The organism is Citrobacter sp. Cm046 (assembly GCF_030333065.1).
GTDB classification, from domain to species: domain Bacteria; phylum Pseudomonadota; class Gammaproteobacteria; order Enterobacterales; family Enterobacteriaceae; genus Citrobacter; species Citrobacter murliniae.
In genome coordinates this window covers 461,372-519,042 of sequence record NZ_JAOWGP010000044.1, presented here as the reverse complement: position 1 = coordinate 519,042, position 57,671 = coordinate 461,372, and the positions used below count along the sequence as shown (strand labels likewise).

At 50.3% G+C, this 57,671-nt stretch carries 45 protein-coding genes and 1 pseudogene (2 of these 46 running past the window's edge); 24 read left to right on the top strand and 22 right to left on the bottom strand.

Annotated elements, in window-relative coordinates:
* The 3 genes from aldA to hrpA form a co-directional block, all read right to left on the bottom strand.
* Positions 1 to 1,381: the 5' portion of an aldehyde dehydrogenase gene (aldA, locus tag OGX98_RS20310; protein WP_200013195.1), read on the bottom strand. 59 nt of this gene lie to the left of the window's left edge; 1,381 of the gene's 1,440 nt are visible here — the first part of the coding sequence; the start codon lies at positions 1,379 to 1,381; its stop codon lies off the left edge, out of view.
* 199 nt (positions 1,382 to 1,580) lie between these two features.
* Positions 1,581 to 2,378, bottom strand: coding sequence for a YdcF family protein (locus OGX98_RS20305; protein WP_190284558.1), 798 nt, complete (start codon positions 2,376 to 2,378; stop codon positions 1,581 to 1,583).
* A 63-nt stretch (positions 2,379 to 2,441) separates the two neighbouring features.
* Positions 2,442 to 6,344 carry an ATP-dependent RNA helicase HrpA gene (gene hrpA / locus OGX98_RS20300; protein ID WP_286595853.1) on the bottom strand — a complete coding sequence of 1,301 codons (3,903 nt, stop codon included), beginning with the start codon at positions 6,342 to 6,344 and terminating at the stop codon, positions 2,442 to 2,444.
* A 201-nt stretch (positions 6,345 to 6,545) separates the two neighbouring features.
* On the opposite strand from hrpA, the gene azoR reads away from it, so the two are divergent.
* Positions 6,546 to 7,151, top strand: a complete 606-nt coding sequence (azoR, locus tag OGX98_RS20295; protein ID WP_045442827.1) for an FMN-dependent NADH-azoreductase — start codon at positions 6,546 to 6,548, stop codon at positions 7,149 to 7,151.
* Positions 7,152 to 7,498: 347 nt separating this feature from the next.
* Here the strand turns inward: azoR and OGX98_RS20290 are convergent, their stop codons facing one another.
* The 9 genes from OGX98_RS20290 to OGX98_RS20250 form a co-directional block, all read right to left on the bottom strand.
* Positions 7,499 to 7,900, bottom strand: a complete 402-nt coding sequence (locus OGX98_RS20290) for a hypothetical protein (protein WP_286595852.1) — start codon at positions 7,898 to 7,900, stop codon at positions 7,499 to 7,501.
* Positions 7,876 to 9,180 (bottom strand): phosphatase PAP2/dual specificity phosphatase family protein, encoded by a 1,305-nt coding sequence (locus OGX98_RS20285; protein ID WP_286595850.1) that lies wholly within the window; start codon positions 9,178 to 9,180, stop codon positions 7,876 to 7,878. Before OGX98_RS20285 ends, OGX98_RS20290 begins: the two co-directional genes overlap by 25 nt.
* Positions 9,170 to 10,930: a bifunctional alpha/beta hydrolase/class I SAM-dependent methyltransferase gene (locus OGX98_RS20280; RefSeq protein ID WP_284097407.1), complete on the bottom strand. Its 1,761-nt coding sequence runs from the start codon at positions 10,928 to 10,930 to the stop codon at positions 9,170 to 9,172. Before OGX98_RS20280 ends, OGX98_RS20285 begins: the two co-directional genes overlap by 11 nt.
* The gene (locus tag OGX98_RS20275; protein WP_200013269.1) at positions 10,923 to 11,564 is read right to left on the bottom strand and encodes a lysophospholipid acyltransferase family protein; all 642 of its coding nucleotides are present in this window, start codon (positions 11,562 to 11,564) and stop codon (positions 10,923 to 10,925) included. Before OGX98_RS20275 ends, OGX98_RS20280 begins: the two co-directional genes overlap by 8 nt.
* A gap of 3 nt (positions 11,565 to 11,567) precedes the next feature.
* The gene (locus OGX98_RS20270) at positions 11,568 to 12,485 is read right to left on the bottom strand and encodes a phosphatidate cytidylyltransferase (protein WP_286595848.1); all 918 of its coding nucleotides are present in this window, start codon (positions 12,483 to 12,485) and stop codon (positions 11,568 to 11,570) included.
* Positions 12,482 to 13,087, bottom strand: coding sequence for a CDP-alcohol phosphatidyltransferase family protein (locus OGX98_RS20265; RefSeq protein WP_286595888.1), 606 nt, complete (start codon positions 13,085 to 13,087; stop codon positions 12,482 to 12,484). The genes OGX98_RS20270 and OGX98_RS20265 overlap by 4 nt, the downstream gene beginning before the upstream one ends.
* Positions 13,088 to 13,197: 110 nt before the next feature.
* A complete protein-coding gene (locus OGX98_RS20260) occupies positions 13,198 to 13,521 on the bottom strand; it encodes a YdbL family probable chaperone protein (RefSeq protein ID WP_045442844.1) in 324 nt (107 codons plus the stop codon).
* A gap of 7 nt (positions 13,522 to 13,528) precedes the next feature.
* Positions 13,529 to 13,720 carry a YnbE family lipoprotein gene (locus OGX98_RS20255; protein ID WP_045442846.1) on the bottom strand — a complete coding sequence of 64 codons (192 nt, stop codon included), beginning with the start codon at positions 13,718 to 13,720 and terminating at the stop codon, positions 13,529 to 13,531.
* Entirely contained in the window at positions 13,717 to 16,356 is a 2,640-nt protein-coding gene (locus OGX98_RS20250) for a YdbH family protein (protein WP_286595847.1), read from the bottom strand. The genes OGX98_RS20255 and OGX98_RS20250 overlap by 4 nt, the downstream gene beginning before the upstream one ends.
* A gap of 497 nt (positions 16,357 to 16,853) precedes the next feature.
* On the opposite strand from OGX98_RS20250, the gene OGX98_RS20245 reads away from it, so the two are divergent.
* The gene (locus tag OGX98_RS20245) at positions 16,854 to 17,843 is read left to right on the top strand and encodes a 2-hydroxyacid dehydrogenase (RefSeq protein WP_045442849.1); all 990 of its coding nucleotides are present in this window, start codon (positions 16,854 to 16,856) and stop codon (positions 17,841 to 17,843) included.
* 112 nt (positions 17,844 to 17,955) lie between these two features.
* Positions 17,956 to 18,375, top strand: coding sequence for a heat shock protein HslJ (gene hslJ, locus OGX98_RS20240; protein WP_045442852.1), 420 nt, complete (start codon positions 17,956 to 17,958; stop codon positions 18,373 to 18,375).
* Between the two features lie 13 nt (positions 18,376 to 18,388).
* Here hslJ and OGX98_RS20235 read toward each other — a convergent pair whose 3' ends face one another.
* Positions 18,389 to 18,655, bottom strand: coding sequence for a putative hemolysin (locus tag OGX98_RS20235; RefSeq protein WP_045442854.1), 267 nt, complete (start codon positions 18,653 to 18,655; stop codon positions 18,389 to 18,391).
* Positions 18,656 to 18,929: 274 nt separating this feature from the next.
* On the opposite strand from OGX98_RS20235, the gene nifJ reads away from it, so the two are divergent.
* The 5 genes from nifJ to ttcA all read left to right on the top strand — a co-directional run bounded on the left by nifJ (position 18,930) and on the right by ttcA (position 25,942).
* Positions 18,930 to 22,454: a pyruvate:ferredoxin (flavodoxin) oxidoreductase gene (nifJ, locus tag OGX98_RS20230; protein WP_045442856.1), complete on the top strand. Its 3,525-nt coding sequence runs from the start codon at positions 18,930 to 18,932 to the stop codon at positions 22,452 to 22,454.
* A gap of 364 nt (positions 22,455 to 22,818) precedes the next feature.
* Positions 22,819 to 23,934 carry a porin OmpC gene (gene ompC, locus OGX98_RS20225; protein ID WP_286595845.1) on the top strand — a complete coding sequence of 372 codons (1,116 nt, stop codon included), beginning with the start codon at positions 22,819 to 22,821 and terminating at the stop codon, positions 23,932 to 23,934.
* Between the two features lie 144 nt (positions 23,935 to 24,078).
* A complete protein-coding gene (locus tag OGX98_RS20220; protein ID WP_286595844.1) occupies positions 24,079 to 24,291 on the top strand; it encodes a KTSC domain-containing protein in 213 nt (70 codons plus the stop codon).
* A gap of 81 nt (positions 24,292 to 24,372) precedes the next feature.
* Positions 24,373 to 24,807 (top strand): universal stress protein UspF, encoded by a 435-nt coding sequence (gene uspF, locus OGX98_RS20215; RefSeq protein ID WP_045442862.1) that lies wholly within the window; start codon positions 24,373 to 24,375, stop codon positions 24,805 to 24,807.
* 199 nt (positions 24,808 to 25,006) lie between these two features.
* Positions 25,007 to 25,942, top strand: coding sequence for a tRNA 2-thiocytidine(32) synthetase TtcA (gene ttcA, locus OGX98_RS20210; protein WP_045442865.1), 936 nt, complete (start codon positions 25,007 to 25,009; stop codon positions 25,940 to 25,942).
* A gap of 87 nt (positions 25,943 to 26,029) precedes the next feature.
* On the opposite strand, the gene dbpA is transcribed toward ttcA, so the two are convergent.
* From dbpA to OGX98_RS20190, 4 genes are all read right to left on the bottom strand, one after another.
* Positions 26,030 to 27,403: an ATP-dependent RNA helicase DbpA gene (gene dbpA, locus OGX98_RS20205; protein WP_045442869.1), complete on the bottom strand. Its 1,374-nt coding sequence runs from the start codon at positions 27,401 to 27,403 to the stop codon at positions 26,030 to 26,032.
* Between the two features lie 28 nt (positions 27,404 to 27,431).
* On the bottom strand, positions 27,432 to 27,614 hold the full coding sequence (gene ynaL / locus OGX98_RS20200) for a proline-rich small protein YnaL (RefSeq protein ID WP_071828929.1): 183 nt from the start codon (positions 27,612 to 27,614) through the stop codon (positions 27,432 to 27,434).
* Between the two features lie 275 nt (positions 27,615 to 27,889).
* Complete coding sequence (gene zntB / locus OGX98_RS20195; protein ID WP_045442872.1) at positions 27,890 to 28,873, bottom strand: zinc transporter ZntB; 984 nt, start codon at positions 28,871 to 28,873, stop codon at positions 27,890 to 27,892.
* A 149-nt stretch (positions 28,874 to 29,022) separates the two neighbouring features.
* On the bottom strand, positions 29,023 to 30,189 hold the full coding sequence (locus OGX98_RS20190; RefSeq protein WP_200042268.1) for a methyl-accepting chemotaxis protein: 1,167 nt from the start codon (positions 30,187 to 30,189) through the stop codon (positions 29,023 to 29,025).
* 406 nt (positions 30,190 to 30,595) lie between these two features.
* On the opposite strand from OGX98_RS20190, the gene OGX98_RS20185 reads away from it, so the two are divergent.
* Both OGX98_RS20185 and OGX98_RS20180 read left to right on the top strand, forming a co-directional pair.
* Positions 30,596 to 32,710, top strand: coding sequence for a putative bifunctional diguanylate cyclase/phosphodiesterase (locus OGX98_RS20185; RefSeq protein ID WP_286595887.1), 2,115 nt, complete (start codon positions 30,596 to 30,598; stop codon positions 32,708 to 32,710).
* 163 nt (positions 32,711 to 32,873) lie between these two features.
* On the top strand, positions 32,874 to 34,106 hold the full coding sequence (locus OGX98_RS20180; RefSeq protein ID WP_286595843.1) for a GGDEF domain-containing protein: 1,233 nt from the start codon (positions 32,874 to 32,876) through the stop codon (positions 34,104 to 34,106).
* 11 nt (positions 34,107 to 34,117) lie between these two features.
* On the opposite strand, the gene smrA is transcribed toward OGX98_RS20180, so the two are convergent.
* Positions 34,118 to 34,681: a DNA endonuclease SmrA gene (gene smrA / locus OGX98_RS20175; protein ID WP_286492741.1), complete on the bottom strand. Its 564-nt coding sequence runs from the start codon at positions 34,679 to 34,681 to the stop codon at positions 34,118 to 34,120.
* A gap of 200 nt (positions 34,682 to 34,881) precedes the next feature.
* On the opposite strand from smrA, the gene ogt reads away from it, so the two are divergent.
* From ogt to OGX98_RS20140, 7 genes are all read left to right on the top strand, one after another.
* Entirely contained in the window at positions 34,882 to 35,397 is a 516-nt protein-coding gene (ogt, locus tag OGX98_RS20170; RefSeq protein ID WP_045442884.1) for a methylated-DNA--[protein]-cysteine S-methyltransferase, read from the top strand.
* 194 nt (positions 35,398 to 35,591) lie between these two features.
* Complete coding sequence (fnr, locus tag OGX98_RS20165) at positions 35,592 to 36,344, top strand: fumarate/nitrate reduction transcriptional regulator Fnr (RefSeq protein WP_003020397.1); 753 nt, start codon at positions 35,592 to 35,594, stop codon at positions 36,342 to 36,344.
* A gap of 625 nt (positions 36,345 to 36,969) precedes the next feature.
* The gene (locus OGX98_RS20160; protein ID WP_286595841.1) at positions 36,970 to 42,294 is read left to right on the top strand and encodes a peroxidase family protein; all 5,325 of its coding nucleotides are present in this window, start codon (positions 36,970 to 36,972) and stop codon (positions 42,292 to 42,294) included.
* A 10-nt stretch (positions 42,295 to 42,304) separates the two neighbouring features.
* On the top strand, positions 42,305 to 44,044 hold the full coding sequence (locus tag OGX98_RS20155) for a type I secretion system permease/ATPase (RefSeq protein ID WP_225760923.1): 1,740 nt from the start codon (positions 42,305 to 42,307) through the stop codon (positions 44,042 to 44,044).
* 2 nt (positions 44,045 to 44,046) lie between these two features.
* Positions 44,047 to 45,381, top strand: a complete 1,335-nt coding sequence (locus tag OGX98_RS20150; protein WP_052369278.1) for an HlyD family type I secretion periplasmic adaptor subunit — start codon at positions 44,047 to 44,049, stop codon at positions 45,379 to 45,381.
* Between the two features lie 143 nt (positions 45,382 to 45,524).
* Complete coding sequence (locus OGX98_RS20145; RefSeq protein ID WP_045442897.1) at positions 45,525 to 45,812, top strand: VF530 family protein; 288 nt, start codon at positions 45,525 to 45,527, stop codon at positions 45,810 to 45,812.
* Between the two features lie 12 nt (positions 45,813 to 45,824).
* Positions 45,825 to 47,192: a glycoside hydrolase family 10-like protein gene (locus tag OGX98_RS20140; protein WP_286595840.1), complete on the top strand. Its 1,368-nt coding sequence runs from the start codon at positions 45,825 to 45,827 to the stop codon at positions 47,190 to 47,192.
* 19 nt (positions 47,193 to 47,211) lie between these two features.
* Here OGX98_RS20140 and OGX98_RS20135 read toward each other — a convergent pair.
* The 3 genes and pseudogenes from OGX98_RS20135 to hdeB form a co-directional block, all read right to left on the bottom strand.
* Positions 47,212 to 47,781 (bottom strand): annotated as a pseudogene (locus OGX98_RS20135) (type II toxin-antitoxin system HipA family toxin); the annotation flags it as partial.
* An 81-nt stretch (positions 47,782 to 47,862) separates the two neighbouring features.
* The gene (locus OGX98_RS20130) at positions 47,863 to 49,806 is read right to left on the bottom strand and encodes a methyl-accepting chemotaxis protein (RefSeq protein ID WP_200013278.1); all 1,944 of its coding nucleotides are present in this window, start codon (positions 49,804 to 49,806) and stop codon (positions 47,863 to 47,865) included.
* A 155-nt stretch (positions 49,807 to 49,961) separates the two neighbouring features.
* Positions 49,962 to 50,291 carry an acid-activated periplasmic chaperone HdeB gene (gene hdeB / locus OGX98_RS20125; protein ID WP_045442905.1) on the bottom strand — a complete coding sequence of 110 codons (330 nt, stop codon included), beginning with the start codon at positions 50,289 to 50,291 and terminating at the stop codon, positions 49,962 to 49,964.
* 399 nt (positions 50,292 to 50,690) lie between these two features.
* Between hdeB and OGX98_RS20120 the strand changes: the two genes are divergently transcribed.
* From OGX98_RS20120 to OGX98_RS20090, 7 genes are read left to right on the top strand one after another with little or no spacing between them, the layout of a single operon-like run.
* Complete coding sequence (locus OGX98_RS20120; RefSeq protein ID WP_225760925.1) at positions 50,691 to 51,557, top strand: MurR/RpiR family transcriptional regulator; 867 nt, start codon at positions 50,691 to 50,693, stop codon at positions 51,555 to 51,557.
* A 14-nt stretch (positions 51,558 to 51,571) separates the two neighbouring features.
* Positions 51,572 to 52,159 (top strand): D-alanyl-D-alanine dipeptidase, encoded by a 588-nt coding sequence (gene ddpX, locus OGX98_RS20115; protein WP_045442911.1) that lies wholly within the window; start codon positions 51,572 to 51,574, stop codon positions 52,157 to 52,159.
* Positions 52,160 to 52,174: 15 nt separating this feature from the next.
* Positions 52,175 to 53,737: an ABC transporter substrate-binding protein gene (locus OGX98_RS20110; RefSeq protein WP_048221444.1), complete on the top strand. Its 1,563-nt coding sequence runs from the start codon at positions 52,175 to 52,177 to the stop codon at positions 53,735 to 53,737.
* A 44-nt stretch (positions 53,738 to 53,781) separates the two neighbouring features.
* Complete coding sequence (locus OGX98_RS20105) at positions 53,782 to 54,804, top strand: ABC transporter permease (RefSeq protein ID WP_048221443.1); 1,023 nt, start codon at positions 53,782 to 53,784, stop codon at positions 54,802 to 54,804.
* Positions 54,801 to 55,697, top strand: coding sequence for a D,D-dipeptide ABC transporter permease (gene ddpC / locus OGX98_RS20100; protein ID WP_286595838.1), 897 nt, complete (start codon positions 54,801 to 54,803; stop codon positions 55,695 to 55,697). The genes OGX98_RS20105 and ddpC overlap by 4 nt, the downstream gene beginning before the upstream one ends.
* On the top strand, positions 55,694 to 56,680 hold the full coding sequence (locus OGX98_RS20095) for an ABC transporter ATP-binding protein (protein ID WP_286595837.1): 987 nt from the start codon (positions 55,694 to 55,696) through the stop codon (positions 56,678 to 56,680). Before ddpC ends, OGX98_RS20095 begins: the two co-directional genes overlap by 4 nt.
* Entirely contained in the window at positions 56,673 to 57,614 is a 942-nt protein-coding gene (locus tag OGX98_RS20090; RefSeq protein WP_286595836.1) for an oligopeptide/dipeptide ABC transporter ATP-binding protein, read from the top strand. The genes OGX98_RS20095 and OGX98_RS20090 overlap by 8 nt, the downstream gene beginning before the upstream one ends.
* A gap of 33 nt (positions 57,615 to 57,647) precedes the next feature.
* On the opposite strand, the gene OGX98_RS20085 is transcribed toward OGX98_RS20090, so the two are convergent.
* A protein-coding gene (locus tag OGX98_RS20085) for a LysR family transcriptional regulator (protein WP_045442929.1) crosses the window boundary here: on the bottom strand, positions 57,648 to 57,671 show its 3' end. Its footprint extends 867 nt past the window's final position; only the last 24 of its 891 coding nucleotides appear in the window; its start codon lies beyond the right edge, outside the window; its stop codon occupies positions 57,648 to 57,650.

Sequence of the window (57,671 nt, the reverse complement as noted above, 5' to 3'; positions counted from 1 at the left end):
CTGCCCCGCCAATTCCGGATTTGCGCCAGCCGGCATGGAAGCCCTGCATCGCCTCGAAGTTTTCACGATTAATATACGTCTCACCAAATTTCAGGCCTTTAATTGCCTTCATTGCCGTATTCAGATTTTGCGTATAAATCGATGAGGTCAGTCCGTAGTCGCTGTCGTTGGCCATCGTAAGCGCCTCTTCCAGCGAATTAAATGACACCACAGGCAATACCGGACCAAATGTCTCTTCGTGCATAATTGCCATCTCCTGGCGCACATCCAGCAGTAAGGTCGGCGGATAATAATATCCCTTTCCTGCCTCTGCTTTGCCACCAAGCACCACGCGTGCACCTTCTTGAACCGCGCGTGCCACTTTTTGTTCCACACGCGCCAGCGCCGCGGCGTTAATCAGCGGTCCCATGGCAATATCATTGCGCTCAGCAGGATTACCGTACTGAACCGCTTTCATCGCCTCACCCAGACGATTGACAAACTGGTCATAAATACCTTTTTGCACGTACACACGTTCAGCGCAGTTGCACACCTGTCCGGTGTTAATTACCCGTGAGTCAACAATGGCTTTCACCGCCAGTTCGAGATCGGCATCATCCATTACGATAGCCGGCGCCTTCCCGCCCAGCTCCAGACAAACTTTGGTAATGTTTTTCGCCGCCGCCGCCATGATTTTCTCACCAGCAACCACACTGCCGGTCATGCTCACCATTGCCACTTTCGGGTTTCCGGCAAGCTCCTGACCTACCGTTTCGCCACGTCCAAGTACCAGGTTAAATACCCCGCGTGGCAGGCCGATGTCATCCACGATTTTAGCGAATGCGATCGCATTATTTGGCGTAAACTCACTCGGTTTAATCACAATGGTATTACCCGTCAGCAATGCGGGTGCCAGCTTGCGAGCAATAAGGAAAAATGGGAAGTTCCACGGTAAGATGCCAGTCGTCACGCCGAGCGCACGCTTAAACAGCAGGATGTTTTCACCCGGGCGGTCACTTTGCAGGATCTCACCTTCATAACGGCGCGCCCACTCCGCCATGTAATCGATATAGTCTGCGGTGAAAGAGACCTCAACATCAGCCAGTTGTTGGATTTTTCCGCCTTCAGCCACAATCAACGCACTGATTTCGCTGGCACGCTCCCGAATACCGGCAGAAATTTTGCGTAACCAGTTTGCGCGTTCAATGGCAGGTAGCGCTTCCCATTCCGGCTGAGCGCGATGTGCGGCATCAATCGCTTTACGTGCATCTTCGGCACGACCATCGGGAATTCGGGAGATAACCTCTTCAGTTGCCGGATTGATAACATCAATCCAGGTGTCGTCGTGCCAGGTCACAAACTGCCCATCGATATACATAGGATGTTGTACGGGTACTGACATGCGTTTCTCCTGTGATTGATTTGTTTTTAACAAGTAAAACTATTGTTAATTAATATCAATCATGCATGGCACATTGCCGCTGTAATATTGGTTCTGTGAACCGCTTCATAAAAGTGTCAGGGAAAGTGGTCACGAAGAGAAAATACGGGCGGGATTTATGCCCGTTTGCGTAAAAGTTCCCACAAACGGGCAGCGGATATCACAGAGATCGACTCTCCAGTAAGTCAATCATAGCGGCGTCGTTTTGTAGATGTTGCCACGCGTCCTCAATATTCTGCGGAATTTCAACATGCTCAATAAAATCACGACCACGGGGACCATAGCCGGTTTCATCATCGCGCAGACGAGGAAGTTCACCGATAATCAGTGAAAGATAGCGTTCGACCGACCAGAGACCATCAGTGGCCTGAGCAAATCCCACACCACTCTCCTGCTGAGTCAATTCAGGCACAAAACCTGGAAAACTTAACCAGCTTGGTGCATGTGGATCATCTCGCGTTACACGATGAAACGTTGCCATTGTGCGGCGTTGCATGGTTGGGTCCTGTACTACGATGACAGAACGAACGGTTTCTGTGGCCTGACGCAGTAACGCACAGCTAAATCTGGCGTTCTCACCACTGTTTGTGGACTGGTCTTCTACCCAGATTTTTTCCCCCGGAATTTGCCAGAACTGGTGGGCGATATCGGCAAGAATTGCCGCTTCCGCGCGTCCGGTAGTGCGAATGATGTTGTAGCGTGGGTGTTGAATAATAGCGTTATACAAAAAAGTCGTGGAGTGTCCGATACCACCGCTGATCAGCAAGGGAACCTGCTGTTCTTTCGCTATACGACAAGCCGCGTCGATGGTTGGGATCACCGCGTTTCCCGCCAGAATTACGCAATCCGACTGAACAGCGATTGTTTCACCGAAATCATTCTGCGCCAGCCACTGTCCAACGATGTTTATTGCCTTGAGGGTGGTAGCGGAAAGTGTCGGAAACTGTCTCATATTCATGGCTCCTGATCTTTGTTCCTGTAGGCCGGAGAAGACGCGTCAGCGTCGTCATCCGGCACTGCTTTAGCCTGTAATCTGATCCATGGCCTGCAGGATTCGTTTATCTGAAATTGGGTACGGCGTGCCAAGCTGCTGAGCAAAGTAGCTGACGCGCAACTCTTCAATCATCCAGCGGATCTCTTTGACATCATCATCTTCACGGCGCGCAGGTGGCAGTTTATTGAACCACTGCTGCCAGGCCTGCTGCACGCTGTCCACTTTCAGCATCTGCGCACGATCGCGGTGCGGATCGATGGCCAGTTTTTCCAGTCGTTTCTCTATTGCTTGTAAATAGCGCAGCGTATCGCCAAGACGTTTGAAGCCATTACCGGTGACAAATCCGCGATATACCAGTCCGCCCATTTGCGCTTTGATATCCGAAAGCCCCAACGCCATGGTCATATCCACGCGTCCTTTAAGACGTTTGTTGATATTGAAGACTGCCGTCAGGATCTGTTCGACCTGTTTGGCAATCTCCACTACGGTATCGTTCAGTTCAGCCCGCACTTTCTCATACAGTGCTGTAAAGCCCTCTTCCGTCCACACCGGCCCGCCGTTGGCATCTATCAGTTTATCCACACCGCAGGAGATACAGTCATCTATCAAATCCAGTACTTTGCCGTACGGGTTAAAATACAGGCCCAGTTTGGCTTTGTTTGGTAGCTTCTCGTGCAGGTATTTGATTGGCGATGGAATATTCAGCAGCAACAGACGGCGTAAACCGCACCACATCGCCTGCTGTTGTTCCAGTGGATTATCAAACAGCTTAATAGCAACACTGTCCCGCTCGTCCACCAACGCCGGCCACGCTTTCACTTTGTAATTGCCGCGTTTTTGCTCGTAGCTTTCCGGAAGTTGACCGAAGCTCCAGATATGCAGCCCGCTCTGTTCGATACCATCATCTGCCACTGCGGACAGCGTTTCCTGAACTTTACCTTTCAGCGTATCTTTCAACGCCTGAAGCGAGCGCCCTTCCTGCAGTTTCTTGTTTTTATCATCCACCACGCGGAAGGTGATTTTCAGATGATCGGGTACCTGATCCCAGTGCCAGTCATCACGGTCGACGGTGACGCCGGTCATCCGGCGCAGTTCACGTTCCAGTGAGTCCAGCAGTGGCAGTTCGAGCGGCGTGATGCGTCCTAAAAAAGCTTCAGCGTAATTTGGTGCAGGAACAAAATTACGGCGCACTGGTTTTGGCAACGATTTAATCAGTGCAATCACTAATTCACGGCGCAGCCCAGGGATTTGCCATTCAAAACCGCTTTCATCCACCTGGTTCAGCAACGGTAGCGGGATATGTACGGTCACACCGTCGGCGTCAGCTCCAGGTTCGAACTGATAGCTTAATCGCAGTTTGAGATTACCCTGATGCCAGAAATTCGGGTAATCCAGCTTGCTGATTTTTTCCGCCCCCTCTTTGATGAGCATGCTCTTTTCAAAGTTGAGCAGATCTGGCGTTTCACGGCTGACCTTTTTCCACCAGCTATCAAAATGACGGGCAGAAACCACATCATGGCTGATACGCTGGTCATAAAATTCAAACAGCGTTTCGTCATCGACCAGGATATCGCGGCGGCGCGATTTGTGTTCTAACTCTTCCACTTCCGCACGTAGTTTCAGGTTGTCCCTAAAAAACGCATGGCGTGTCTGCCAGTCACCTTCCACCAGCGCGTGACGGATAAACAATTCACGCGACAGCGCGGGATCGATCTGGCTGTAGTTCACCTTACGGGCAGCAACAATTGGTAGGCCGTAAACGGTGACTTTTTCTGTCGCCATGACCGCACCCTGCGCGCGCTCCCAGTGTGGTTCACTGTACGAACGTTTGATCAGATGTTGAGCAACGGGTTCCACCCATTCCGGATCGATACGTGCGGCAATGCGTCCCCACAATCTGCTGGTTTCCACCAGTTCCGCCACCATTGTCCACTTCGGCGGCTTTTTAAATAAACCGGATCCAGGGAAGATTGAAAAACGGGCGTTACGCGCGCCGGTAAACTCTTGTTTATCGGCATCTTTCATCCCGATATGCGACAGTAACCCAGTCAACAATGCAACGTGGATCTCACGGTATTCTGCTGGCTCACTATTGACCGGGATCCCCAGCTCTTTCACCACCTGACGCAATTGAGTGTAAATATCCTGCCACTCGCGCACTCGCAGATAGTTAAGGAAATCAACCTTACACTGGCGACGGAACTGATTTGATGACAGCGCTTTTTGCTGCTCACCGATATAATTCCACAGATTCACAAAAGCGAGGAAATCGGACTCTTTATCGTGAAAGCGACGGTGTTTTTCGTCAGATGCCTGCTGTTTGTCCATCGGACGCTCTCGCGGATCCTGAATGGACAGCGCCGAGGTAATGATCATTGCTTCTCGCACGCAACCATGCTTCTGGGCTTCCAGCACCATACGAGCCAGACGCGGATCTACCGGTAGTTGTGATAACTGACGGCCTAAAGGCGTTAACTTGTAAGCAGTTTGCTGTTCATCGGTAGTGATCGCCCCCAGTTCTTCCAGCAGACGCACGCCGTCCTGAATATTGCGTTTATCCGGCGCTTCGACAAACGGGAATGCTGCAATATCACCAAGCCCAAGCGCAGTCATTTGCAGAATAACGGACGCCAGGTTAGTACGCAGAATTTCCGGGTCGGTAAATTCCGGGCGCGACAGGAAATCGTCTTCGGAATAGAGACGAATACAGATCCCTTCTGATACGCGACCACAGCGCCCTTTACGCTGGTTAGCAGAGGCCTGCGACACGGGTTCAATCGGCAAACGCTGGACTTTAGTACGGTAGCTATAGCGACTGATACGTGCGGTACCGGGATCTATAACATATTTAATCCCCGGAACGGTCAGCGAGGTCTCTGCCACGTTGGTTGCCAGCACAATGCGACGTCCACTGTGCGACTGAAAAACACGGTTCTGTTCACTGTTAGACAAACGTGCATAAAGCGGTAGCACCTCAGTATGGCGTAAACCCAGCTTATTCAGCGCATCAGCGGTGTCGCGAATTTCGCGCTCTCCGCTCATGAAGATCAAAATGTCGCCCTGACTTTCGCGTCCCAGTTCATCCACGGCGTCAAAAATCGCCTGCAGTTGATCGCGTTCTGTGTCATCCGCATCTTCCACAATCGGGCGATAGCGTACTTCCACCGGATATGTACGACCCGAAACTTCAATAATGGGCGCATTGTTAAAATGGCGTGAGAAGCGTTCAGGATCGATAGTCGCAGAAGTGATGATAATTTTCAGATCCGGACGACGTGGCAGCAACTCTTTCAGATAACCGAGCAGAAAGTCGATATTCAGGCTGCGTTCATGAGCTTCATCGATAATGATGGTGTCGTACTGCATCAGCATGCGGTCCTGCTGGATTTCCGCCAGCAGAATACCGTCCGTCATCAGCTTGACCATGGTGTTATCACTGACATGATCGCTGAAACGAACTTTATAGCCGATACAACCACCGGGCTCCGTCTGCAGTTCTTCTGCAATACGGTTAGCCACGGTACGCGCCGCCAGACGACGCGGTTGGGTATGACCGATCAACCCTTTAATTCCGCGTCCCAGTTCCATGCAGATTTTCGGCAACTGAGTGGTTTTACCGGAACCCGTCTCCCCAGCAACAATCACCACCTGATGGTCGCGAATGGCTTCCAGGATATCCTGTTTTTTCTGGCTGACAGGCAGGTTTTCCGGGTAAGTAATATCCGGCCGTGCCGCTTCACGCAGCACAACCTTACCTGCTGCCAGCTCAATCTCTTTCGCCATCTCCTGGTAAATGGCCTGTTGTGCATCAGGATTTTTAACCTTCTTCACACCATGCAGACGGCGGGAAAAACGCTGTTTGTCACGCAGCATCAGTGGATCCAGCTGTTGCTGCAACATGTTGAAGGTTAATTTCTGTTGTTCTGTCATAGCATTGGAGGGCAGTGCTCTGCCGGGTTAAATCTCTTTTAGATGATAGGTATAGAGTACCACATCGGTGCTTTTCGTGTGTTGTTCAATAATTTCGAACATAGGATTCGATATATTGCGCTATCACTACGGCAGGATTGTGAATAAAGTGTCAACAAGCAACGGGGCACATCCCCTTCAAACACATATAAGGAATCACCCATGAGCAAGGTATTAGTTCTTAAATCCAGTATTCTGGCAGGGTACTCTCAGTCTGGTCAGTTGTCTGATTATTTTGTTGAACAGTGGCGTGAAAAACACCCTGCTGACGAGATCACGGTTCGTGACCTGGCTGCAAATCCTGTTCCGGTACTGGATGGCGAACTGGTGGGTGCTCTGCGCCCGAGCGATGCGCCGTTGACTCCACGTCAACAAGAAGCGCTGGCGCTGTCTGATGAGTTGATTGCTGAACTGAAAGCGCATGACGTCATTGTGATCGCCGCCCCGATGTATAACTTCAACATCCCGACGCAGTTGAAAAACTACTTCGACCTGATTGCCCGCGCCGGGGTAACTTTCCGTTATACCGAGAAAGGACCTGAAGGTCTGGTAACAGGTAAACGTGCTATCGTTTTGAGTAGCCGTGGCGGTATCCATAAAGATACACCAACCGATCTGATCACTCCGTACCTGAATGTTTTCCTGGGCTTTATCGGCATCACCGACGTGAACGTTGTCTTCGCTGAAGGTATTGCCTACGGTCCGGAAGTGGCATCGAAAGCACAATCTGATGCAAAAGCGGCGATTGATAGCGTGGTTGCTGCCTGATAATTTCCCCTCTCACCGTCCGGTGGGAGGGTTTTTAACCGGCACTCAGAGCCTGACGGGATAGACTTCCTATCTCTTTGTCTGCTTTCCGTGAATACGATTGATGTCACGCCAGATAAGTGAGTAATCCCTGCACTTTGCCAGATTCTCCTCCCAGCAATGGAGTAAAAACTGCTCCGGCTCCGCAACATCCCTGCTTAAATGTTTGAATACCCAACGATTCCAGACATACCACTTGAAAAGCCACATAAGTTAACTCCAGGACGCAACCGGTGATGAAATATATCAGCATCAGTACAGTTCCGTTTGGCAACTATTGCGCTGTGGATGAATAGCTCCGGTGAAAACTAAATCAGTAGCATCAGCCAGAAAGCCCACAGAATGGCAACCATGTAAAACGTCTGGCGACACTGTTTTAGTGCGCCTGACTGACGTTCGGCCAGTGTGAGCGTCTTTAACCTTTCACGCCGCCATATAACGCCAAGAACCTCTCCGGCTAGTTCGTTGTTCTGCGCATCAATGAGCGAAAAATAGCGACCATCAAGCCACATTCTCCAGCAACCAAACCAGACGATAGCGCACAACAGCGCAACGATGGCGCGAGAGATACCTGATGGAGCCGTGAAGATGACCCACACCATCGGCGGGAGGGAAAAAAGCAGGATAAAACGCCAGCCTGCCAGTGTGTGTCCCAGCAGATCACGCTGAATACCTTCGTTTTGTGTTACGTTGTCACTTTCTGTTGCCATTGTTCCAGCATCTCCAGATGTTTATCTGTCAGTACCACCTGTGGACGACGCTGACGAATATGTGCTACCGCCTGCTCTACTGTCGCCTGATGACCATAATGCAAAAGCCACGCCGCGACGGTCGTCGCACTGCGCGACAGTCCCAATGCACAGTGAACCAGTACAGTCCCCTGCTCCTGACGCAGTATCTCCAGTCGTTCCACAGCCTGTTGCAGGTCTGCTTTGTTGGGAATAACCAGATCCAACATCGGTACACAAGCATAGGCTCGTGACGCGGTGGCGCGTCCACGCGGAAACTCAAAGGTCATGTCCAGCACTGCGTTTTGCGCGGGGATCCGGCGTGGAAAGCTGCCGAGATAGACCCCCTCAGCAATACAGCTCACCGCTGGCAGGCGGCGGGTAAACCAGCGCATCGACAGCCACATCCCTACGCGCCAAGGAAGTAACAGCCAGTACACGGGTGGCGACAGCCGTCCCAGTTGATCTTTACCTGCGGCTGCTGTGCCAAATCCGCCATAGCCATACCCGACTATCAACAACGATAATGCTGGCCACAGTAGCCAGGGCGTTATCAGCGCTCCGGCGATAAAACATATGGCTGCCCCCAACAAATAACGACGCATCAGCTTCAAACGTACCGTATCCGGTTTTTGCCAGTGCCAGCGACGTTGTTCCGGCACCATCCAGTCAATTAGCATTCCTGCCGCCAGTCCGGTAATGATATCGATAAAATGGTGCTGCCAGGTGGTCAGTACGGAAACGGCAATCAGCAAAAACCAGCCGTCGCACAGCCTGCGCCAACCACCAGAAAGGTAGCGACTGAAATGCCGCCACAGCAGCCAGCAGAGGATAATGTGCAACGATGGAGACTGGTTGTAGGGCAAGTCGAACTGCTCGAGCTGAGAAAATAACCACCCTGCTGCACCGCTAACCTCGGGGCGGGTAAAGCTAAACTGGAGCGGAAACAGCAAAAAACCGCCGCAGGCGATAACCGATGCCAGTACCAGACGTAGTACCAGCCTTCGTTGTTCGAAACGTGTAGTACAGACAAACAGCGATAACCCGTAGAACAGATCCAGGCTCCAGTAAGGAAGAATAGTCCACGGAATAAAGGGAATAGCGGACTCCCAGCTAAACACGACACTTCCGACGTTATGGTACTGAGCATCCTGCCAGGCGGTAAACTGATTGACCTTACCGTAAGTGAGGAAGAAAAATGGAGCCAGTAGCAATAACCAGCCTATCGCCTGGACTATAACCTTACGACGTTCAGGTACCACGGCGCACCGCCATGGAAACGGTGAAAATTCCCCACTCATCAATCAACTGCGCACACTTATCAAACCCCGCATCACGCACCAGCGCATCCATTTCACCCTGTGTGCGCACGCGCATCACCCACGCTTTGCCATCTTTATGGCTGGTGAGTGACCATGCGATGGTTTTTAGCTGTGGATGCCAGGGCTGTCCGGTGTAAATCAGTACACCACCCGGCGCTATTGCATCCGCCAGTCCGGCCAGAGAATTCTGTACCAGCGAATTTTCGGGGAAAAGCTCGTACAGGCCAGAGACGATCCCCAGCGTAGGTCGGGGTTCGAGAGACGCCAGTTGTTGGCGATTGAAGGCATCGCCTTGCTCGAAACGGGCGATGTCAGCCATTCCTCTGCTGGCGATCATTTCCCTTCCTTTATTCACATTCAGATCGCTGTAATCACGCAATAAGATCGCGTTCACCGCCGTTTCACCTTCGAGCGCATCAAGTACATAGCGCCCGTGTCCGGCAGCGATATCGACCACATTAACGGGTGTGCCCTGCTCTGCGAGCCGCGCAACAGCCTGACGAATCAGCATCTGCAAATGGATCTTACGCTGGCGTATCCCTTTCCAGCCGACGCTATTCAGGTAGTTCTTATCAATTAAACGCCCCAGCGCACTGCTGCCCTGAGGCTGGTTACGATAGACATAATCAAGCGTACTGCCCGAGTCAAAACCGGTTTCAAATCCAAGGCGAACACCTGTCGATTGTGTTCCCAGTAGTTTCATCCCGTAGCGCAAACCACGATAGGCAATATCATCGAGAGAATAAGGAGCCGGTCCCCCGTTTAACATCCGCCAGCTATCGGCCCCAGGACTCCAGCGATCCTCATTGCTGTAATCAAAACGCTGGGGTGGTTTCGCGTATAACGTATCAATAAAATTACGCATTTTGTCGAACGCCAGATGTCGGTCTTTCTCCCCCAGCGTATCGTGATAAAACCCCGGCAACACGTGCAGTTCCTTAAGTGGGTTCCGCAGACGCTGGTAAAAATCGATCTGTGGCTGACGATGCACAACAAAATCGTCCCCTGAAACAAGCAACTGCACCGGTAACGTAATGGCGGCGGCATCGCTGACTATTCGCTCTGCCGTCCTGTAGAGATCCAGCAGAATGTTCACCGCGATTGCCCGGGTGATTTGCGTATCCTGATTGAAGCTTGCCACGCGTTCGGGATCGTGCGTCAGATACTTCCCTTTAACGTAGGAGTTAACAAAAAACAGGCCACGCAGGCGATGCATTAACGCCAGCCCTGGGCGGGCAAATGGCACATACAATTTGACTTTAAACGCCGGAGACGCCAATACCAGTCCACGAATGTCTGGCGCATAGTCATGAACCCAAGTTGCGGCTAATACCGCGCCAACGCTTTGTGCTACCACCACCACATCTTCCATTGCGGCCTGACTGTCCGCAGCGGCAAAACGCACGAACTCTTCGACATCCTGCACCGAACGTGCCAGCGACGGGCTATAGCCACGCTGTCCCGGAGAGTGTCCGTGACCTCGTGCGTCCCAGGCATAGAATGCGGTATCCGGCATCGCCAGCTCATCAACGATGTGCTGCAGACGCCCGGAATGTTCGTGTCCACGGTGAAACAGAACAATTACTTTTGAAACAGGGCCTGCCGATAATGCCGGCCAGTGGCGATAAAACAACCCGGTGTTGTCACTGGTCAAAAACCATCGTTCGTCTGGCGCTCGCATGTCAGTCATGAGGAGGCTTTCCTGTCGTTTGTTGCTGTAGCTGCAAAAGCTGCTGTTTGAGATCATCCATGAAGACGCGTTTGTCGCTCTGAAAGCGCAACGTCTCACCAATATTGACGTCAATAAATAGCGGCAGAGGAATGCGATTCCCCTTCGCCATGACGTGCTCCGTACCGCGCAGCCAGACGGGAATAATTGGGACTTCCGGCGCACGCTGACTCAGATGCCACAACCCTGATTTTAGCGGTGAAAGCTTTCCTGGTTCGCCACGCGTACCTTCTGGAAAAAGGATCAGGATCTTACCTTCACGTAATGCCTGTTCGCACTGTGCCAGCGGGTTAGCTTCACCGCCCTTACGTGAAATGGGAATAATGTTGAGAATATTGAGAGCGAACCAGGCCATCGCTTTATTACGCAAAAAATAATCAGCGGCGGCCACCGGATGAACAGATGCCTGGCGGCGGAGCGGAAATAGTGAAAGCAGCGCGAAAACATCCATATGACTGTTGTGATTTGCTACCACGATGGCCGGGCCACGAGTTGGCAAGCGCTCCCGGTGTCTGACGCGCAGCCCAAGCCATAGCCAAATAACCGGCCAGACGATGCACAATGTAAACAGCGTTCGCAGAAATGAGCTCATCATAAGTTAGTAGCAAAAATAGCGAATGAAATGGAAAAACACGGGGGCGGTGAAGATCAGGGAATCGAGCCTGTCGAGGATGCCGCCGTGACCGGGTAACAGCGTGCCGCTGTCTTTCACCCCGATATCCCGCTTAATAGCCGACATCACAACGTCCCCACAAAAACCAGTGACACCGATAATGCACCCCGCCAGCAGCGACAAAGGCACGCTTAGCGGCGTCATTAACGGACCCAGTAGAGCTGCCGCGAGCGTAGTGGTTGCTACACCACCGATCAGTCCCGCCAGGGTTTTATTAGGGCTGACTTTAGGCATCACTTTGATGCGGCCAATCGATTTTCCCCACAGGTACTGCGCAATGTCGTTGAATTCCGTTAAGCCCACGAGGAAAAGCACCAGCAGTGCTCCTGTTTGCATACCGTCAGCGGGCAGCACCAGCAGGAACGCAACGTGACTGAATGCAAACACGGTAGTCATCAGGCACCAGTGATGCTGTGAGGCAAAACGCAGAAATCCCTGGGTGTCGCCAGCAATCACCATCCGTACGGGTAAGAATAAAAAAGCATACACCGGGATAAACACCACAAACATGCCGTACCAGTTGATGCCTATCAGCCAGTAGTTAACAGGGATAGCAATAAACATCCACAACAGCGGCATGCGATCGGTATGGCGCGATGGTGCCAGCGTTAAAAATTCCTTTAACGCCATAAAGCTTACCAGCGCAAAAAAAGTCAACGCCAGCCAGTGGGGGCTTAAGATAGCCAGCGAAAACAGAATAATGATCACCCACCAGGTGCGAATACGCAGCGTCAGTTCCCGCCAGTCTTTACCAGGACGTAGCCATACAAGTAATCCGTTGAGCAGTGTCGCAATAAGTAGCAGAGAAAAAATAACTGCAAGCGACTTTTCCAGCAGCATCATTCCACCACCTCATCGCGTAATGCACTCTTACAGCGGTTGATCACCGTCCATAACAGCAACAGCGTTGCAACACCCCAGACGGCGTTATTCCACTGTACAAGTTGAGGCCATAGCGTCAACGCCAGTCCCCATGCGCCGAACACCAGCGCTCTGTCGCTTTTGCCCAGCGGCCCGGCATAGCTGCGCACTCCATTGATAGTTTGTGCCAGCACGCCGCAAAATTCCGTCATCACTGCGCAGAACAGCATCACTATCACCAACAGTACATTGCTGGCCGGGAGCAACATAAAGGGTAGATAAAGCGCAAGGTCTGAAAGAATATCCCCGGTCTCATTGAGAATGGCGCCCAGACGTGACTTTTGATTGCACTCACGTGCCAGCATCCCGTCCAGCGCATTGAGCGCCATCCGCACAAACAGCACGATCGGCAGGAGAACAAATAATTCAGGTTGAGGGAAAAGAAACAGTACCGCTCCTGTCACAAAAGAAAGCACCATCGCTGCAAGTGTGACGTGATTAGCAGTAACGTTTTTTTTGTATAGCCAGAACATTACCGGGCGTAAAAGCGCCTGAAAGGCAGGCTTTATCTGATAAAGCGTCATCATCACTCCTTGATAATTTGTCGGTTTGATTATAGTGGAGCAATGGATCATTGCCCGTCAAATACGCTTGTTGGTTAAAGTAAAACCGGATCCTCTGAACAGACGGGCGATTATTTTTTCAACCATTTACCGTTAATGCCCTGCACGTATTCGCCCGGTTTGGCACGAGCAACCAGTTTCTGTCCAGCCATCTTTGCCACTTCATCAACCGGGATGTTGTTACTTTCAGCAAGTTGCTGATAGCTGGCATTGCGCGCTTTATTCACTTCACTCACCAGCGTCTGGGTTTCAGCATCGGTTTTTAATGCCACGAGATAGCCGTTAAGCGTTTCGCCAACCCGCCCCTGAGTTCGGGCTTCACCCAGCGTTAATGCAAACGCGTTGGCACTCAGCAAACTCAAAATAAGAATGAATGCATTAAGTGATCTTTTCATCTTCACCTCAGAACAAGTCACTGCGTGATTTCAGCAAACTCTCGACATCTTTATCGACTTTGATATGGATTTCATGCTCGATTTTGACGTTCATATTGATGGTGATAGGTTCTTTGGGGGCCGCCACTTCAATACGCGGAGTACACCCCGCCAGCAGAGATGACGCCAGAAGTCCCAGCATGGCAGCTATTGTTTTCATGGTTGTTCCTCACATTCCTTGCCTTCCGGGCAATGGGTTTCTGGCAGCGTTGCATTTTGCTCGAGCCATGCCTGTAAATTGTCGCCAAAACGCAAACTGCGCCATAACGTAAATACGTTTTCTTCGTGGGTGTAATTCAAATTCACCGTTCCCACTTTGCCATCCACCCGACTATTGCCAGTGACGGTTGCCTGCATCGTTAATACACCCAGGTTATCCAGATTTATTTTCGTCCAGGAATGGGTTATTTCCATATAGCGCAGCCAGTTAATCGCCGCTCCAGCCGCCATGTTATCTTTAACGACGGCATCCGCAGTATCTTTGTCGATACGCAACGTCATTGGTCCAGGATTGGTAAGCCAGCCGTCTTTGATAATCCATTTTTCATTATTCAGCCACAGAGGCAGCGCGCCGCTGACCGGTCCAGACATGGCAAACTGTTTGGGATTAACCGCGCTGATAAGTTCGCTGGAAGAGATATTTTGCACTCGTACTAAGGCCGGATCGTGCTGAGGCATACGCAATTGCTGCATGATGACTTTGCCTCCTAACAACTCGGCGCTGACATTGCTGAGCAGCAAAGGATTATCTTCGCTCCAGGGATATCCTCCCTGCAGGTCGGCGGTAATATTTTTCGCTGTAACCTGATTCACGACTTCCGCAATACGTAGTGAAATCGGTCCGCGTGTGCCCAGTTGCCACGCTCCTTCACTAAAACGAAACGGCAGCACAAAATCGACACCATTGATCTGGTTATCGGGCATCCAGGCGCTACCGCCTTTTAATACCCCATGACCGCCCGCCTCAAAGCCCTGTTCCGGGGCGGCGGAGAAAGCAACCTGCGCATACAGTTCCCCTTCGCGCAGGTTCATTTTCCAGTCAGGAGGAACCAGCGGCTGGAAAACAGTGAGTGATTGTTTTGGCCACCAGGCCTGTCCACGCAGGCGGACACCATCCCAGCGCCCGTTTAACTGTACAGGACCAATTGCCCCTGCATGAAGCTGCCCTTTGAACTGGAATACCGTCGGATCGGTCCCATCAACACTGAATTTCAGGGTTGATGGTGGCAGAACGCTTCCGCCCGTAAAGGTGGTTTTTCCGGCATCCAGTGACAACGCGCCGCTGAATGTTGGTTTTGCCGGGTCCCGCACCCACACAATCGGTTGATCCATGATCAGACGTGGCGTTTCCACTTTCATCGTGCCGTATTGCAGTTGGTCGAACCCGGTAGAAAGGTCAAAAAGTTTGAGGGTGTTATCGTGCCATTCACCCTTGCCCGCCACGTCCCAGCGGGCGTGCATCGGTGTAAATCCCCCTGTACCCCAGTAACGCCATTGCCAGCGGCCAGCGTCAGGGAGGAAATCATTGGCCAGACCATCAAGATGCAGTTCAAATCCCCCCATCTTGTTTTCATGGGCACGTAAAATGGCCTGCAATCGACCATCAACACCGCGCTGAGTGACCTTCACTCCCGCCAGTGGCCAGCGAATTTCGTCAATATCCAGAGAGTCAATAACGCGTCCGCGGGAACGCAGCAACGCCCCAGGTTCAAAAATCAGTTGCGGATCATTGAGGCTTCCACTGAGCTGTGCGGGTAGCACCGCATAAAAAATAAGATCGCCCTGTTTTGCTTCGCCGGTTAACTGTAATGGCATCTCGCTATTATCCATGGCGAGTTTGCCAGGGCCGATGGTCAGGACAGCGTTACCTTTACCTGCATCACCTTGTGTCAGAACATTTAATCGCCCGCTCACCACCGCGTTTTCCAGGCCAGCCTGCCAGTTTTCAACTTTCACACCCAGCCGACCGCTTAACGGAAATCCCTGATAAGGCCAGTTCCAGCGACCGTCGCTGATAGTCAGTTGCTGGCGGGTGATTTCCCACGGAAGATCGAGCAGAGGATCGGTATTGCCTCGTCCCATTACGATCAGTTGTCCACGATTTTCCTGCCATTCCAGCTCCGCATCCACCAGAGAGGGTTCCTGCGGCAGGCTGAGAGTGGCGACCACATGCCCGCTGATCGGCAGGCCGTCAGGAACCAGTGGCATCGTGAATTCACCCACCAGTTTCACCGGCGGCTGATCTTCAAATGCGGCAACATCAAGTTCATTGACCGTCAGGTTTTGACCGTGGAGATGCCCCTGAAATTTGACTTTGTCCCCCTGGTAGCGAAGCTGTTGGCTGGTGGGCGTCAACGACAGTGACAGCTTGCCCTGCCACTCCTGCCACGGAGAAAGGATGAGTTTGTCGATATTAATCCAGGTATTGGGCAACATGGATTGCCACTCCGCCAGCGTTTTAGGTGCGGCGGGAGAAGGTTCCGTTTGCGGCAGTTTGGCCAGACAGGCTGAATCCAGTTCAATAGCCCCGACGTTCAGCAACCAGCGGCTGGGATGTGACAGATCCGCCTGCGTAATTTTCGCCAGTGGGCAGTCATCGACCAGATAACGGAGTTGTGGAATATGTAGCCCATGCCGGGTTAGCCGTGGGCTCTCATCCAGTGCGATGCGCGTACCGACGGGCAACCAAATGCCTGCCAGCGTCGGAACCCACAGGCCAAGCGTCATCAACAACGTCAGCGGCATGAGGATCAATAATAAGAGTAGTGCCAGAGCGGCTTTATATTTACCCTTCATGGGTAGTTAATGTCCTGATTTCGCGAAAATTTAAGCCGGTTTAGGCCAGTATTGTGGCATGTTTAGCTACATATGCCCACCTTAAGAATAGATGCTCCTTAAATATACGTAATATTTATAGAACTGGCATGAGTCAAAGAATTATTGACTAATCATATGCTTAATCATAAAAAACGCATGGCGAGTATGACCATGTACCATCTGCGCCTGTCCCTTATTCCACTGCTCAATGTATCAATTGCTCATTGGTAAAAGTGTTGTGCTATCTATCTAACAGAAAACCAGGCAGCGATGGACGAGCAAAGTAAACAGAGCGCAGATTGTCAGGCACTGGGAAGATAAAAATTAGTCAGTTGTTGAAATTGACTAACATGCCCACACTAACAAGAGATGCTCTGGAATTATTCACTATATCTATGACTATCAATTATTTTTTGGATTTTGTAAAATAATTTGAATTGGATTAATGTGATTTTAAAATCACTGGAGAAAGTCTTATGAAACTCGCCATCTATAGTACAAAACAGTACGACAAGAAGTACCTGCAGCAGGTTAACGAGGCTTTTGGTTTTGAACTTGAATTCTTTGACTTTCTGCTTACGGAAAAGACGGCCAAAACAGCCCATGGCTGCGAAGCCGTATGTATCTTCGTTAACGACGATGGCAGCCGCCCGGTTCTGGAAGAATTGAAAAACCATGGTGTGAAGTACATCGCCCTGCGCTGCGCCGGATTTAACAACGTCGATCTGGATGCGGCCAAAGAGCTGGGCCTGCAGGTTGTGCGTGTGCCGGCGTATTCACCTGAAGCGGTCGCAGAACATGCGATCGGCATGATGATGACATTAAACCGCCGAATTCATCGTGCTTATCAGCGTACCCGTGATGCCAACTTTTCTCTTGAAGGGCTGACCGGCTTCACTATGTACGGCAAAACGGCTGGGGTGATCGGTACCGGTAAAATTGGTATTGCCGCACTGAGGATCCTGAAAGGCTTTGGTATGCGTCTGCTGGCCTTTGATCCGTATCCAAGTGCCGCAGCTCTGGAATTAGGCGTTGAATATGTCGATCTCAAAACACTGTTTGCGGAATCGGATGTCATTTCCCTGCACTGCCCGTTAACGCCGGAAAATTATCATCTGCTCAACCACGAAGCCTTTGAACAAATGAAGAATGGCGTGATGATTGTCAACACCAGTCGTGGTGCGCTGATCGACTCACAGGCGGCTATTGATGCCCTGAAAAACCAGAAAATTGGTTCTTTGGGTATGGATGTGTATGAAAATGAACGCGATCTCTTCTTTGAAGATAAATCTAACGATGTCATTCAGGATGATGTGTTCCGCCGCTTGTCTGCCTGCCACAACGTGCTGTTTACCGGGCATCAGGCGTTCCTGACGGCCGAAGCGTTGATCAGTATCTCTGAAACAACGTTGCAGAACCTGGCACAAATTTCCAAAGGCGAAACCTGCCCGAACGCCCTCTTCTGACCGCTTTGCTCCCCTGCTATCAGGGGAGCATTTTCAGATAACCCCTGATGATATATCCGGCGATATCATTATTATACTGATTGTATTCACATCACGAATGTAGAGAAATTCAATGAAGAAAGTTGTCACGTTGATTGCGCTCAGCATGCTTATGGCTGGCTGTGCGAGCAATGGAAAGGTTTCCGTCAATCGCGAACAGTTACAGCACCACCGTTTCGTTCTGGAAAGTGTGAATGGCAAACCGATAACCGTTGCAAAGAATCAGCCCGAATTAAGTTTTGGCGAAAACATGACGGTGTCAGGCAAAATGTGTAACCAATTTACCGGTCAGGGCAAACTGTCCGACGGCGAACTGAAGGTGAAAAACCTGGCAATGACCCGCATGATGTGCGCCGATCCACAGCTGAACGCGCTCGATGGCATTGTCAGCAAGATGTTTGAGCAAGGCGCACAGGTCGATTTGACGGCTAACCAGCTAACACTGGCGACAGCCGAACAAACTCTGACGTATAAACTGGCTGATTTAATGTAGTCAATACGGAAACTCAGTAGTTTCCACAGCTTCCTGCGGCAAGCGACTGCTCACTACAGCGTTTGCCGTTGGGTAATGCACACATCCCGATGGCTGAACCATCCAGTTGACGGGCAACAGAAAGTGAACCACCAATCATAGCGCAGTTAGCTTCTCCGGAACTGGACATTGCTGCTCTCATACCTGGTGCGACGTGTGCGGCCGTTGCCTGCTGAACGGGTTCACTGCTGCAGGCCGATAATAATAACGCGGCACACCCTACCCAAAACGCTGCGCGCATTTCACTCCCCCTCTGAATATTAACCAAACGACACAGCCATAAATAATAGGCAGCAGAAACACTGACGTCGAGAGGCAAGATGCGCATTTATGCGTATCATTTACATTTTCTGCCAATTTTTTGGCTACTCCTTTGATCAAACCATTCATTCTCTTTATTCCAGGGACACAAAAGCGAAAATGTGTCCGGATGGCATTTGCTAAAATAGAAAGATAATTACAGGACTCGCAACTGTTTCGCGAGTCCCCTTTTTGCGCAATGTAAGGGTGTCAGTATGATCACAATTGACGGTAATGGTGCGGTTGCTTCGGTCGCATTTCGTACCAGCGAGGTTATCGCCATCTACCCGATTACGCCCAGTTCGACGATGGCAGAACAGGCTGATGCCTGGGCCGGGAACGGGCTTAAAAATGTCTGGGGGGATACCCCACGCGTAGTGGAAATGCAGTCTGAAGGCGGTGCTATTGCAACTGTTCACGGTGCATTGCAGACCGGTGCGCTCTCTACGTCGTTTACCTCATCGCAAGGTCTGTTGCTGATGATCCCGACGTTGTACAAACTGGCCGGTCAGCTGACGCCATTTGTGCTGCACGTTGCTGCCCGCACCATTGCCACTCATGCACTGTCTATCTTTGGCGACCATTCGGACGTAATGGCCGTTCGGCAGACGGGCTGCGCCATGCTGTGCGCCAGCAGCGTACAGGAAGCTCAGGATTTTGCGCTGATTTCGCAAATTGCTACGCTGAAAAGCCGAGTTCCTTTTATTCATTTCTTTGATGGTTTCCGCACATCGCATGAAATCAATAAGATTGTACCGCTGGCCGATGACACGATCCTCGGACTGATGCCGCAGGCGGAGATTGATGCCCATCGTTCCCGTGCACTTAATCCGGAACATCCGGTTATTCGCGGAACATCGGCTAACCCGGATACCTATTTCCAGTCTCGTGAAGCCACTAACCCGTGGTACAACGCGGTCTATGATCACGTCGAGCAGGCGATGAACGATTTCGCCGCCGCGACGGGCCGCCAATACCAGCCGTTTGAATACTTTGGTCATCCACAGGCAGAACGCGTCATTATTTTGATGGGCTCTGCGATTGGAACCTGCGAAGAAGTCGTGGAAGAGTTACTTACTCGCGGCGAAAAAGTCGGCGTGCTCAAAGTGCGTCTGTTCCGCCCATTCTCTGCCAGACATTTACTGCAGGCCCTCCCAGAAACGGCACGCAGTGTCGCTGTACTGGATCGCACAAAAGAGCCTGGCGCACAGGCTGAACCGTTGTATCTGGATGTCATGACAGCGCTTGCCGAAGCGTTTAACTGCGGTGAGCGGGAAACGTTGCCGCGCGTTATTGGTGGTCGCTATGGTCTTTCTTCGAAAGAGTTTGGCCCGGATTGTGTAATGGCGGTGTTTAATGAGTTGAACAACGCTAAACCGAAACCACGCTTTACGGTCGGCATCTATGATGATGTAACGAATCTGTCGCTCCCTCTGCCGGAAAACACCCTCCCCGGTACCGCTAAACTCGAAGCCCTGTTTTATGGACTGGGCAGCGACGGCAGTGTGTCTGCCACCAAAAATAACATCAAAATTATCGGCAACTCTACGCCGTGGTATGCACAGGGTTACTTCGTCTACGACTCGAAAAAAGCGGGTGGTCTGACAGTTTCCCATTTACGCGTCAGCGAGCAACCTATTCGTTCAGCCTATCTGGTTTCGCAGGCAGATTTCGTTGGCTGCCATCAACTGCAGTTTATTGATAAGTATCAAATGGCGGAGCGACTGAAGCCTGGCGGTATTTTCCTGCTCAATACGCCATACAGTGTCGATGAAGTCTGGGCGCGCCTGCCGCAGGAAGTTCAGGCAGTACTTAATCAGAAGAAAGCACGTTTTTACGTGATTAATGCGGCTAAAATCGCTCGCGAGTGTGGCCTGGCGGCGCGAATCAACACCGTCATGCAAATGGCATTCTTCCATTTGACGCAAATTTTACCTGGCGACAGCGCACTGGCGGAACTGCAGGGCGCGATCGCGAAAAGCTACAGCAGCAAAGGTCAGGACCTGGTTGAACGTAACTGGCAGGCGCTGGCGCTGGCACGTGAATCCGTCGCCGAAGTGGCGTTGCAGCCGGTAGACCCTCACAGCGCCAATCGCCCTCCGGTTGTTTCTGATGCGGCCCCTGACTTTGTTAAAACCGTGACCGCCGCTATGCTCGCCGGTCTGGGAGATGCCCTGCCCGTATCAGCACTTCCGCCGGACGGCACCTGGCCGATGGGTACCACGCGCTGGGAAAAACGCAATATCGCCGAAGAGATCCCTATCTGGAAAGAAGAACTGTGCACCCAGTGCAACCACTGTGTTGCCGCCTGTCCGCACTCGGCAATCCGTGCCAAGGTGGTTTCGCCGGAAGCGCTGGAAAATGCCCCTGCCAGTCTGCATTCACTGGATGTAAAATCACGCGATATGCGCGGTCAGAAGTATGTACTGCAAGTCGCGCCAGAAGACTGTACCGGCTGTAATCTTTGCGTTGAAGTGTGCCCGGCAAAAGATCGTCAGAATCCGGAGATCAAGGCCATCAATATGATGTCCCGCCTTGAGCATGTTGAAGAAGAAAAAGTGAACTATGACTTCTTCCTCAATCTTCCTGAGATTGACCGCAGCAAGCTGGAACGTATCGATATTCGTACTTCTCAGTTGATTACCCCACTGTTTGAATATTCCGGAGCCTGTTCTGGCTGCGGTGAAACACCGTATATTAAATTGCTTACGCAGCTGTACGGCGATCGCATGCTGATTGCTAACGCGACCGGCTGTTCATCGATTTATGGCGGTAACCTGCCCTCAACACCATATACCACCGATGCCAATGGTCGGGGACCGGCGTGGGCTAACTCACTGTTTGAAGATAATGCCGAATTTGGTCTGGGTTTCCGTTTAACGGTGGATCAGCATCGTGTGCGTGTAATGCGTTTACTGGAGCAGTTTGCTGATAAAATCCCGGCGGAGCTGAATGAGGCCCTGCACGCTGAAGCAACACCTGAGGTTCGTCGTGAACAGGTTGCAGCGTTGCGCCAGCATCTACAAGGTGTTGACGGTGCACAGCAATTGTTAACCGACGCCGACGCACTGGTTGAGAAATCAATCTGGCTGATTGGTGGTGATGGCTGGGCTTATGACATTGGCTTTGGCGGCCTGGATCACGTCTTAAGCCTGACCGAAAACGTTAATATCCTGGTGCTGGATACCCAGTGCTACTCCAATACGGGTGGGCAAGCGTCAAAAGCTACGCCTCTTGGTGCCGTCACCAAATTTGGCGAACATGGTAAGCGTAAAGCCCGTAAAGATCTCGGTGTAAGTATGATGATGTACGGTCATGTTTATGTCGCACAGATCTCTTTAGGCGCGCAGTTGAATCAAACGGTGAAAGCTATTCAGGAAGCTGAATCATACCCGGGCCCGTCGCTGATTATTGCGTATAGTCCTTGTGAGGAGCACGGTTACGATCTTGCGCTGAGCCACGATCAAATGCGTCAGCTCACAGCGACCGGATTCTGGCCACTGTACCGCTTTGATCCGCGTCGTGCTGATGAAGGGAAACTGCCGCTGGCTCTTGACTCTCGTCCTCCGTCAGACGCACTGGCTGAGACGCTGATGAATGAGCAGCGTTTCCGCCGTCTTAACGCTCAGCAGCCTGAGGTTGCTGAACAACTGTGGAAGGATGCTACGGCTGATTTGCAAAAACGCTATGACTTCCTCGCGCAACTGGCAGGAAAAGCAGAAAAGAGCAGTACCGATTAAAACGTTTAGGTAAGTAGTAGCCTGAAGTCAAAAAAAAGCCCGAACAGTTGTTCGGGCTTGTCAATTTATTCGCTGGCTAATCAATATTTCTACTAATTCCCCAACGAAAAATAAAACGTGACAATAAAGGCATATAACCTGCGCAGAATATCCCAACAAAATTGACTTGTATAATTTTAATTTTATATATTTAACTTCAATACATTCACGATAATTATCATCATTTCTGTAGTATTATTTGCTTAAGGTTTTACTTAAGGCGTAACAATTCATATTTATCTCTTTACGGAACTTCTCCTTTAGCATGCTTTTACTCCCTATATGGGTAGTCACAGGTAAATAAAAAAACTAAAGGATTATTTCAATGAACAGAAAAGTATTGGCTCTCGTAATTCCTGCCCTGTTAGCTGCTGGCGCTGCTCACGCTGCTGAAGTTTATAATAAAGACGGCAATAAATTAGATCTCTACGGTAAAGTAGATGGTCTGCACTATTTCTCTGATGACGCTAACAATGATGGCGATCAGACTTATATGCGTCTGGGTTTCAAAGGTGAAACTCAGATCAACGACCAACTGGTTGGTTTCGGTCAGTGGGAATATCAGGTTAACGCTAACACGACTGAAAGCGACCATGGCAACAGCTTCACTCGTCTGGCATTTGCTGGTCTGAAATTTGGCGACTACGGTTCATTCGACTACGGTCGTAACTACGGCGTACTGTACGACGTAGAAGGCTGGACCGATATGCTGCCAGAATTCGGTGGCGACTCTTACACCAAAGCTGACAACTTCATGACCGGTCGTGCGAATGGCGTTGCAACCTACCGCAACACTGATTTCTTCGGTCTGGTAAACGGCCTGAACATGGCACTGCAGTACCAGGGCGCTAACGAAAACCAGTCCCCGGAGCAGGAAGGTACGGGTAATGGCGGCGACCGTAACATGAAGAACTCCAATGGTGACGGCTTCGGTATCTCCTCAACCTACGATCTGGGTATGGGCGTAAGCTTCGGTGCGGCATACACCTCTTCTGACCGTACGAATGAACAGGTTAATCACTCTACCGCTGGTGGCGACAAAGCTGACGCATGGACTGCTGGTCTGAAATATGATGCCAACAACATCTACCTGGCAACCATGTACTCTGAAACCCGTAACATGACTCCGTACGGTGACGCTCGCAACACCATCGCTAATAAAACTCAGAACTTTGAAGTCACTGCACAGTACCAGTTCGACTTTGGTCTGCGTCCGGCAGTTTCTTTCCTGATGTCTAAAGGTCAGGATCTGAACGCAACTGACGGTGACAAAGATCTGGTTAAATACGCTGACGTAGGCGCGACTTACTACTTCAATAAAAATATGTCCACCTACGTTGATTATAAAATCAACCTGCTGGACGAAGATGACAGCTTCTATGCAAACAACGGTATCACCACTGATGACGTTGTAGCACTGGGTCTGGTTTATCAGTTCTAAGTTTGTCAGCCCGCTGGAAACAGCGGGCCATTCTTTTTATGGTAATTCTGTTTTATCTGGATCAAAACATTATATCTGTTGCGTTAAAACGTTTCTTTGATAGATGATATATTGCATTAAGTGCTGTCGTAGAGGATGCCCGCAATGAATCATCACCCCGTCAAATCATCTCGTATTGCATCCGTCGGTTATGACGAATCCTCCTTCACGCTTGAAATTAGGTTTCACCATATGGGTACGCTGCAATATCAGCATGTCCCAGCCCGTGTTTTTCGCGATTTCCTGAAAGTAGTGTCTAAAGGCCGGTTTTACGATGGAGTAATAAAAGGCAAATTTCCTGAAATCAAAATAAAGTGATGCCAAAATGTGACCTCTGTCATTGTACATAAAGTGCCATTACGCGGTAAGCTTTAGATGGATACTTAAACAGGAGGTTTTATGAACAGAACGATTCTTGTACCCATCGATATTTCAGACTCAGAATTAACTCAACGCGTTATTGCCCATGTTGAAGCTGAGGCAAAAATTGACGATGCGCAGGTTCATTTTTTGACCGTCATTCCGTCATTGCCCTATTATGCTTCTCTGGGACTGGCCTACTCGGCAGAGTTACCGGCCATGGACGATCTGAAAGCCGAAGCAAAATCTCAACTGGAAGAGATTATCAAGAAGTTCAATATACCGACTGACAGAGTACAGGTGCATGTTGCTGAAGGTGCACCAAAAGACAAAATTCTGGAGATAGCAAAAAAATTACCGGCAGATATGGTGATTATTGCCTCTCACCGCCCGGACATCACCACTTACCTGCTGGGTTCTAACGCCGCTGCCGTAGTACGTCATGCGGAGTGTTCGGTTCTGGTTGTTCGCTAAGCTGTTTGGCCCGCACATCGCTGCGGGCTTTTCATTTCTCACCCTTTTACCCCACGATTCCTGACCTAAATGTGCTGACATTTTTCCCGCTTATCCGTACCATACACGCCACAGTTTTTATATCAGACTTCTTTTTGCCGGACTATCCGGCGTGATGCATACGCTTCTGATGCCACACTATGAATTGAGCCTCTACTAAATGTCGCAAAATCAAGATTTTAGCAAGAAAGAACAATACAACCTGAACAAATTACAAAAGCGTCTGCGCCGTAACGTGGGCGAAGCTATTGCCGACTTCAATATGATAGAAGATGGCGATCGTATTATGGTTTGCCTTTCCGGTGGGAAAGACAGCTACACCATGCTGGAAATTCTGCGTAACTTACAGCAGAGCGCACCAATCAGTTTTTCTCTGGTTGCTGTTAACCTTGACCAGAAACAGCCTGGATTCCCGGAGCATGTTTTGCCGGAGTATCTGGAACAGCTTGGCGTTGAATATAAAATCGTCGAAGAGAATACCTACGGTATCGTCAAAGATAAAATTCCTGAAGGTAAAACCACCTGTTCTCTCTGCTCCCGCCTGCGTCGCGGTATCCTGTACCGCACTGCAACAGAATTAGGCGCCACGAAAATTGCGTTGGGGCACCATCGCGACGATATTCTGCAAACGTTGTTTTTAAACATGTTTTATGGCGGGAAAATGAAAGGCATGCCGCCGAAACTGATGAGCGATGATGGTAAGCACATCGTGATCCGCCCGTTAGCCTACTGCCGAGAAAAAGACATCGAGCGTTTCGCCGAAGCCAAGGGCTACCCGATTATTCCATGTAACCTTTGCGGTTCACAGCCTAACCTGCAGCGCCAGGTGATCGCCGATATGCTGCGCGACTGGGACAAACGTTACCCTGGGCGTATTGAAACCATGTTTAGCGCGATGCAAAACGTTGTGCCTTCACACCTTAGCGATATCAATCTTTTCGATTTCAAAGGCATTAAACATGGTTCAGAAGTCGTGGACGGTGGCGACCTGGCTTTTGATCGTGAAGATATCCCGCTGCAACCCGCCGGCTGGCAGCCAGAAGAAGATGACAATCAACTGGATGAGTTACGACTGAACGTTGTGGAAGTGAAGTAATTTACGACTCGTTTTATCAGGCCTACAAAGCGCGTGAGCGTCTGTAGGCCTTCAGGCTGTGCGCCATCAGGCGCTCCGGCACGACATTTATTTCAGTAGACGAACCCGGCAAGTTTTGCCTTTGATTTTACCGCCTTGCAATTGCTTCCATGCTTTATGCGCTACGGCCTGGCGAACGGCGACATAAACATGCGCCGGATGAACGGCAATCTTGCCTATATCAGCGCCATCCAGACCGATATCTCCGGTCAGTGCCCCTAAAACATCTCCTGGACGCATTTTTGCCTTTTTACCACCGTCAATACACAGCGTTGCCATTTCGGCTTCAAGCGGCACGATTGCGCTATTGCCTGGTGCAGGCAGCCAGTTCAGCTTCAGCTGTAACATTTCGGAAAGAATATTGGCACGTTGAGCCTCTTCCGGCGCACAGAAACTGATAGCCAGCCCGCTGTTACCGGCACGCGCCGTACGTCCGATACGGTGTACATGGACTTCCGGATCCCATGCCAGTTCGAAGTTAACTACCAGCTCAAGTGATTTAATATCGAGGCCTCGCGCAGCAACATCGGTTGCAACCAATACGCGAGCGCTTCCGTTCGCAAAACGAACCAGAGTTTGATCACGATCGCGCTGTTCAAGATCACCATGTAACGACAGTGCACTTTGTCCTGCCGCGTTCAGCGCATCGCAAACTGACTGACAATCTTTTTTGGTATTGCAAAAAACAACGCATGATGCCGGCTGATGCTGACTAAGCAATTTTTGCAGTAACGCAATTTTGCCGTGCGCAGAAGTTTCAAAAAATTGCTGTTCGATGGCGGGTAACGCATCAACTGTATCAATCTCGATCGTTAACGGATTTTGCTGCACCCTACCACTGATAGCGGCAATCGCTTCCGGCCAGGTTGCTGAAAACAGCAGCGTCTGACGTGAAGGTGGTGCAAAGCGGATCACATCATCGATCGCATCGCTAAAGCCCATGTCCAGCATACGATCGGCTTCATCCATGACCAGCGTATTCAGGGCATCCAGAGAGACTGTTCCCTTTTGCAGGTGGTCAAGTAAACGGCCTGGCGTAGCGACAATGATGTGCGGCGCATGTTGAAGTGAATCGCGCTGCGCACCAAAGGGTTGTCCACCGCACAAGGTTAAGATCTTGGTATTGGGCAGAAAACGCGCTAAACGACGAAGCTCACCAGCCACCTGGTCAGCGAGTTCCCGCGTCGGGCACAAGACCAGTGATTGCGTCTGGAAAAGAGAGGCATCAATATGCTGTAAAAGCCCAAGACCAAACGCGGCCGTTTTGCCACTGCCGGTTTTTGCCTGCACGCGAACATCTTTTCCGGCCAGGATCGCCGGCAGCGCAGCGGCCTGAACAGGCGTCATTTCAAGATAACCCAGCTCATTGAGATTCTCGAGTTGGGCGGCAGGCAAAACATTCAGGGTAGAAAAAGCGGTCACAATTTTATCTCGCGGTAAAAACTCACATTCAGCAGGCGCGTATCCTCGCAGATCTCCGCCTGTGATGCGACAATTTAATCGGTTCTTGATCCGGTGGTGGGTCCGGCATCGGTTGCGGACGGGGTATCGGATCGGGTACAGGGACCGGGTCGGTAGGTAACGACTCGGCGTTTGGGACTTGTAGCTGCAGTAATGCAATCAGGCAGGTCATATTATCCTCCAGTCAATCAGGCTGACTCTTTTAGGGTAGACGCTGATTTCCTGCAGGCAAAAAAAAGCCGACTAATCTAAGTCGGCGTCGTACGAATCAATTGTGCTATGCAGTAATTCAAAAAAGGAAGTAAGACAATATGGAGCGCAACGCCCATCGCTTGACGTTGCATTCACCTGCGAGAGAGATATTGCCCCGAATAGGTAGATGGTTTATTGACTTCGCTCAAAAGAATGGGCGTTTTCATCTGCGAAAGGCTCTAAAAAACGTTGTTGTTACAACCATTTACTACGATGCAACCATAAAGTAACACCACCAATCAGGACAACTAACAGAATACAAAACAACGAGAAGCCAAATTGCCAGCCTCCACCAGGAATGCCTCCGAGGTTAACGCCGAATAATCCGGTTAAAAATGTGCTGGGTAGAAAGACCATTGCCATCAATGACATGGTATAGGTTCTGCGAGCCAGCGATTCCTGCATAACCTGCGCAATTTCATCCGCCATAATGCCGGTTCGGGCGATACAAGCGTCTATCTCATCCAGACCTCTTCCCAGTCTGTCGGAAATATCCTGCATCCGGCGGCGCTGGTCGTCGGTCATCCACGGTAAACGGTCACTCGCTAAACGCGAGTAAACATCGCGTTGAGGAGCCATGTAGCGACGCATGACAATCAGTTGCTTACGCAGTAATGCCAGAAAGCCTCGTGGCGGGATTTGCTGATCAAGCAAATTGTCTTCCAGGTCGATGATTTTATCATGCAGTTGCTCGATAAATTCGCTGGCATGATCGGTCAAGGCATCGCACACATCGACCAACCAGCCTCCGCAATCATTCGGTCCCGTCCCTTCCTCCAGCTCGCTGACCACATCATCCAGCGCCAAAACTTTACGCTGGCGTGTAGAAACAATCAGACGCTCATCCATATACACACGCATCGCGACAAGCTGGTCTGGACGTTCATCGGTGCTGCCATTAATACAGCGCAACGTGATCAACGTGCCTTCGCCCATTCGGCTTACGCGCGGGCGCATGCTTTCTCCTGCCAGCGCATCACGCACATTGTTAGGAAGTAACGGCGTTGTCGCCAGCCATTGCGCGCTATCCGGATGGGTATAATTAAGATGCAACCAACAGGGATGCTGACTGTCGATAACATCGTTATCATCAAGCGGTTTCACCCCACCTTGGCCATCCAGCAGCCAGGCAAATACGGCATCCGGCACATTAACTTCAGATCCCCTAATGGCTTCCACAGCACCTCCACATACACTCAGCTTTTTCGTTAGTCTAGCCTTCAGAATATGTTAAGCAATATCTCATTGTCCCATTGTGCTGAAATGATTCAGAAAAATGTTCAGATAAAGTAAAAAGCGCCGACGATGTCAGCGCTTTTACAGCAGGATTAGAATGAATGACCATATCTATCCCGTCGACTTATTCCTGTTACAACAGAACTGCCTCTGGATTGTGTGAGTGGATCAGCCACTGAGATAGTACTCAAGCGAAATTTATGTGTTCGGGACTGGAGGTCATTCACCTGACTTTTCAGAATACCTGAAGAGTCAGATAATTCATCGACCATGATGGCATTGCTTTGGGTCACATTTTCCAGTTCAGCCAGGGCTTGGGTAATCTTCGTGATCCCTTTTTCCTGCTCCTGCGTTGTCGTCAGTATTTCACCCATCAACTGGTTTAATTGGCCGGCACCATCGACAATGTCCTGCATATTTTTTTCTGCTTCGCGCACAACAGCTGCACCCTGCTGAACATTGTAATGTGTCTCATCAATTAGCCGTTTAATATTTTTTGCCGCCTCTGCGCTACGATGTGCAAGTATTCTCACTTCACCTGCAACCACGGAAAATCCTTTACCATGCTCACCTGCCCTTGCTGCCTCCACTGCGGCATTCAGTGCCAGGATGTTCGTCTGAAATGCAATGCCATCTATCAGCGTAATAATTTCCGTCATCTGTTCCGCACATTCAGTAATAGAGCGCATATTTGACGCTACCTGCACCATTAATTCGCCGCCCTGACGCGCGGATTGCGTCGCGATATTAGCCTGAGCGCTGGCCATCTGCGTGTTATCCGCATTATTTCGTGTGCTGACTGCGATTTCATCCATGTTTGCGGTTGTTTGCATTAATGCCCCTGATTGCTGTTCCGTTTTAACTGACAGCTCAGCACTGCGCTCGGCGAGTTGTTCTGAGAGCGTCATCGCAGTTCTTGAGGACGTTCTTATCTCACTGACTAAGGATGAAATATTGTTCGACAAGCTATTAATACCGGGAATGAGCCGACCTGCACAGTTATTTCCGAATTCTGGAATGCTGATTGCCAGATTCCCTGATGTAACCTCTTCGATACTCCTTTTTACGGTATTGATCGGCACCACTAGGTATTTTGTCATGTACCACCACAGACATAATATAGAAATAGCATTTACAATATTAGCGTAAATAATTACATCCAGTCTGGCAGATAATATGAATTCAACGACATTGACGATAACAAGAGTGAACACCAGAAATAAAATAATAAACGTCCTGACACTGATGTTATTTAACATATGATCCTGCTTATCAAGGAATAATGCGGGTATTATTTTTATAGCATCTGCGATGTAGATTGCCATTACTCCATAACGAAACCTGAACATTCAATTAGAGCATGCCGCCTTTTCACTTAAGTCACAGTATTACGCCATCAGTTTATGCTAGCTTGGTATTTTATCCTGATAACGATGAAAATCTGGCGGGCTGTCGATGTTTTGTAATGCCAGCCGGGTTAAGCCCTCCCTTCTAAACCTATAAATTTAATTAATACTTATATAAGTAAACTATGGGTATTGGCTTGCTATGCATGCTTCGACTAATACTGCGGGTAAAAAAATAAGAGCGCTCCTGGTTTTACCAGGTTAACTGGACAAAACCTGCTAAATTTATCATCACGGCTTTTTTTCGATGGGTAGTATGATGTTGCACGTTTCGTGGGACCCTGTATTGATTGGGATTTCCTTTGTTGTCGCTTTTATCGCCTCTTTTATTGCTCTCGATAGTGCGGGCAAAGTTGCTATATCCAGTCGACGAGAATCTACCTTCTGGCGACTATCTGGTGGAGCAACGTTGGGCATGGGGATCTGGTCAATGCACTTTATCGGCATGCTGGCCATGAAAATGAACATGCCCATAAACTATCACGTTCCCCTCACCGCCTTTTCTTTCTTTATCGCGCTTGCCAGCGCAACCCTCGCTATTAATATTGCGATCTCTGGCAAGACGTTATCGATAAAACGGCTTGCCATCGCGACAAGCGTATTGAGCACCGGCGTGGTGACTATGCATTACGTCGGCATGGCCGCCATTATCGAGCATGCCGCCATTACATGGGATTACTCGCTTATACTGCTCTCGGTGATCATTGCTGTTGGCGCATCGGGAGTCGGTTTATGGCTTGCTTTTCATTTACGACAAAATACCCGACGTGTATTGATTAACCGACTTATTGCCGCGCTGATTATGGCGCTGGCAATCGCCTCCATGCATTATACCGGGATGGGGGCGGCGACCTTCACGCACGCAGGGCACGGTCAGAACGACGGGATCGGTACGCTTGAATTGTCCATCTGGGTGTCAGCCATTACTCTGGTAATTCTGGGTATTATGCTGGTTATCTCGATGGTGGACTCTCAACTGCGTACATCCCGGTTGGCTGACAATCTGCATCAGTTAAACTGCCAGCTTGAGCATCAGGTACACTTCGATTCTTTGACCGGCCTGGCTAATCGTGCGCAATTCGACGCCTGTTTGCAGGCCTGCCTGCGGCATTCCAAACTCCATCAACAACGCTTTGCGCTGGTCTTTATCGACCTCGATCGGTTCAAAGTCGTCAATGATACCTGGGGGCATCACATTGGCGATCAGCTACTGATTGCCAGTACTCAACGGATCTATACATGCCTTGATGACACCATGACACTCGCAAGACTGGGGGGCGATGAGTTTATTCTTCTGGTGCCCGACAGTAACAAAGATGCTATCTCCGCCCTGCTTACCCGAATTGCCAGTGTCATTAAAGAACCTTTTACACTGTTCGGACGCACTATCAGGGTCTCATTAAGTGCAGGAAGCAGTATTTATCCTGAGCACGGTTCAACGCTGCATGAGCTCAAAGTGAAGGCAGACATGGCGATGTACCATGTCAAACAGGCTGGCAGAAACGGCTGGGCGCTTTATTCACCGGAAATGGAGACTATTGCCGCTACGCCTCCCACCTTTTTACAGGAACTGTCGCAAGCGCTTGAGCGGAATCAATTTGAGTTGTGGTATCAGCCGAAATATACCGCAGGCGATCATTCGCTGGCAGGTTTTGAAGCGTTACTGCGTTGGCATCACCCTGAGCGCGGTGTGCTGTTGCCTGCTGAGTTTCTGCCTGCACTTGAGGAAACAGGTCTGATACTTCCTGTTGGTACCTGGGTTCTCCAGCAGGCCTGCTTCCAGTTGCATCAGTGGAAATCTCAGGGTCATGGAGAGTGGACTCTCGCGGTGAATCTCTCACCCGCGCAGTTTGAACAACATGATATCGTCGATATTGTCTGCAACGCCCTGGCACAATATCAACTTTCACCTGCGCAATTAACACTGGAACTCACTGAGAGTACCGCGCTTAAAAATCTCAAACGCAGTGTGGAAGTATTGAATACCTTTTCTGCTCTTGGGATCATCGTTTCTATTGATGATTTCGGCACTGGTTATTCAAATATATTGATGTTGAAATCTCTCCCGGCCCGGGAATTAAAAATCGACAGAATATTTGTTAAAGATATTAGCGAAAACAACAAGAACACAAAAATCGTGTCTACTATTATTGACATAGCCCAATCCATGAATATGTGCGTTGTTGCTGAGGGAATAGAGACTCCGGAACAGGAAGCGTTGCTAACCCAAATGGGGTGCGGAGTATTACAAGGTTTCCTGTTTGCTAAGCCGCTGCCAGCGCACAGAATCCATGAGTTGCTGCAAACAGAAAGTACCGTTAAAACTAAACCAGTCTTACAGCCATTATCTCACCGTCAATCAATAACATTGTGAGCGTGAACAATAAGAATTAGAGCCTGGCCCAGTAGGCGTACATTATTGCAGCCAATTTAGAACTCTGTCAGGGGCCAAAATGGCAAATAAAATAACCTAATGGAACAGGCTCTTATTCGCCCTTAAACCGGCAACACAGCATATAAAGATAACGGGATTATCGATGAGCACAACTGAACTGCATTCACTGGATTTATTAACCATTCCGGTCTGGATCGTTTTGCCCCACACCGAAGAGCTGGTGTTCGCCAATGCCGTTGCGCGGGAAATAATGCCTGAGCCGAGCTTTTCCCGACTCAGGAGGGGAATATTCTCGACCCATGCCCAGGCGGATTTGCCGATGTATCTCGGTGATTTGAGAAATCATCACGACATTGTAGAAATTATCACCGTTTATAGGGATGGCGCGGAAATAGCACTGTCCTGCCGCCTGTCTATAAGAACTCTCGCCAACGTTGGTGATGTTATCCTTTTTGAAGGTATTGAGACCCCCAGCGCACAGGGGCTGAAAGCCAGTCGTTCCGCTACCTATCAGCGTAAGAAACAAGGGTTTTACGCGCGTTTTTTTCTGACAAACTCAGCGCCGATGTTGCTCATCGACCCCTCACGCGATGGGCTTATTGTCGATGCGAATTTGAGCGCGCTAACTTTCTATGGCTACAGCCATGACGTGATGTGCCAGAAACACACCTGGGAAATAAATATGCTGGGCCGCCATATACTACCGGTAATGCACAAAATAGCGCATTTGCCTGGTGGCCATAAGCCCTTACATTTTGTTCATAAACTTGCTGATGGCAGCACCCGTCACGTACAAACCTACGCCGGTCCCATTGAGATTTACGGCAACAAACTCATGTTGTGCATCATTCATGATATTACTGAACAAAAGCGCCTGGAACAGGAGCTGGAACGGGCAGCCCTTCATGACGCATTAACCGGGTTACTTAACCGCAGACATTTTTATCAAATTACCGAGCCCGAACAGACACACGCTATATTATTAACTCAGGATTACAGCCTGCTGCTGATCGACACCGATCGGTTTAAGAGCATTAACGATCTCTTCGGTCATTTAAAAGGAGATGAAGTGCTTTGCGCTCTGGCTCGCACGCTGGAATCTTGCGCGAGAAAAGACGATTTGATTTTTCGCTGGGGTGGTGAAGAGTTTGTCTTGCTGCTGCCTCGTACGTCTCTGGATGTCGCCATTAATCTTGCTGAGGTGATACGCGCGACGGTAGCCAGGGTCACTCTTCCTGGTCTGCCCCGCTTTACCGTGAGCATCGGCGTGGCACGTCACGAAGCTAACGAAAGTATTGATGAGTTATTCAAGCGCGTGGACGACGCGCTATATAAAGCCAAGAATGAAGGCAGGAACAGAGTGCTGGCAGCCTGAGGTTGAATCAGTTAGCGGCTACGTTTCGCGTGACGTTCCCAGTTATCCTGTTTTGCCTGCGCCGTTTTACGTAACGCAACATAACACGCTCCACTGCCACCATGATGCGGCAGTGCGGTGCAATAGGCCTGCACATCGTCAAACTCCGTCAACCAGCGCGCCACGTAGCTGCGTACAATATTGGCATGGGAATTATCGTCACGTCCCTTGCCATGAATAACCAGTACGTTACGCAAACCATCCTGTTGTGCCTGAAGAATAAAGCTGAATAGCATCTGACGGCATTTTTCGATGGGCTGACGCAGAAGGTTGAGGCTCGCCTGCTGAGGATATTTTCCGGTACGCAACTTGTCGATAACGCCATGCTGCAAACCTTCGCGACGAAACTCCAGTGGCACGCTTAGAGGTACGATATCGAGGAAGCCTGTCGAGAGGTAATTATCTAATTGCAGTGTATCGATACGTGCCGGAGTGCGCAGGTTTCGTACAGGTTGCCAGTGAACATCAGCGCAGCCTTTCAGAGGTTCAACATCCCCCATTGCCTCAAGAAACAGCGATGCATCATCAAGGTTCATGTTTCATCCTCCAGCGTTTTTGCGACGGCCATTATCATAACCGCGCAGTATTACACGGACAACGGTTTACGGTAATTTCCAATAATTCGCATAGATAACGAGGGGTTCAATAGTGGATCTAAGGGGGTATAGCTGTGTATATCAATGGCGTGATATTGTGTGATCCCGCTGAATTGCCGCGCCTGTAATGAGAGAAACGGATGCTGAATTTACTTGAAGACACTATCGCAACGCCACTGGGGCCACTGTGGGTTATTTGTGACGAGCAGTTTCGCCTGCGCGCCGTGGAATGGGACCAGCACCGTGATCGCATGGAACAACTACTGGATATTCATTATCGTACTGAGGGTTATCGGCGTAGTGCCGTCAAAAATCCCGGCGGGTTGAGCGACAAGCTGTCAGACTATTTTGCAGGAAACCTTAGCATCATTGACTCGCTTGAAACCGCGACCGCGGGAACACCTTTCCAGCGGGAAGTATGGCAAGCACTACGCACAATCCCGTGCGGACAGGTGATGCATTATGGACAACTGGCAGAGAAGTTGGGGCGTCCTGGCGCAGCCAGAGCCGTTGGTGCCGCGAATGGTTCTAATCCGGTGAGTATCGTTGTCCCCTGCCATCGCGTTATTGGACGTAACGGCACAATGACAGGATATGCTGGTGGTGTGCAGCGAAAAGAGTGGTTGTTGCGCCACGAAGGCTATTTGCTTCTCTAGGATCCAGGCAATAAATGCCTTATTCATCACACTTCCACATATAACACCCTCAAATAAAATGCGGTTAATCAGATAGATACAAACATTCAACCAGCTTATGCCTGAATTATTCTCTATTGGGAGTAGCTCAGGCTTACGTGCTCACCAAAAAGATGTTAAAATTGACAAATATCAATTACGGCTTGAGCAGACCTATGATCCCGGAAAAGCGAATTATACGGCGCATTCAGTCTGGCGGTTGTGCTATCCATTGCCAGGATTGCAGCATCAGCCAGCTTTGCATCCCGTTCACACTTAACGAGCATGAGCTTGACCAGCTCGACAACATCATCGAGCGCAAAAAGCCTATCCAAAAAGGACAGACGCTTTTTAAAGCAGGTGATGAGCTTAAATCACTCTATGCGATCCGCTCCGGTACGATAAAAAGTTACACCATTACCGAACAGGGCGATGAGCAAATTACCGGCTTTCATCTGGCTGGCGACCTGGTTGGTTTCGATGCCATTGGCAGCGGCCATCACCCAAGTTTCGCCCAGGCGCTTGAAACCTCAATGGTATGCGAAATTCCGTTCGAAACTCTGGACGATCTGTCCGGTAAGATGCCTAACCTGCGTCAGCAGATGATGCGTCTGATGAGCGGCGAGATCAAAGGCGATCAGGACATGATCCTGTTGTTGTCAAAGAAAAATGCGGAAGAGCGCTTGGCGGCCTTTATCTACAATCTGTCCCGTCGTTTCGCACAACGTGGCTTCTCACCTCGCGAATTCCGTCTGACAATGACTCGTGGCGATATTGGTAATTACCTTGGATTGACGGTCGAAACTATCAGTCGTCTGTTGGGTCGATTCCAGAAAAGTGGCATGTTGGCGGTAAAAGGCAAATATATCACTATCGAGAACAGCGATGCGCTGGCGGTCCTTGCCGGTCACACACGAAACGTTGCTTAATCTTTCAGGTTAACCTTCTGTCAAATCGTTAAATTTCCCGATTTATTGATTTGGCAGGAGGTTCTCTCCTTTTTCACATAATCCCTTCCCTTTTAAAAAAAGCCTTCAACAGTACAGACGTTTATTACAGTCTGCTGTTTCATTTTTTATTTTCTTTTTAAGCCCGATTCAGTGTAAAAATAATTTGACATCAATTGAAATGTAAAGAAATGAAAATTTAATCTTATTCATAATAAAGTATGAGTGAAGTCGGTCCAGGAAAATCCATAGTTATGATCATAACAAAAATGTAATGTGAGATAAAAACCCCAACAAATTTAAACATTGCAAGACATCGTCTTCTTCACCCCCTGTGCCTTGAATATGCCTGCAGATTCAATGGTTCAGGGCTGCCTGCAACTCGCTGAAACTGAATTCATAAGTGAGGTGAATGTATTATTGCGACCGGTATAAAGCTCAGGAGAATACCTCTAATTACGTAGTTAATATTTTTAGTCATTAAATAAATGGACTTAAAAGACGTAATAACAATTAAGCATCAAATACGACTCATTCTCATGTCAATTTGTAAACAGAAGAATTGAGTGATGATAGCTAAATTAAGGTAAAGATAGGGGTAATTATTATGGCCTCACAATATGACTTTACTGTCACACTGCACGATCTCGCTTTTATTCTCAAGCAGATCAAAATATCAGAAGCCGCAACTAACCCTGACGGCACCATCAATGGTGATGAACTTCGTGAGTTAGTCTCCAGCCCATTGTTACCGTATGGGCTACGCACTGTTGATGGTTCATGGAATAACCTACTGCCGGGTCAGGAGCTATTTGGTTCAGCCGATCAGACTATGCCGCGGTTAACAGCACTGAACTGGCAGGACGCAGATCAAATGACCAGTTACACCCAAATCGGCGGGACGGTTATTGATGCTGACCCTCGGGTTATCAGTAACTTAATATCTGACCAAACGGCATCTAACCCGGCTGCGTTGGAAGTTTACAACTCATTAAAAAATGCTCCCGGAGGAGGAACCACTTCGGAAAATGGCAGTTTGTCCATTCCAAACCAGTCTCCAGATATTGGCCTCTCCCCAGCTTTTAATGGCTGGATGACCTTTTTTGGTCAGTTTTTTGACCATGGGCTGGACTTAATACCAAAAGGAGGAAATGGCATTGTCTTCATTCCGTTGCAACCCGACGATCCTTTATACGTAAAAGGATCGCCGACAAATTTCATGGTATTAACTCGGGCACAAGTTGATGAAAACCATGAAACTGTAAACCTCACCACTCCATTCATTGATCAAAACCAAACCTATACCTCCCACCCTTCGCATCAGATTTTTATCCGTGAGTACGTATTAATCGACGGTAAACCGGAACCTACTGGTAATTTATTAGGCGGAGTTAATGGCGGACTGGCAACCTGGGCTGATGTTAAAAACCAGGCCGAAAGTTTGCTGGGAATTAAACTCACCGATCAAGATGTTTTTAATGTTCCACTTCTGGCGACTGACCGCTACGGTAATTTGATTTTAAGTGAAAATGGTAAAGTACAGATTGTTACCACTGGCGGGTTAGTCGAAGCTAACGGTGGTCTATTACCGGATGGAACGCTCCGAACCGGGCATGCTTTTCTCGATGATATTGCACATACTGCCGCGCCAAAATCAGGTCTTGTGGCTGATAGTGATAATGCCATTGGGGGTGAACAACCTGCCGGCACCTATGATAACGAACTGCTCGACCGCCACTTTATCACCGGAGACGGACGTGGTAACGAGAACATTGGTTTAACCGCTGTACACGCAGTATTTCACAGCGAACATAACCGCCTGGTTGAACAATATAAAACTACCCTGCTGGAAACGGGTGATATTGATCTTATTAACCAGTGGCTGATGCCGTCACACCAAATTACTGAGCTACCGGCAGATACCAGTACCCTGGTATGGAATGGTGAGTATCTATTCCAGGCGGGGCGCTTCTCCACGGAAATGCAGTATCAGCACCTCGTTTTTGAGGAGTTTGCGCGTACCGTACAACCCGCTGTCGATCCGTTTGTCTTCTCTAATACGGCGGATATTAATCCACTGATTTTTGCTGAGTTTGCGCATGTGGTTTACCGTTTTGGACATTCGATGCTCACAGAAACCGTGGCCCGTACCGACATCGATATGCAAAGCGGGGATATCGGCCTGATTGCCGCGTTCCTAAACCCGGTTGCATTTAATGAAATTAACGGTGTCACCGTTACTGACGATCAGGCGATCGGCGCAATTGTGCGTGGCATGACGCGGCAGGTTGGCAACGAAATTGATGAGTTCATTACTGATGCCCTGCGTAATAACCTGATTGGGCTGCCACTTGATTTAGGTGCGCTTAACATTGCCCGTGGCCGGGATACGGCAATGCCGACATTAAACCAGGCCCGCGAGCAGTTCTTTGAATTAAGCGGAGACTCTCAGCTACGGCCATATACCAGCTGGGCTGATTTTACGACGTACCTGAAAAACCCCGCTTCAATCATCAACTTTATGGCGGCCTACGGCCAGCATGAGTTGATTCTTAACGCCACCACCCTTGAAGGTAAACGCGCGGCGGTAAACTTTTTGTTGTTTGGTGATGCCAACAACTCCCCGCCAGCTGACGCAATGGACTTCTTCAACAGTACCGGTGCATGGGCCACCAAAGAATCTGGCCTGAATATGGTCGACTTCTGGATCGGTGGTCTGGCGGAACGTAAAAACGAATTTGGCGGGATGCTCGGTTCGACCTTCAACTTTGTTTTTGAAACACAAATGGAAATGTTGCAGGACGGCGACCGTTTCTACTATTTGAGCCGCGTTCAGGGGCTTAACTTGCTCAATGAACTGGAGGCGAACTCTTTTTCCGCCCTGGTGATGCGTAACAGCGACCTCGGTGAAAACGGTTCCTCTCACCTCCCCGCCAACCTCTTCCAGACGCCAGATCATATCTTCGAGGTGAACCGTGTACTGCAAACGGAAATAGATCCTAAATGGGGTAACCCACTGAAAGATTTGCTTTCACCTTTGTTGGTACGTCGTGATCCCGGTGCCGATGTGAACGGTGATGGTTTTGCGGATGGTGGTTACCTTAAATATACCGGCGACGGACACGTCGTGCTCGGTGGTACCGCCGGAAACGATACGTTAATCGGTGGTAAAGGTATCGACAGCCTGTGGGGTGACGGCGGTGATGACCGTCTTGACGGTGGCGATGAAGCGGATGTGGTCCACGGCGGTGACGGTAATGACATCATTACAGACACCGGTACGCCCGTTGGCGATGCCGACTTCCTGCATGGGGATGCCGGGCACGATGTTATTTTCTCCGGCAACGGTAACGATCTGGTCTTTGGCGGCACTGGCAGTGACTTCGTGGTGGTAGGCGAAGATGCTCAGGAAGTCTTCTCTGGTCAGGATAACGACTTTGCGCTGGGAGGATCGGGCGGCGACTTCCTGCTGGGTAATGAAGGCGACGACTGGCTGGAAGGCGGTGACGGGTTTGACACGCTCGCTGGTGATAACTCTGAGTTGTTCTTCAACAGCACTATTATTGGTCATGATGTCCTGAACGGTCAGGGTAACGACACTGACTACGATGGTGAAGCCGGTGACGACATAATGGTTCAGGGCGCGGGCATTCAACGAAATAATGGTATGGCGGGTTTTGACTGGGCTATCCATAAAGGCGATCCGAACGGCGCTAACTCTGACCTCGGGATCCCTATTTTCGTGAACCAGCAAGAATTTATTCTGCGTGACCGTTTTGACCTGGTTGAAGGGCTATCAGGATGGAAACATAACGATGTGTTAACCGGCACTGAACAGCCCATCGGTACGGCCCCGGTTCAGGGTGTTCCTCTTTCCAACAACCTGACTCAGGAAGGTGCGGACAGAATTGACGGTCTACAGGCTATCCTGGGCGTAGAGCGTTCCGCTAACCCTGATACGGTTCTGCTGAATCCTGATGATGGTAGCGACATTTTACTCGGTGGCGGCGGCAGCGACCGTATAACCGGTAAGGCTGGTAATGACATTATCGATGGCGATGCCTGGCTGAATGTGCGCATTGCCGTAACCGGTATGGCAGGTCTCACCAGTGCCGAGAGTATGGCCGAATTGAAATCTTACATGCTGGCTGGAACGTTGAAACCGAATCAACTGTCAATTGTGCGTGAAATCTTGCATGACGGTGATGGCACAGAAACGGATGTTGCGGTGTACCGTGACATTAGCAGCAACTATGCCTTTACCCGTATGGCAGATGGAAGCCTCCGGGTCGACCACGCAACACCAGATGCCGCCTTAAATCTTAATGATGGTATTGACCGTTTACTGAACATCGAAAAACTGGAGTTTGGTAACGGCGAACAGTTATGGGTAACGGCGCAAAAAGCGACTGGCGACCTTGCAATCAATAATGCTGCACCTTCTGTGGGCGACTTACTGCGCGTTAATCTGGCGAACTTGTTAGATGGTAACGGCCTCGCTGCGGATGTGGCAATCACGATGACATGGCAGGCATTTGTTAACGGCCAGTGGCGGGATCAGGCAACCGGGGTGGAGTTCAGAGTGCCGGGATCTATTCAGGGTGCTCCGCTGCGCGTCGTCGCCAGTTTCAACGATCGGATGGGCGATGCTGAAACCTTAGTATCAGCGCAAACCCAGGCGATCATGCCACGCAATCAGGCGACAACCGGCGTGCCAGTGATTAATGACCTGACGCCGACTGAAAGCCTGACGCTTACCGCCGTGGTATCAGGCATCGCTGATGCCGACGGCCTGAGCGGAGGCAATTTCACCTACCAATGGAGAATGAGTTCCCCGACCGGATTCGTCAATATTATCGGCGCGACATCGGCCACCTACACCCCCGGTCAGGCGATGGTTGGACGGACATTACAAGTGGTTGTCACCGTCATTGATGACGAAGGTAACCCCCCTGTTGTTCTGACATCAACAACAACTCAGCCTGTTGGCGACCTCATTGTGGGGACTAACGCCGGTAACACGCTGACAGGTACTGCATGGAGTGACATTCTGCGCGGTGAAGGCGGTAATGACACCCTGCTTGGACGTGCGGGTGATGACCTGTTAGTTGGCGGGGCTGGTAACGACACGCTCTCTGGTGAAGCAGGACAAGACACGCTGCAAGGTGATGCAGGAAACGACATGCTTGATGGTGGTCTGGGTGCAGACAGCATGACGGGCGGAGCCGGAGATGACACCTATATCGTCGATGATTTTGGTGACGTAGTTATCGAAGGTGTTAATGGCGGGACGGATGTTGTCCGAACCAGTCTGAGCAGTTATGACCTGAGCGATAACGTTGAAGAACTGGTATTTACCGGAACCGGCAGTTTTATCGGTACCGGGAACGGGATTGCCAACATCATCACAGGTGGGGCCGGTAATGACCAACTGTTTGGTATGGGGGGCAACGACCAGTTGTTTGGTGGCGTCGGAAATGACTTCCTTGATGGTGGAGATGGCGCCGATAACCTGCAGGGTGGAAACGGTAACGACGTCATGATTGGCGGTGCTGGTGCCGATACGCTCTCCGGTGGGAACGGCGACGATATTCTCAATGGCCAGGAAGGAAATGACAATCTGGATGGCGGTGCCGGAAATGACATTTTTGCCTTCGGATCAAACTTTGGGCAAGACCGCATTACCGGCTTTGACAGTAACCCAAATGGCGGCCAGGACTATCTTGATCTGGTATTCCTTGGTATCAACGCGGGTAATTTTGCCAGCAGCGTTGCCATCACCGGAAGCAATGGCAACACCATCGTGACCATCGGCGCTGACACCATTACGTTAGTGGGCGTGAATTCAACCACCGTTAATATCGGTGATTTTTACCTGGAACTCCCAACCACACTTGCCAGTAATAACGGCAATAGTTCATTGATCGTATAAGGAGAAGACCATGTCGCGCCAGCATACGCCAACAGAACTGAATGATGCATTAAAAGGAACGAAACCCACTTTTCTTGTACTGTTATTTTTTAGTTGTGTGATTAATATGCTTATGCTGGCGCCGGCAATTTATATGCTACAGGTTTACGACCGTGTTCTGGTGAGTAAAAACACCACCACATTGTTAATGTTAACCTTATTGATTGTCGGCTTATACATCATCATTGCCATGATCGAATCTGCCCGTTCAAAGGTTATGGTCAGATTGGGTAACAGGCTTGATGTGAAATTGAGCCAACTGATTTTTAATTCGGCCTTTAAACGAAAAGTTGCCACCGGTGACAACAACCCCGCGCAGTCTTTAGCGGAGCTTGACCAGATCCGGCAATTTCTCTCCGGCAATAGCTTGTTTGCGTTACTGGATATTCCCTGGACGCCGGTTTATCTATTTATCGCTTTTATTGTCCATCCCCTGTTGGGATATCTTTCACTCGGTGGAATAACCCTGTTATTTATTCTGACGCTGGTATCAGAAATTGCCACCAAACGCCCTATCCAGCAAGCCCATGCGTTAACTATCACTAATGCCAGTAAACTGAATAAACAGTTGCAAAACTCCGATGCTATCGAAGCTATGGGAATGCTCTCCACCCTGAAATCCAACTGGCAGGAGCAGCATAATAAAGTACTGGTACTGCAAACACAGATAGCAGATAAAACGGCGGGATTAAGCAGTCTGAGTCGTTTTGTTCGGGTACTGCTGCAATCTATTGCGCTGGGTGCCGGTGCCTTACTGGTCATCGGCGGCCATATTACTCCGGGCCTGATGATTGCCGCGTCCATTATTCTTGGGCGAGTCCTGAACCCGGTCGAACAGGTTATCGGAAGCTGGAAACAGTTTGTGCAATTTCGCAGTGCGTGGCACCAGTTATCAAACCTGCTTAAAGAATACCCGGCGCCCAAAGACGTACTGCCCCTGCCGCGACCCAAAGGGAATATCAGCGTTGAGAGCGTATTCGCAGCGGCACCAGGCCAGCATGCTCCGCTATTGCGTAATATCTCATTTCAGCTCGAACAAGGGGAAGTGCTGGGGATTATTGGCCCCTCGGCATCAGGAAAAACATCGCTGGCTAAAGTTCTGGTTGGCGTCTGGAAACCGTTATCGGGAAAAGTCAGGCTGGATGGCGCAGATATCTGCCAGTGGGACAAAGAATTGCTCGGCCCCTCGATTGGCTATCTTCCACAGGATGTTGAACTGTTTGATGGCTCTATTGCGCAAAATATCGCCCGCTTCACGAAAAATGATAGCGAACTGATTGTCGCTGCGGCGCAACTGGCAGGTGTACACGAGATGATCCTGCGTCTGCCCCAGGGATACGACACGTTACTGGGTGCTGGCGGGCACCAGCTCTCTGGCGGTCAACGCCAGCGCATTGGGCTGGCGCGCGCAGTCTACAATAACCCTGCATTTATTGTACTTGATGAGCCGAATGCCAATCTTGACGACGCCGGTGAATTCGCCCTCGTCAAAGCTATTAATACCTTGCGTACACAAGGGCAAACCACCGTCATTATTTCACACAGACCCACACTACTCGGCGTGGTCAATAAGGTATTGCTTCTTAATGACGGAGCCATCCAGGAATTTGGTACCCGCGACCAGGTTTTTGCCAATCTACGGCAGGCCAATATATTAAAACCGGTTGCAACGTCTTCTTCATCCAACAATGAACAAAAACGCGAGGCATGAAGATGAAAAATAAAGACAAAATTGCTGACCATACTGACGCTGCCGGTGTTGATACTAATATCTGGACGCCGATTATTCGCGGGATAATTGTCATTGCCCTCGGTGTAGGTGGCTTCTTACTGTGGGCGATACAAGCTCCTCTTGATGCTGGTGTGGTCGCGGACGGCACGGTGACGGTCTCGAGCAACAGGAAGACAATTCAACATCTGAGCGGCGGACGGGTAACCGATATTTTTATTAAGGAAGGTGACGTAGTTAAAAAGAACCAGGTGTTAGTGCGTCTGGATAAAATGCAGCTTGATATGCGCTTCAGCGCATTAAATGCCCAATATATTTCAGCAAAAAGTATTGAAGACCGGTTACTGGCGGAAAGAGATGGTCTGGAGGCGATCGCTTTTAATGAGGCACTGACACAACAATTTTCCGGCAATAAACGTCTGGCTGATGTCAGAAACCTGCAAGCCAAACTCTTTGATACGCGACGTAAAACAATCCAGGATGAATTATCGATGATTCAGGAAACTCTCGATGGCTTGGTGGGACAAACGGATAATTTAAATAAAATAAAAGGCTATCGCGATCGCCAGTTCAATCTGATTAGCCGGGAATTAGGCGCTATTCGTGCGCTGAGTGAAAAAAATTATTATCCCAAAGCGCAATTGCTGGTGCTTGAGCGCGAGGCCGCTGAAATATCCAGTAGTGTCTCAGAAGACATTCTGAACATTGCCAGGCTCAAATCACAACAAAATGAATTGAAAATTAAAGCCTATCAGGTGCGTCATCAATATCTGCGGGAAGTAGAGTCTGAACTTACCGAGAATCAGAAAGAAGTGGCCATGCTGGAAGATGAACTGGTTTCAACCCGACATGAGCTGGATAACACGGAAATTCGCTCCCCGATTAACGGTATCGTGCTGGACGTTAAAGTCAGTACCGTCGGAGGAGTTATTCAGCCTGGCGAACATCTGATGGATATTGTCGCCGCCGGACAACCGATGCAAATCGATGCCAAAATACCGGTGCATGCCATTGATAAGCTGGCGCCGGGATTAACAGTGGATGTTCTGTTCCCTGCCCTTAACCATGCACTTTTGCCGTCAGTGCCTGCCCGTGTTCTGACCATCTCGGCTGATCGACTAATCGATGAAGCCACTCAGCAGCCCTATTATCTTGCAGAAGTGCAGGTTTCTTCTGAAGGTGCGCGATTGTTGGGCGATTACAAAATTAAAGCGGGGATGCCCGCCAGCGTGACGATAAAAACCGGAGAGCGGACATTTTTAAGCTATCTGTTCAAACCGCTGATCGCCCGCCTGGAACTGGCATTTAAAGAGTATTGATTAAGCGTAAGGAGGCATGGTGTTCATTAGCAAGCACCATGCCTGTTTATGCCATTGCTGGTTGCCCGGCTTTCTTGTAACCTTTCGCTTCGCAAGCCTGCTGCGCTAATCACTCAATCTGGAACTACTGAACTGGACTTCATATGAATGCTCATCTATCTAAAGACCCTTTACATGGCGTAACGCTTGAAATGCAGGTTAATGCGCTGGTTGAGCGCTTTGGTTGGGCTGAGTTGAGCCAACTTATTAATATCAACTGTTTTAAAAACGAGCCGAGCGTTAAATCCAGTTTAAAATTCCTGCGTCGTACGCCGTGGGCCCGCGCTGAAGTTGAAGCGCTGTATCTTGATTCCTTACACGATGTAGCCCCAAAAAACACCACAGCGCCTGCTATTGATCCCTGGGCTAACAGCCGTATTAATAAGAAATAAGAGCCATATCAGATGTCAGCACCCGGTTTTTTTTCAGGTAATCATCAAAAAAAGCTGGCGACACTCATCGCCCGTTCTCGCAATATGCTACCAGTATCCAACGCAAAATGGTTTGCTGCGCTCGTTGGCAGTATGCTTTTACTCGGCAGTTGTTCTTCAGAACCTCCCGGGAAGAAAACCACTCCGCAACCTCCGGTGACAACACCGCAACGCAGCCAGGAACCCGTGCGCGGCATCTGGCTGGCGACCGTTTCCCGTCTGGACTGGCCGCCGATATCCTCGGTGAACATTAGTTCACCCGCTGTGCGCATTAGTCAGCAGCAGAAAGCCCTGACGGATAAGCTGGATAATCTGAAACGCCTCGGGATCAATACCGTCTTTTTCCAGGTAAAACCGGACGCCACCGCGCTCTGGAAATCTAAAATCTTGCCCTGGTCAGACACTCTGACAGGGAATATTGGTGAGGATCCTGGTTACGATCCGCTGCAGTTTATGCTCGACGAAGCGCATAAACGCGGCATGAAAGTGCATGCCTGGTTTAACCCCTATCGCGTATCCGTCAACACCAAACCCGCAACGGTAGCAGAATTAAACCGGACGTTGACCCAACATCCATCCAGCGTCTATATCCTGCACCGGGACTGGATCCGCACGTCTGGCGAACGTTTTGTACTGGACCCAGGCATTCCGGAAGTACGAGACTGGATCACCGGTATCGTGGCGGAAGTCGTTGAGAACTACCCCGTCGATGGCGTGCAGTTCGATGACTATTTCTACACCGAGTCACCTGGCTCTGCGCTTAACGACACTCAGACTTTCAGAAAGTATGGCCAGGGATTTGACTCTAAAGCCGACTGGCGGCGGTATAACACGCAACGGTTAATCGAGCAGGTTTCGCAGACTATCAAAAAAATGAAACCTGAAGTGGAATTTGGCGTCAGTCCGGCAGGTGTATGGCGCAACCGTTCGCACGATCCGGCAGGTTCCGACACTCGGGGTGCAGCAGCATATGATGAGTCTTATGCCGATACGCGCCGTTGGGTGCAACAAGGATTGCTGGATTACATCGCACCACAGCTTTACTGGCCTTTCGCCCGCGATGCAGCGCGTTATGATGTGCTGGCAAAATGGTGGGCTGATGTCGTGAAATCAACCAATACGCGTCTGTATATTGGGGTAGCACTGTATAAAGTCGGAGAACGGTCATCGAAAGAGCCAGACTGGGCTGTGAAAGGTGGCGTACCGGAGTTGAAGAAACAGCTCGATTTAAACGAGTCTGACCCGCACATTAACGGCACGATCCTGTTCAGAGAAGATTACCTTAACCAGCCGCAAACCCAGGATGCGGTCACCTATATTCGCGACCGCTGGGGGCGTTAGGTGTTGTCCGTCGCTGGCGCTACACCGTTAAGCGGCGGATATTTTCATTAATTTGTTGCTGAATAGTCTTCAGGGTGGCAGGTGTGATCTGCTCAGGGAATTTGTCTTTGGCTGTGTCACTCCATGCCGCGGCATACTCACTGACCCTGTCGATAATCTCGTTCACTCTTTCGGTAGATAGTTCGGCTTCTTTTTCGCCAAGTCTCTGGAGTTGTTTTCTTTCAATATCCAGCGCCTCTCCCATCACATCCATTTGATGATAGCCACCTGGTCCTTCACGGTATGTAACATCGTACGCCGGAGCCAGGGTCCAGTTGCCATCTGCCGACATCAAATAAGCAAAGTTTTTCGGATGATCGTCCCGGTTGTTGAATGCCACATTGAAGACAACCCGTTCAAAGGCTTTTGCTTTCTCCCGGACATCATTGGTGCAAATTTGGGTCGAACGTAAAAAGCTCCGGTCATCGAGAGCGCCAGGTATCTGGTAATTGGCTCCGGTAAGTGCCGCCAGACTTTGCATAGGAATACGCATCTCCTGCTGACGGTCAAACCGGCGGGTCGCAAAAGCAGCCTGCCCATCCGGCAGATTAAGCAACGTTATAAAGGATTTAACTATGCTGGCGTGCCATAAAATAAAAACGCCCTCGAAAGAGCGTTCTTATTGTCGTTATCAGGCAATTACCGGCTCGGGCAATCTGAACGAAGAAACCAGCGTGGCCAGCTGTTCCGCCTCTTCTTTCAGTACCTGAGTTCGTGCGGCAGCATCATCAATCAACGATGCGTTTTGCTGGACGGTACTGTCCATTTCGGTAACGGCGAGCGTGACTTCGGAAACCCCTTTTCGCTGCTCTTCGCCTGCGACACGAATTTCACCCATCAATTGCCGCACCTGACGTACATTATTGACCAGTTCTTCCAGACGCTCACCGGCATTATGGATTTGCTGACTACCGCTGCCAACATGAGAAACCGACTCATCAATCAACGCCTTAATCTCCTGGGCGGCTGTCGCGCTACGCTGCGCCAGCGTACGAACTTCCGATGCAACAACGGCAAATCCTCTGCCCGCATCGCCTGCCCGGGCTGCCTCGACTGCGGCATTCAAAGCAAGGATGTTTGTCTGGAATGCAATACTGTCGATGACCGCGACAATTTCCACCATTCGTCCTGAAGAGTTGCTGACATTATCCATAGTAGAGATAACTCCCTGCATGACATCTCCGCAGCGGTTAGCCGTTTGCGCGGTGCTATCAGATAACTCATCTGCCAGTTGTGTGTTGCTTGCATTTTGATGAACGGTCGCATTAAGTTGTTCCATCGCGGCAGAGCTTTCTTCCAGTGCCGCAGCCTGCTGCGTCACACGTGAAGAGAGTTCCATATTGCTGTCCGCGAGGCTGACCGCATTATTTGCCACCACCACGCTACTGCTTCTGACGGTGATCAGGATGGCTGAAATTTTATCAACAAACAGATTAAACGCCTCTGCGATAGCCGATATCTCATCTTTACCGCGGACATCCAGTCGGCGGGTCAGATCACCTTCCCCTTGTGCAATGTCATCAAGCGCACGGCGGGTATCATCCAGACGCGAGATCAGCCTGCGAACCACCAGCCAGGATCCTGCCAACAAGATCGTCATAACAGGGATCAATACCTCCAGCACGTCCTGCATCATCACTTTGGCTAAACCAACAATACGTGATTCCGGCGTCACCAGACCGACAACCCAACCGGTATCTGCCATTGGAAACAGCATCACCCGTGATGGTGTATTCAGCACGTTATCGTTTTCAAGCGTAATGGTCTTCACGCCGTCAGCCGCGCGAAGTGACTTCAGACCATTTTCCACCGGCGCGAGCCATTCCGCACTGCGCGCCAGCTCGCTGAAAGTTTTAAATTTCGAATTATCAGCTTGTGGGAAGTAGAGGATCTGCCCTTGCTTATCCACCACGAACGCATAACCGCCAGTGCTGTTTCCCTGCTGTTGCATAAACGTGGCGACGTTATCCAGACGAATATCGGTGGTAGCCACCCCGGCGAACTTGCCCGACAGTTGGTACGGGATACTACAGGTCACCATATTTACACCAGAACTTGAATCCTGATAAACATCAGACCACAGGCAACTGTTTTGCGAATGACCTTTCGCATGTTGGTACCAGCTTTCATTGTGATAACCAGCAGATCCTTCTGCATTATAATCATTGGAAAAATCCAGTTTACCCTCAGCGTTTCGCGCCCAGAAAAAGCTACGCTTCTCCACGCCAGCGGTAAACGCATCAGGTTCTGGCCAAATCCCACCGCCGGTAATAATAGAATTGTTATCTTCTCCAATCAGGTGCGGTACGACACGTTGATACAAAGATTCATCGTTGGGCAGAACTTCAGCCAGCCGTGACAGGCTGACGGTTTCGCCCTCGATACGAGAGAGAACGGTACTCAATTGACGGGTTAAACCTTGCCCCGTTTCTTCGATCAGGTCGGTGTTGATTTCAACGACGCGCGGCTGACCGCGCCAGAGCATAATCGCAACAATAACCAGAGTGGTAACTGCAAGCAGCAGAATGCCACCAATGGTTAAGCGCGTTGAAATACGAGTAGGATACCAGGCCATACAAACTCCTTCTGTAAAAGGCTAACTTTTACCCAGTATCGGCACAGGAGTTTATATCTTTATAAAGTTTTCTTAAGTATTACAAAACAAATTAGTGACGTTGTCACGAATAGCAAAACCCAGCACTTTGGCTGGGCTTTAATACATGCTTAATCTTATTTAGATAATTCTTTTTTGATTTCTTCTTTTATTTTGCTTAATTCACTTTGCGGATGTTTTTTGCAAAGTTCAACGGTCAGAGGCACCGCAGTGGTGATAGTCTCGTTATAGTCGACGAAGTCACCGCCTTTGAAGTCTTCATCTTCATTCAGTACCCAGAAGGCAACCGGAGCCATAGTTTGCGGGTTCAAATCAATAAACTCCTGGCAGCTCATGCCTTTCGGAGTCACTTCAGTTTTAGCGTTATCAGTTGCTGCATTGACGCTTACACTGGTTAACAGCGCTGCGACCAGAACACCTGCTGTAGAAAGGGAGAATTTATTCATTGTAGTACTCCATTTATAATATAGATAATATCTACACTTGCGCTTTAAACCGTTAATGTAGTTCGCAAAAAATAATACCCCTACCGTTAGAAGAATAAAGATGGTCATCATTGATATGGCTGAAATTTATATTTCACATTACTAATTCTGATGTCTGGAGGAAAATGTTGCGCACAATGTGATCGTTCCGACGAAATCAACAGATTGATCCCCCACTTCCCCTGCCTTTGCACCAAAACTGAACTACGCTGCACAAATGTTGATCATTGGTTAATAAATATAAGTGTTTTTTAACAAAAAAACGCAGCGTACCGTTGTCGCTGACATGGCACGCATCCTGCATTGTTAATCAAGTAACAACGAAACAGCATCTGACAAACAACTAACAGCGAGACGGTGATGACATCAAAACCTGAGTTATTTGCCCGTATTGAAAAGACGTTTAGTCAGCTAACGCCCAGTGAAAAGCGCGTTGCCGGCTGGCTGTTAGCGCACGCAGCACAGATCCCTTTTGAGACGGCTGATGGTATCGCAAAAGCGACAGGAACCAGCGGCATCACCGTAGGTCGCTATCTACGCAAACTGGGTTTTCGCAACCTGGAAGATGCCAAAACCAGTCTACGAGAGTTGCCACTAATCCCCTATCAACCCTGGGGAATGAATGAACGCCTGGATTCCTGGCATCAACAGCAAAGCCTTCCCGATCGCGTACATCAGTCGCTGCTGCTTGAGATTGACGCCATTACCCATGTTTACCAGTTGGCGCAAAGCGAAACATTTTTACGCATTGCACAGCAACTGGCCCATGCAGAAGCCGTGTATATCCTCGGGATCCAGTCCACCAGAGGGATCGCCAATGCCTTTTTTAGTCATCTGGAATACCTGCGCCCAAAAGTGAGTTACTCCGAAGGGCTTTCCGGAAGTTGGGTTGAGTCGCTGAATTCAGGGTTCAAACGGCCTTATGTGGTGATAACCGATACGCGTGCCTACGCCGCAATGTCGCGACAATATTGCCGGGTAGCCAGCGAACGCGGCATCCCGATCGCACTAATAACCGATGTCTGGTGCCCCTGGGCCAGAGACTATGCCATTGATTTAATACAGGTAAAAACCGACACCGGACACTTCTGGGATTCCCTTGCCCCGGTAAGTTGTCTGTTCAACTTATTACTCTCCGCAGTGGTGGCGCAACTGGGCGACTCCCTGGCGGAGCGCCTGCAGGCCAATCGTCAGTTACAACAACAATTTGGTCAATTCGAACAATAAACAGGAACCGTGCTATGTCAGAGACCCCAGAACTGGTCGATCTGTCAGTGATATTCCCGTCACTGCATATCGATCTCAAATATGCCACGACCGATAACATTACCGGCGCGCCTATCTATCGGGAAGCGCGTTGCCTGTTACACAGCGATGCGGTCGCTGGGCTGGCCAAAAGCATCAGCATTGCGCAACTGGCGGGGTTATCCCTGGTGGTATACGACGCGTATCGCCCGCAGCAGGCTCAGGCGCTACTGTGGAATGCCTGTCCCGATCCTCAATATGTCGTGGACGTGGCGATTGGTTCCAATCATAGCCGTGGAACGGCCATCGACGTCACGCTGATGGATGAACGCGGCAATGTCCTCGATATGGGAGCTGGTTTTGATGAAATGCACGATCGTTCCCATGCCTGGCATCCTTCTGTGCCCCCGAAAGCGCAACGTAACCGACTGTTGCTCAACGCCATTATGTCTGGCGGCGGTTTTGTCGGGATAAGCAGCGAGTGGTGGCATTTTGAATTGCCCAATGCCGCACGCTATCCGCTGCTTGATGATTATTTTTCCTGTTTTACTGCCCCACAAATAACAACACAACATCCCCTTTGATTCTGGAGCCTGGTTATGAAGACTACACCTGCATTGAGATCGTTTTTTCGCCCCGCTCTGATTGCCGTCGCACTGTCGGTGGCCTTGCCCGCCGCCCAGGCCGCCGTACCTAAGGACATGCTGGTCATTGGTAAAGCAGCCGACCCACAAACGCTGGATCCTGCCGTGACGATAGATAACAACGACTGGACGGTCACCTATCCCTCTTATCAGCGTCTGGTCCAGTACAAAACCGCAGGTGGCAAAGGTTCCACAGAGGTTGAAGGTGATTTGGCCAGCAACTGGAAAGCATCTGACGATCATAAAGAGTGGACGTTTACCCTGAAAAACGACGCTAAATTTGCTGACGGTACTCCCGTTACGGCTGAGGCGGTGAAGCAATCCTTTGAGCGTTTACTCAAAATTGGTCAGGGACCTGCTGAGGCATTCCCGAAAGATCTGAAGATTGAAGCCATTGATGCCAGTACGGTGAAATTTATCCTCAGCCAGCCGTTCGCGCCATTCCTCTATACGCTGGCGAATGACGGCGCATCGATTATCAACCCGGTTATCTTAAAAGAGCACGCCGCTGATGATGCCCGTGGGTTCCTGGCACAAAACACAGCGGGTTCCGGTCCCTTTATGTTGAAGAGCTGGCAAAAAGGGCAGCAACTGGTACTGGTTCCGAATCCCCACTATCCGGGTCCCAAGCCAGCGTTTAAACGCGTATCAGTAAAAATCATCGGTGAGAGCGCTTCCCGCCGGTTGCAATTGTCGCGCGGCGATATCGACATTGCCGATGCGTTGCCTGTTGACCAGCTTTCCGCTTTAAAACAGGAAGGAAAGGTCAACGTGGCGGATTACCCTTCTCTGCGTGTCACCTATCTGTATCTGAACAACAGTAAAGCGCCGCTCAATCAGGTGGACTTGCGCCGTGCTATCTCCTGGTCAACTGATTATAAGGGCATGGTGAAAGGCATTTTGAGCGGCAACGGTAAACAGATGCGCGGCCCGATCCCCGAAGGCATGTGGGGCTTTGATGAAAAGGCGATGCAGTACAATTTTGACGAAGCCAAAGCAAAAGCCGAGTGGGATAAAGTTGCGACGAAGCCCGACAGTCTGAGTTTTCTCTACTCTGATAATGACCCTAACTGGGAGCCAATTGCCCTCGCCACACAAGCCAGCCTCGGCAAGCTGGGTATAAAAGTGAAGCTCGAAAAGCTGGCGAATGCCACCATGCGTGACCGTGTAGGCAAAGGAGATTACGACATTGCTATCGGCAACTGGAGCCCGGACTTCGCTGATCCGTACATGTTCATGAACTACTGGTTTGAGTCAGATAAGAAAGGTTTACCGGGCAACCGTTCATTCTATGAAAACAGCGAGGTCGATAAGCTGCTCCAGAGTGCGCTGGCAACCACCGATCAGGTCGCCAGAACGAAGGATTATCAGCAGGCGCAAAACATCGTTATTGATGAAGCTGCCTACGTCTATTTATTCCAGAAAAACTACCAACTGGCGATGAACAAAGACGTCAAAGGATTTGTATTCAACCCCATGCTGGAACAGGTCTTCAATATCTCCACCATGAGCAAATAAGCCACGTTTATGCGGAGCCAAATTGGCTCCGCAAGGGGAAGCCAATGACTTTCTGGAGCATTTTACGCCAGCGCTGCTGGGGACTTATCCTGGTGGTCGCCGGTGTTTGTGTGATCACTTTTATTATTTCGCACCTGATCCCAGGTGACCCCGCGCGGCTGCTGGCAGGCGATCGCGCCAGCGATGAAATTGTCGAAAATATTCGCCAGCAATTAGGGTTGAATCAGCCGCTGTATGTACAATTTTTTCGCTACGTCAGCGATATTTTTCAGGGGGATTTAGGGACATCTATCCGTACCGGGCGTCCGGTAATGGATGAACTGCGCGTCTTTTTCCCCGCCACGCTTGAGCTGGCTTTCTGCTCTCTGCTGCTGGCGCTCATTATTGGCATCCCGCTGGGCATTTTATCGGCTGTCTGGCGTAACCGCTGGCTCGACCATATCGTACGCCTGATGGCTATCACCGGCATATCAACACCCGCGTTCTGGTTGGGTCTGGGCGTCATCGTACTGTTTTACGGCCATCTGCAGATTTTGCCCGGTGGCGGACGACTGGATGACTGGCTGGATCCCCCCACGCACGTTACCGGGTTCTACCTGATAGACGCACTTCTCGAAGGTAATGGCGAGGTCTTTTTCAATGCTCTCCAGCACCTGATCCTGCCGTCTCTGACGCTGGCTTTTGTACATCTGGGGATTGTCGCCCGTCAAATTCGCTCAGCCATGCTGGAACAGCTTAGCGAAGATTATATTCGCACCGCCCGCGCCAGTGGTTTACCGGGCTGGTACATCATTTTGTGTTATGCACTGCCCAATGCCCTTATTCCATCAATAACCGTTCTTGGCCTCGCGCTGGGCGATCTGCTCTACGGCGCAGTACTAACCGAAACGGTTTTTGCGTGGCCGGGAATGGGGGCCTGGGTGGTGACCTCTATTCAGGCGCTTGATTTCCCGGCGGTAATGGGATTTGCCGTTGTGGTTTCTTTGGCTTACGTACTGGTGAATCTGGTGGTGGATTTACTGTATTTGTGGATTGATCCGCGAATAGGACGAGGAGGCGCTGAATGATGCTTACGCAAGAAACACCAGCCCCGTCCCCGCCAGCGCGCCAGCGCGTTGACTGGGCAAAACTGTTCTGGATGATGAAAAGCAGTCCGCTAACGCTGATTGGTGGCGCGATCATTGTGTTGATGCTGCTGATGATGGTGTTGTCGCCGTGGATCACGCCTCACGATCCCAATGCAATCGACCTGACTGCACGTCTGCTTCCCCCGTCTGCAGCACACTGGTTTGGTACCGATGAGGTGGGCCGTGATTTGTTCAGTCGCGTACTGGTGGGAAGCCAGCAATCGATCGTCGCCGGACTGGTCGTGGTGGGTATTGCCGGAGGCGTCGGTTCGCTGGTTGGCTGCCTGTCGGGTGTGATGGGTGGACGTGCTGATGCGGTTATTATGCGCATCATGGATGTCATGCTGTCGATCCCTTCGCTGGTACTGACGATGGCGCTGGCCGCCGCCCTGGGACCAAGCCTGTTTAACGCGATGCTGGCAATTGCGATTGTACGTATTCCTTTCTATGTCCGACTGGCCCGTGGGCAAACGTTGGTGGTTCGCCAGTTTACTTATGTGCAGGCCGCCCGCACTTACGGCGCATCACGCTGGCATCTGATTAGCTGGCATATATTACGCAATTCGCTGCCGCCCCTTATCGTGCAGGCGTCGCTGGACATAGGTAGTGCGATCCTGATGGCTGCCACGCTTGGGTTTATCGGTTTGGGGGCGCAACAGCCCAGCGCAGAATGGGGGGCGATGGTGGCGATAGGTCGCAACTATGTACTTGATCAATGGTGGTATTGCGCATTCCCCGGAGCCGCCATATTGATTACTGCCGTCGGTTTTAATCTCTTTGGCGACGGTATCCGCGATCTGCTGGACCCGAAAGCCGGAGGAAAACAGTCATGACACGGCCTGTACTGGAAATTGAGAATTTACACCTGAGCTTCCCCGGTTATAAAGCAGACGTTCATGCACTAAACCATGTCTCGCTACATATCAACCGCGGGGAGATTGTCGGCGTGGTCGGTGAGTCCGGCTCCGGTAAATCAGTGACAGCCATGCTCGCCATGCGCCTGCTGCCGGAGGGAAGTTATCGAATTCATCAGGGACGCGTGTCGCTGCTCGGTGAAGATGTTCTGAACGCCACTGAGAAGCAAATGCGTAAATGGCGTGGTGAGCGCGTGGCGATGATTTTCCAGGAGCCAATGACGGCGCTGAATCCGACCCGGCGTATCGGCCAGCAAATGGTGGAAGTGATCCGTCATCATCAATCAGTCAGTCGTGGTGATGCCCGCCAGAAAGCCATCGCTTTACTGGAGGAAATGCAAATCCCGGACGCCCCTGAAGTGATGTCGCGCTTCCCTTTTGAGCTGTCCGGTGGAATGCGCCAGCGCGTGATGATTGCGCTGGCCTTTTCCTGCGAACCGGATCTGATTATCGCTGATGAACCAACGACGGCGCTGGATGTGACGGTACAACTGCAAGTGCTGCGTTTGCTCAGGCATAAAGCGCGGGCCAGCGGCACGGCTGTGCTGTTTATCAGCCATGATATGGCGGTGGTATCGCAACTGTGCGACAGGTTGTACGTCATGTACGCCGGAAGTGTCATCGAAAGCGGCCCGACGCAAACCGTCATTCAGCATCCAACACATCCCTACTCCATTGGTCTGCTGAAATGTGCGCCGGAACACGGCCAACCACGTACCCCGTTACCCGCTATTCCGGGGACGGTACCAAACCTGACCTGTTTACCCGCAGGATGTGCATTCCGTGAGCGCTGTTTTGCTGCGGGATCACAGTGTGATGAGAACCCTGCGTTACGCAGTCAGGGGCTATCAGATCAGCAATCCGCCTGCTGGTATCCGCAACTGGAGGCAACGCATGTCTGACATTTTACTGGCACTACAGGATGTCCATGTCAACTTTCCCGCCCGTAAAAACTGGCTTGGTAAGGTGACTGAACGCGTGCATGCGCTCAACGGTATGGACTTACAGATCCGTCAGGGTGAAACGCTGGGTATTGTCGGCGAATCAGGCTGTGGAAAAAGCACTCTGGCGCAGTTGTTAATGGGTATGCTCAAGCCGACTCAGGGGCAATATATCCGCAGCGAGGAGCAACAAACTGGCGCAAGCAGCGGTATGCAAATGGTGTTTCAGGACCCGCTTTCGTCGCTGGATCCTCGCCTGCCCGTCTGGCGAATCATTACTGAACCGGTATGGATCCAGAAACGTAGTCCCGAACGAGAACGTCGCGCGCTTGCCGAAGATTTAGCCCAGCAGGTTGGCATCCGTCCTGAATATCTGGACCGTCTGCCCCACGCGTTTTCCGGTGGACAGCGTCAGCGTATTGCCATTGCCAGGGCATTATCATCAAAGCCGGATGTGATCGTGCTCGATGAACCCACCTCGGCGCTGGATATCTCCGTACAAGCGCAAATTCTTAACCTGCTGGTATCCTTACAGGAGCGCAGAAAGCTGACCTTTGTGCTGATATCACATAACGTGTCAGTTATCCGGCATATGAGCGACCGGGTAGCGGTAATGTACCTTGGGCAAATTGTCGAACTGGGCGACGCGCAGCAGGTTTTGACGCATCCAGCCCACCCTTACACCCGTTTATTGCTGGATTCAGTTCCTAAAACGGGCGCGCCACTGGCAGAAGATTTGCTATTACGTAAAACCGAACTGCCGGGAAATCGTACCTTACCCCAGGGATGTTATTTCCGCGACCGGTGCCCGCTTGCAACCAGCGGGTGTGAACAGAAGCAGTCATTGCTCAAAAGTGAAAGCGGAAGTGAAGTCCGCTGCTGGCGGGCCACATAAGATCCACCACGCGTATCATGCCTGACAACAACATCAGGCACGGTACGCTTTTTTCAG

Excerpts from the sequence above, each read along its gene's own strand:
- azoR (WP_045442827.1), top strand. The coding sequence starts at position 6,546 with ATGAGCAAGGTATTAGTTCTTAAATCCAGTATTCTGGCAGGGTACTCT.
- OGX98_RS20185 (WP_286595887.1), top strand. The coding sequence starts at position 30,596 with ATGTTGCACGTTTCGTGGGACCCTGTATTGATTGGGATTTCCTTTGTT.
- OGX98_RS20190 (WP_200042268.1), bottom strand. The coding sequence starts at position 30,189 with ATGTTAAATAACATCAGTGTCAGGACGTTTATTATTTTATTTCTGGTG.
- OGX98_RS20265 (WP_286595888.1), bottom strand. The coding sequence starts at position 13,087 with ATGACGCTTTATCAGATAAAGCCTGCCTTTCAGGCGCTTTTACGCCCG.
- OGX98_RS20290 (WP_286595852.1), bottom strand. The coding sequence starts at position 7,900 with ATGGCAACAGAAAGTGACAACGTAACACAAAACGAAGGTATTCAGCGT.
- hrpA (WP_286595853.1), bottom strand. The coding sequence starts at position 6,344 with ATGACAGAACAACAGAAATTAACCTTCAACATGTTGCAGCAACAGCTG.
- ttcA (WP_045442865.1), top strand. The coding sequence starts at position 25,007 with ATGTCGCAAAATCAAGATTTTAGCAAGAAAGAACAATACAACCTGAAC.
- OGX98_RS20155 (WP_225760923.1), top strand. The coding sequence starts at position 42,305 with ATGTCGCGCCAGCATACGCCAACAGAACTGAATGATGCATTAAAAGGA.
- smrA (WP_286492741.1), bottom strand. The coding sequence starts at position 34,681 with ATGAACCTTGATGATGCATCGCTGTTTCTTGAGGCAATGGGGGATGTT.
- OGX98_RS20250 (WP_286595847.1), bottom strand. The coding sequence starts at position 16,356 with ATGAAGGGTAAATATAAAGCCGCTCTGGCACTACTCTTATTATTGATC.
- OGX98_RS20280 (WP_284097407.1), bottom strand. The coding sequence starts at position 10,930 with ATGACTGACATGCGAGCGCCAGACGAACGATGGTTTTTGACCAGTGAC.
- OGX98_RS20255 (WP_045442846.1), bottom strand. The coding sequence starts at position 13,720 with ATGAAAACAATAGCTGCCATGCTGGGACTTCTGGCGTCATCTCTGCTG.
- OGX98_RS20260 (WP_045442844.1), bottom strand. The coding sequence starts at position 13,521 with ATGAAAAGATCACTTAATGCATTCATTCTTATTTTGAGTTTGCTGAGT.
- OGX98_RS20140 (WP_286595840.1), top strand. The coding sequence starts at position 45,825 with ATGTCAGCACCCGGTTTTTTTTCAGGTAATCATCAAAAAAAGCTGGCG.
- OGX98_RS20235 (WP_045442854.1), bottom strand. The coding sequence starts at position 18,655 with ATGCGCGCAGCGTTTTGGGTAGGGTGTGCCGCGTTATTATTATCGGCC.
- OGX98_RS20220 (WP_286595844.1), top strand. The coding sequence starts at position 24,079 with ATGAATCATCACCCCGTCAAATCATCTCGTATTGCATCCGTCGGTTAT.
- hdeB (WP_045442905.1), bottom strand. The coding sequence starts at position 50,291 with ATGAATAAATTCTCCCTTTCTACAGCAGGTGTTCTGGTCGCAGCGCTG.
- OGX98_RS20270 (WP_286595848.1), bottom strand. The coding sequence starts at position 12,485 with ATGATGCTGCTGGAAAAGTCGCTTGCAGTTATTTTTTCTCTGCTACTT.
- hslJ (WP_045442852.1), top strand. The coding sequence starts at position 17,956 with ATGAAGAAAGTTGTCACGTTGATTGCGCTCAGCATGCTTATGGCTGGC.
- ynaL (WP_071828929.1), bottom strand. The coding sequence starts at position 27,614 with ATGACCTGCCTGATTGCATTACTGCAGCTACAAGTCCCAAACGCCGAG.
- OGX98_RS20120 (WP_225760925.1), top strand. The coding sequence starts at position 50,691 with ATGACATCAAAACCTGAGTTATTTGCCCGTATTGAAAAGACGTTTAGT.
- fnr (WP_003020397.1), top strand. The coding sequence starts at position 35,592 with ATGATCCCGGAAAAGCGAATTATACGGCGCATTCAGTCTGGCGGTTGT.
- ogt (WP_045442884.1), top strand. The coding sequence starts at position 34,882 with ATGCTGAATTTACTTGAAGACACTATCGCAACGCCACTGGGGCCACTG.
- nifJ (WP_045442856.1), top strand. The coding sequence starts at position 18,930 with ATGATCACAATTGACGGTAATGGTGCGGTTGCTTCGGTCGCATTTCGT.
- OGX98_RS20130 (WP_200013278.1), bottom strand. The coding sequence starts at position 49,806 with ATGGCCTGGTATCCTACTCGTATTTCAACGCGCTTAACCATTGGTGGC.
- OGX98_RS20160 (WP_286595841.1), top strand. The coding sequence starts at position 36,970 with ATGGCCTCACAATATGACTTTACTGTCACACTGCACGATCTCGCTTTT.
- OGX98_RS20110 (WP_048221444.1), top strand. The coding sequence starts at position 52,175 with ATGAAGACTACACCTGCATTGAGATCGTTTTTTCGCCCCGCTCTGATT.
- OGX98_RS20105 (WP_048221443.1), top strand. The coding sequence starts at position 53,782 with ATGACTTTCTGGAGCATTTTACGCCAGCGCTGCTGGGGACTTATCCTG.
- ddpC (WP_286595838.1), top strand. The coding sequence starts at position 54,801 with ATGATGCTTACGCAAGAAACACCAGCCCCGTCCCCGCCAGCGCGCCAG.
- uspF (WP_045442862.1), top strand. The coding sequence starts at position 24,373 with ATGAACAGAACGATTCTTGTACCCATCGATATTTCAGACTCAGAATTA.
- OGX98_RS20090 (WP_286595836.1), top strand. The coding sequence starts at position 56,673 with ATGTCTGACATTTTACTGGCACTACAGGATGTCCATGTCAACTTTCCC.
- OGX98_RS20095 (WP_286595837.1), top strand. The coding sequence starts at position 55,694 with ATGACACGGCCTGTACTGGAAATTGAGAATTTACACCTGAGCTTCCCC.
- OGX98_RS20275 (WP_200013269.1), bottom strand. The coding sequence starts at position 11,564 with ATGATGAGCTCATTTCTGCGAACGCTGTTTACATTGTGCATCGTCTGG.
- OGX98_RS20145 (WP_045442897.1), top strand. The coding sequence starts at position 45,525 with ATGAATGCTCATCTATCTAAAGACCCTTTACATGGCGTAACGCTTGAA.
- ompC (WP_286595845.1), top strand. The coding sequence starts at position 22,819 with ATGAACAGAAAAGTATTGGCTCTCGTAATTCCTGCCCTGTTAGCTGCT.
- OGX98_RS20180 (WP_286595843.1), top strand. The coding sequence starts at position 32,874 with ATGAGCACAACTGAACTGCATTCACTGGATTTATTAACCATTCCGGTC.
- OGX98_RS20150 (WP_052369278.1), top strand. The coding sequence starts at position 44,047 with ATGAAAAATAAAGACAAAATTGCTGACCATACTGACGCTGCCGGTGTT.
- OGX98_RS20245 (WP_045442849.1), top strand. The coding sequence starts at position 16,854 with ATGAAACTCGCCATCTATAGTACAAAACAGTACGACAAGAAGTACCTG.
- ddpX (WP_045442911.1), top strand. The coding sequence starts at position 51,572 with ATGTCAGAGACCCCAGAACTGGTCGATCTGTCAGTGATATTCCCGTCA.
- OGX98_RS20305 (WP_190284558.1), bottom strand. The coding sequence starts at position 2,378 with ATGAATATGAGACAGTTTCCGACACTTTCCGCTACCACCCTCAAGGCA.